The sequence below is a fragment of the uncultured Aquimarina sp. genome, assembly GCF_947492965.1.
GTDB lineage: Bacteria > Bacteroidota > Bacteroidia > Flavobacteriales > Flavobacteriaceae > Aquimarina.
Genome location: NZ_CANLOZ010000002.1, coordinates 634,385 through 692,055 on the forward strand (window position 1 = coordinate 634,385; position 57,671 = coordinate 692,055).

Annotated in this window: 54 protein-coding genes and 1 other RNA gene (2 of these 55 running past the window's edge); 22 read left to right on the forward strand and 33 right to left on the reverse strand. The window is 32.2% G+C overall.

Features of this window, described 5'->3' with window-relative positions; all coding sequences use genetic code 11:
- From Q1B37_RS07265 to Q1B37_RS07280, 4 genes are all read left to right on the forward strand, one after another.
- Positions 1–1,727, forward strand: the 3' portion of a protein-coding gene (locus Q1B37_RS07265) for a type IA DNA topoisomerase (RefSeq protein WP_299897266.1). 574 nt of this gene lie to the left of the window's left edge; the window shows 1,727 of its 2,301 coding nt (coding positions 575–2,301); its start codon lies off the left edge, out of view; its stop codon occupies positions 1,725–1,727.
- 152 nt (positions 1,728–1,879) lie between these two features.
- Complete coding sequence (locus Q1B37_RS07270) at positions 1,880–2,404, forward strand: DUF4269 domain-containing protein (protein WP_299897269.1); 525 nt, start codon at positions 1,880–1,882, stop codon at positions 2,402–2,404.
- Positions 2,405–2,420: 16 nt separating this feature from the next.
- A complete protein-coding gene (locus Q1B37_RS07275; RefSeq protein ID WP_299601019.1) occupies positions 2,421–2,984 on the forward strand; it encodes a nuclear transport factor 2 family protein in 564 nt (187 codons plus the stop codon).
- Between the two features lie 52 nt (positions 2,985–3,036).
- Complete coding sequence (locus Q1B37_RS07280; RefSeq protein WP_299897272.1) at positions 3,037–4,185, forward strand: FAD-dependent monooxygenase; 1,149 nt, start codon at positions 3,037–3,039, stop codon at positions 4,183–4,185.
- Here Q1B37_RS07280 and Q1B37_RS07285 read toward each other — a convergent pair.
- Positions 4,182–4,859: a class I SAM-dependent methyltransferase gene (locus Q1B37_RS07285; protein WP_299897274.1), complete on the reverse strand. Its 678-nt coding sequence runs from the start codon at positions 4,857–4,859 to the stop codon at positions 4,182–4,184. The genes Q1B37_RS07280 and Q1B37_RS07285 overlap by 4 nt on opposite strands.
- Before the next feature lie 111 nt (positions 4,860–4,970).
- Here Q1B37_RS07285 and Q1B37_RS07290 point away from each other — a divergent pair, with 111 nt between their 5' ends.
- The 3 genes from Q1B37_RS07290 to Q1B37_RS07300 all read left to right on the forward strand — a co-directional run bounded on the left by Q1B37_RS07290 (position 4,971) and on the right by Q1B37_RS07300 (position 6,785).
- On the forward strand, positions 4,971–5,528 hold the full coding sequence (locus Q1B37_RS07290) for a Crp/Fnr family transcriptional regulator (protein ID WP_299897277.1): 558 nt from the start codon (positions 4,971–4,973) through the stop codon (positions 5,526–5,528).
- A 73-nt stretch (positions 5,529–5,601) separates the two neighbouring features.
- On the forward strand, positions 5,602–6,243 hold the full coding sequence (locus Q1B37_RS07295; protein WP_299897279.1) for a hypothetical protein: 642 nt from the start codon (positions 5,602–5,604) through the stop codon (positions 6,241–6,243).
- On the forward strand, positions 6,240–6,785 hold the full coding sequence (locus Q1B37_RS07300) for an AAA family ATPase (RefSeq protein WP_299897282.1): 546 nt from the start codon (positions 6,240–6,242) through the stop codon (positions 6,783–6,785). Before Q1B37_RS07295 ends, Q1B37_RS07300 begins: the two co-directional genes overlap by 4 nt.
- A gap of 28 nt (positions 6,786–6,813) precedes the next feature.
- On the opposite strand, the gene Q1B37_RS07305 is transcribed toward Q1B37_RS07300, so the two are convergent.
- From Q1B37_RS07305 to bglX, 4 genes are all read right to left on the reverse strand, one after another.
- Positions 6,814–7,848 carry an AraC family transcriptional regulator gene (locus Q1B37_RS07305; protein ID WP_299897285.1) on the reverse strand — a complete coding sequence of 345 codons (1,035 nt, stop codon included), beginning with the start codon at positions 7,846–7,848 and terminating at the stop codon, positions 6,814–6,816.
- 113 nt (positions 7,849–7,961) lie between these two features.
- Positions 7,962–9,305 carry a gluconate:H+ symporter gene (locus tag Q1B37_RS07310; protein WP_299897288.1) on the reverse strand — a complete coding sequence of 448 codons (1,344 nt, stop codon included), beginning with the start codon at positions 9,303–9,305 and terminating at the stop codon, positions 7,962–7,964.
- 3 nt (positions 9,306–9,308) lie between these two features.
- On the reverse strand, positions 9,309–11,225 hold the full coding sequence (gndA, locus tag Q1B37_RS07315; protein WP_299897291.1) for an NADP-dependent phosphogluconate dehydrogenase: 1,917 nt from the start codon (positions 11,223–11,225) through the stop codon (positions 9,309–9,311).
- 9 nt (positions 11,226–11,234) lie between these two features.
- Positions 11,235–13,472, reverse strand: coding sequence for a beta-glucosidase BglX (bglX, locus tag Q1B37_RS07320; RefSeq protein ID WP_299897294.1), 2,238 nt, complete (start codon positions 13,470–13,472; stop codon positions 11,235–11,237).
- Positions 13,473–13,883: 411 nt separating this feature from the next.
- Here bglX and Q1B37_RS07325 point away from each other — a divergent pair, with 411 nt between their 5' ends.
- Positions 13,884–14,738: a UDP-2,3-diacylglucosamine diphosphatase gene (locus Q1B37_RS07325; RefSeq protein WP_299600996.1), complete on the forward strand. Its 855-nt coding sequence runs from the start codon at positions 13,884–13,886 to the stop codon at positions 14,736–14,738.
- A 54-nt stretch (positions 14,739–14,792) separates the two neighbouring features.
- A complete protein-coding gene (locus Q1B37_RS07330; protein WP_299897297.1) occupies positions 14,793–16,103 on the forward strand; it encodes an esterase-like activity of phytase family protein in 1,311 nt (436 codons plus the stop codon).
- Between the two features lie 174 nt (positions 16,104–16,277).
- Here Q1B37_RS07330 and Q1B37_RS07335 read toward each other — a convergent pair whose 3' ends face one another.
- From Q1B37_RS07335 to Q1B37_RS07360, 6 genes are all read right to left on the reverse strand, one after another.
- Positions 16,278–17,942: a serine hydrolase gene (locus Q1B37_RS07335; RefSeq protein WP_299897300.1), complete on the reverse strand. Its 1,665-nt coding sequence runs from the start codon at positions 17,940–17,942 to the stop codon at positions 16,278–16,280.
- A gap of 158 nt (positions 17,943–18,100) precedes the next feature.
- On the reverse strand, positions 18,101–18,661 hold the full coding sequence (locus Q1B37_RS07340) for a hypothetical protein (RefSeq protein ID WP_299897303.1): 561 nt from the start codon (positions 18,659–18,661) through the stop codon (positions 18,101–18,103).
- 158 nt (positions 18,662–18,819) lie between these two features.
- A complete protein-coding gene (locus tag Q1B37_RS07345; RefSeq protein ID WP_299897306.1) occupies positions 18,820–19,371 on the reverse strand; it encodes a DUF4494 domain-containing protein in 552 nt (183 codons plus the stop codon).
- 162 nt (positions 19,372–19,533) lie between these two features.
- Complete coding sequence (locus tag Q1B37_RS07350) at positions 19,534–21,633, reverse strand: prolyl oligopeptidase family serine peptidase (protein WP_299897310.1); 2,100 nt, start codon at positions 21,631–21,633, stop codon at positions 19,534–19,536.
- Between the two features lie 191 nt (positions 21,634–21,824).
- On the reverse strand, positions 21,825–24,746 hold the full coding sequence (locus Q1B37_RS07355; RefSeq protein ID WP_299897312.1) for an FAD-binding and (Fe-S)-binding domain-containing protein: 2,922 nt from the start codon (positions 24,744–24,746) through the stop codon (positions 21,825–21,827).
- Positions 24,743–25,222: an Lrp/AsnC family transcriptional regulator gene (locus Q1B37_RS07360; protein WP_299600979.1), complete on the reverse strand. Its 480-nt coding sequence runs from the start codon at positions 25,220–25,222 to the stop codon at positions 24,743–24,745. The genes Q1B37_RS07355 and Q1B37_RS07360 overlap by 4 nt, the downstream gene beginning before the upstream one ends.
- A gap of 160 nt (positions 25,223–25,382) precedes the next feature.
- Here Q1B37_RS07360 and Q1B37_RS07365 point away from each other — a divergent pair, with 160 nt between their 5' ends.
- The 3 genes from Q1B37_RS07365 (at position 25,383) to Q1B37_RS07375 (ending at position 27,472) form a co-directional block, all read left to right on the forward strand.
- On the forward strand, positions 25,383–26,198 hold the full coding sequence (locus tag Q1B37_RS07365; protein ID WP_299897315.1) for a DUF1338 domain-containing protein: 816 nt from the start codon (positions 25,383–25,385) through the stop codon (positions 26,196–26,198).
- A gap of 117 nt (positions 26,199–26,315) precedes the next feature.
- On the forward strand, positions 26,316–26,807 hold the full coding sequence (locus Q1B37_RS07370; RefSeq protein WP_299897317.1) for a hypothetical protein: 492 nt from the start codon (positions 26,316–26,318) through the stop codon (positions 26,805–26,807).
- 128 nt (positions 26,808–26,935) lie between these two features.
- Positions 26,936–27,472, forward strand: coding sequence for a hypothetical protein (locus Q1B37_RS07375; protein WP_299897320.1), 537 nt, complete (start codon positions 26,936–26,938; stop codon positions 27,470–27,472).
- A gap of 70 nt (positions 27,473–27,542) precedes the next feature.
- Here the strand turns inward: Q1B37_RS07375 and bshA are convergent, their stop codons facing one another.
- The 3 genes from bshA to rnpB all read right to left on the reverse strand — a co-directional run bounded on the left by bshA (position 27,543) and on the right by rnpB (position 29,631).
- Complete coding sequence (bshA, locus tag Q1B37_RS07380; protein WP_299600966.1) at positions 27,543–28,670, reverse strand: N-acetyl-alpha-D-glucosaminyl L-malate synthase BshA; 1,128 nt, start codon at positions 28,668–28,670, stop codon at positions 27,543–27,545.
- Positions 28,671–28,833: 163 nt separating this feature from the next.
- Positions 28,834–29,160 carry a hypothetical protein gene (locus Q1B37_RS07385; protein WP_299897323.1) on the reverse strand — a complete coding sequence of 109 codons (327 nt, stop codon included), beginning with the start codon at positions 29,158–29,160 and terminating at the stop codon, positions 28,834–28,836.
- A gap of 151 nt (positions 29,161–29,311) precedes the next feature.
- Positions 29,312–29,631, reverse strand: an RNA gene (gene rnpB / locus Q1B37_RS07390) — RNase P RNA component class A.
- Between the two features lie 192 nt (positions 29,632–29,823).
- Here rnpB and Q1B37_RS07395 point away from each other — a divergent pair.
- The 8 genes from Q1B37_RS07395 (at position 29,824) to Q1B37_RS07430 (ending at position 36,748) form a co-directional block, all read left to right on the forward strand.
- Complete coding sequence (locus Q1B37_RS07395; RefSeq protein WP_299897325.1) at positions 29,824–31,137, forward strand: sulfatase-like hydrolase/transferase; 1,314 nt, start codon at positions 29,824–29,826, stop codon at positions 31,135–31,137.
- Between the two features lie 11 nt (positions 31,138–31,148).
- A complete protein-coding gene (locus Q1B37_RS07400; protein WP_299897332.1) occupies positions 31,149–31,925 on the forward strand; it encodes a YHYH protein in 777 nt (258 codons plus the stop codon).
- Positions 31,926–32,492, forward strand: coding sequence for a hypothetical protein (locus Q1B37_RS07405; RefSeq protein ID WP_299897334.1), 567 nt, complete (start codon positions 31,926–31,928; stop codon positions 32,490–32,492).
- Entirely contained in the window at positions 32,473–33,135 is a 663-nt protein-coding gene (locus tag Q1B37_RS07410; RefSeq protein WP_299897336.1) for an SCO family protein, read from the forward strand. Before Q1B37_RS07405 ends, Q1B37_RS07410 begins: the two co-directional genes overlap by 20 nt.
- Before the next feature lie 118 nt (positions 33,136–33,253).
- Positions 33,254–35,056 (forward strand): DNA polymerase III subunit gamma/tau, encoded by a 1,803-nt coding sequence (locus Q1B37_RS07415; RefSeq protein ID WP_299600949.1) that lies wholly within the window; start codon positions 33,254–33,256, stop codon positions 35,054–35,056.
- A 76-nt stretch (positions 35,057–35,132) separates the two neighbouring features.
- Positions 35,133–35,342 (forward strand): hypothetical protein, encoded by a 210-nt coding sequence (locus tag Q1B37_RS07420; RefSeq protein WP_299600947.1) that lies wholly within the window; start codon positions 35,133–35,135, stop codon positions 35,340–35,342.
- 9 nt (positions 35,343–35,351) lie between these two features.
- Positions 35,352–36,047 (forward strand): hypothetical protein, encoded by a 696-nt coding sequence (locus Q1B37_RS07425; protein ID WP_299897338.1) that lies wholly within the window; start codon positions 35,352–35,354, stop codon positions 36,045–36,047.
- A 119-nt stretch (positions 36,048–36,166) separates the two neighbouring features.
- Positions 36,167–36,748 (forward strand): tRNA-(ms[2]io[6]A)-hydroxylase, encoded by a 582-nt coding sequence (locus Q1B37_RS07430; RefSeq protein WP_299602585.1) that lies wholly within the window; start codon positions 36,167–36,169, stop codon positions 36,746–36,748.
- Between the two features lie 63 nt (positions 36,749–36,811).
- On the opposite strand, the gene Q1B37_RS07435 is transcribed toward Q1B37_RS07430, so the two are convergent.
- The 6 genes from Q1B37_RS07435 to Q1B37_RS07460 form a co-directional block, all read right to left on the reverse strand.
- Positions 36,812–37,537 (reverse strand): DUF6733 family protein, encoded by a 726-nt coding sequence (locus Q1B37_RS07435; RefSeq protein ID WP_299600942.1) that lies wholly within the window; start codon positions 37,535–37,537, stop codon positions 36,812–36,814.
- 18 nt (positions 37,538–37,555) lie between these two features.
- Complete coding sequence (locus Q1B37_RS07440) at positions 37,556–38,422, reverse strand: alpha/beta hydrolase (protein ID WP_299897340.1); 867 nt, start codon at positions 38,420–38,422, stop codon at positions 37,556–37,558.
- 2 nt (positions 38,423–38,424) lie between these two features.
- Complete coding sequence (locus Q1B37_RS07445; RefSeq protein WP_299897341.1) at positions 38,425–39,999, reverse strand: class I adenylate-forming enzyme family protein; 1,575 nt, start codon at positions 39,997–39,999, stop codon at positions 38,425–38,427.
- Between the two features lie 161 nt (positions 40,000–40,160).
- A complete protein-coding gene (locus Q1B37_RS07450; protein WP_299600933.1) occupies positions 40,161–40,433 on the reverse strand; it encodes a hypothetical protein in 273 nt (90 codons plus the stop codon).
- Between the two features lie 6 nt (positions 40,434–40,439).
- Positions 40,440–41,720, reverse strand: a complete 1,281-nt coding sequence (locus tag Q1B37_RS07455) for a hypothetical protein (RefSeq protein ID WP_299897343.1) — start codon at positions 41,718–41,720, stop codon at positions 40,440–40,442.
- A 211-nt stretch (positions 41,721–41,931) separates the two neighbouring features.
- Positions 41,932–42,477, reverse strand: a complete 546-nt coding sequence (locus tag Q1B37_RS07460) for a nuclear transport factor 2 family protein (protein ID WP_299897345.1) — start codon at positions 42,475–42,477, stop codon at positions 41,932–41,934.
- A gap of 238 nt (positions 42,478–42,715) precedes the next feature.
- Between Q1B37_RS07460 and Q1B37_RS07465 the strand changes: the two genes are divergently transcribed.
- A complete protein-coding gene (locus Q1B37_RS07465) occupies positions 42,716–43,366 on the forward strand; it encodes a Crp/Fnr family transcriptional regulator (RefSeq protein ID WP_299897347.1) in 651 nt (216 codons plus the stop codon).
- A 65-nt stretch (positions 43,367–43,431) separates the two neighbouring features.
- Here the strand turns inward: Q1B37_RS07465 and Q1B37_RS07470 are convergent, their stop codons facing one another.
- From Q1B37_RS07470 to Q1B37_RS07485, 4 genes are all read right to left on the reverse strand, one after another.
- The gene (locus Q1B37_RS07470) at positions 43,432–43,986 is read right to left on the reverse strand and encodes a porin family protein (protein ID WP_299600924.1); all 555 of its coding nucleotides are present in this window, start codon (positions 43,984–43,986) and stop codon (positions 43,432–43,434) included.
- A 136-nt stretch (positions 43,987–44,122) separates the two neighbouring features.
- Positions 44,123–45,022, reverse strand: a complete 900-nt coding sequence (locus Q1B37_RS07475; RefSeq protein ID WP_299897350.1) for an exopolyphosphatase — start codon at positions 45,020–45,022, stop codon at positions 44,123–44,125.
- Between the two features lie 5 nt (positions 45,023–45,027).
- Entirely contained in the window at positions 45,028–47,133 is a 2,106-nt protein-coding gene (gene ppk1, locus Q1B37_RS07480; RefSeq protein ID WP_299897353.1) for a polyphosphate kinase 1, read from the reverse strand.
- A complete protein-coding gene (locus tag Q1B37_RS07485) occupies positions 47,134–47,619 on the reverse strand; it encodes a histidine phosphatase family protein (protein ID WP_299897356.1) in 486 nt (161 codons plus the stop codon).
- A gap of 394 nt (positions 47,620–48,013) precedes the next feature.
- Between Q1B37_RS07485 and Q1B37_RS07490 the strand changes: the two genes are divergently transcribed.
- Positions 48,014–50,194 (forward strand): OmpA family protein, encoded by a 2,181-nt coding sequence (locus Q1B37_RS07490; protein ID WP_299897359.1) that lies wholly within the window; start codon positions 48,014–48,016, stop codon positions 50,192–50,194.
- Between the two features lie 55 nt (positions 50,195–50,249).
- Here Q1B37_RS07490 and pdxH read toward each other — a convergent pair whose 3' ends face one another.
- From pdxH to rpsA, 9 genes are all read right to left on the reverse strand, one after another.
- Positions 50,250–50,900, reverse strand: coding sequence for a pyridoxamine 5'-phosphate oxidase (pdxH, locus tag Q1B37_RS07495; protein WP_299897361.1), 651 nt, complete (start codon positions 50,898–50,900; stop codon positions 50,250–50,252).
- Between the two features lie 93 nt (positions 50,901–50,993).
- On the reverse strand, positions 50,994–52,622 hold the full coding sequence (locus tag Q1B37_RS07500) for a S8/S53 family peptidase (RefSeq protein ID WP_299897363.1): 1,629 nt from the start codon (positions 52,620–52,622) through the stop codon (positions 50,994–50,996).
- A gap of 93 nt (positions 52,623–52,715) precedes the next feature.
- Positions 52,716–53,621 (reverse strand): ribonuclease Z, encoded by a 906-nt coding sequence (locus tag Q1B37_RS07505; RefSeq protein ID WP_299897366.1) that lies wholly within the window; start codon positions 53,619–53,621, stop codon positions 52,716–52,718.
- A gap of 62 nt (positions 53,622–53,683) precedes the next feature.
- Entirely contained in the window at positions 53,684–54,136 is a 453-nt protein-coding gene (locus tag Q1B37_RS07510) for a thioredoxin family protein (RefSeq protein WP_299897369.1), read from the reverse strand.
- 52 nt (positions 54,137–54,188) lie between these two features.
- Positions 54,189–54,521 (reverse strand): ribonuclease Z, encoded by a 333-nt coding sequence (locus tag Q1B37_RS07515; RefSeq protein WP_299600899.1) that lies wholly within the window; start codon positions 54,519–54,521, stop codon positions 54,189–54,191.
- A 4-nt stretch (positions 54,522–54,525) separates the two neighbouring features.
- The gene (locus Q1B37_RS07520; RefSeq protein WP_299600896.1) at positions 54,526–55,455 is read right to left on the reverse strand and encodes an aspartate carbamoyltransferase catalytic subunit; all 930 of its coding nucleotides are present in this window, start codon (positions 55,453–55,455) and stop codon (positions 54,526–54,528) included.
- A 20-nt stretch (positions 55,456–55,475) separates the two neighbouring features.
- Positions 55,476–56,015, reverse strand: a complete 540-nt coding sequence (gene pyrR / locus Q1B37_RS07525) for a bifunctional pyr operon transcriptional regulator/uracil phosphoribosyltransferase PyrR (RefSeq protein WP_299600894.1) — start codon at positions 56,013–56,015, stop codon at positions 55,476–55,478.
- 146 nt (positions 56,016–56,161) lie between these two features.
- Positions 56,162–56,800 carry a hypothetical protein gene (locus Q1B37_RS07530; RefSeq protein WP_299897371.1) on the reverse strand — a complete coding sequence of 213 codons (639 nt, stop codon included), beginning with the start codon at positions 56,798–56,800 and terminating at the stop codon, positions 56,162–56,164.
- Positions 56,801–57,013: 213 nt separating this feature from the next.
- Positions 57,014–57,671, reverse strand: partial view of a 30S ribosomal protein S1 gene (gene rpsA / locus Q1B37_RS07535; protein ID WP_299600890.1) — the 3' end only. The gene runs 1,169 nt beyond the window's last position; only the last 658 of its 1,827 coding nucleotides appear in the window; the start codon falls outside the window, past its right edge — the gene reads right to left on this strand; it ends in the stop codon at positions 57,014–57,016.

Sequence of the window (57,671 nt, forward strand, 5' to 3'; positions counted from 1 at the left end):
TACAAACTCCTAGTCTAGCCATGGTAGTCCATAGATTTAAGGAAATTCAAAACTTTATACCACAACCATATTGGGAATTACAAACCTTATACAGAGATACCTTATTTAGTTATGAAGAAGGTCGTTTTCTAAAAAAAGAAGACGGCGAAATATTAGCTAATAAAGTAAAACAAAGTGATTTTGAGATTATTTCTATTACCAAAAAGAATGGTAAAGAGTATGCGCCAAAATTGTTTGACCTAACTGGTTTACAAGTATACTGTAATACCAAATTTGGTTTTTCTGCAGATGAAACACTTAAAATTGTTCAACGGTTATATGAATTAAAAGTAGTTACTTATCCTAGAGTAGACACCACCTTTTTACCAAATGACATCTACCCAAAAGTTCCGGGTATATTACAAAAGTTAACAGACTACAATGCTCTAACTACTCCAATTCTTGGAAAAAAGATCAAAAAATCTACCAAAGTCTTTAACGATAAAAAGGTCACTGATCACCACGCTATCATCCCTACAGGAGAGCAAACCAACTTACAGATCAATCAGAAAAAAGTGTATGATATCATTACACGACGTTTTATTGCTGTATTTTATGACGATTGTAAAGTAGCCAATACAACAGTTATTGGTAAAGCTGATACCGTATCTTTTAAAACGACTGGAAAGGTAATTTTAGAAAAAGGTTGGCGTATTGTATTTGAAACACCAGAAAGTGTTAGTAAAAAAGAATCTGGAATACTCCCTGAATTTGTAAAAGGTGAAAAAGGTCCTCATGAACCTTCTTTTCTAGAAAAAGAAACCAAACCTCCCAGACAATTTACAGAGGCTACTTTATTAAGAGCTATGGAAACAGCAGGAAAACAGGTGGATGATGAAGAAATGAGAGAACTCATGAAGGAAAATGGAATCGGAAGACCTTCTACTAGAGCTAACATTATTGAAACCTTATTCAAAAGAAAATATATAGAACGTAATAAAAAACAGATTTTACCAACTACCACAGGTATACAATTGATAGATACGATACAAAATAAACTATTAATATCTGCTGAATTAACTGGTCGATGGGAAAAGCAACTCAAAGAGATAGAAAAAGGTACATTTCATGCTGGTGCTTTTATTAAAAACATGAAGCAAATGGTAGATCATTTAGTATATGAAGTACGAACTGAAAAAACTAGAGCTAACATATCGTATACCACTTCCGAAAAAACAGAAAAAGCAACTAAAAAAGTTACTAAATCATCTATTTTACAGGAGAAATGTCCTAAATGTGGCAAAGGAACGCTATTGAAAGGAAAATCCGCTTACGGATGTAGTGCATATAAAGAAGGTTGTGATTTTCAATTACCCTTTGTTTTTACAGGTAAAAAAATCTCTGAAAAACAATATATACGATTACTCAAAAAAGGTTGTACAGTAAATTTAAAAGGCTTCAAAACAGAAGAGAAAACAGTAGAAGGTTTAGTACGTTTTGATGAAGATCATCAATTGGTTTTAGAAACTAAAAAAATCGCAACACAACCTCAAACTGTACCCGATAAGATCTCATGCCCTAAATGCAAGAAAGGTCATATACTAAAAGGAAAAACAGCTTACGGCTGTAGTGAATTCAATAATGGTTGTAATTTTCAATGTTCTTTCGAAATCATAAGAAATAAAGCAGGTAATCAAAAATTATCAAAAGAATTGGTATACGATATTATACAGAGTCATGTTTCGTAAAAACACTCCTTAAAATCAAATAAAATCTACCTATTTAATTCTTGCTAATACAGCTATAAATGGCTATTTTAGAGTGATTTTATAACAGAATTGTTAAATAGCTGAATTACAATAATCAGCAATACAAAATTTCATAAAAGATATCAGTAGCAATGGTGGATTTTACTAATATCGAATACTTAAAATCAGGTAATAAATACCAACAAGACACCTATAACGTACTTCGGAATTTGGAAATTTTTAAACAGCTAAAATCTTACGATCCTATTCTAACAGGTACCATTCCTATTGATATTTATACTGATAATAGTGATTTAGATATTATTTGTGAATGTCATGATCATGAAGAATTTACAAATACAGTATTTACATTATTCTCTGACCAAGAGGATTTTCGAATAGCCACAAATAATCATCGTATTTCTCCATACACGGTAGCCAATTTTAGCTATTCCTCGTTTTCTATTGAAATTTTTGGACAAAATATTCCTACTCAAGAACAAAAGGCATATAAGCATATGATGATAGAGTATGAAATTTTGAAGAAAATGAGCCCTACTTTTAAGGAGAATATTAGAATGCTAAAGAGAAAAGGAATAAAAACAGAACCAGCCTTTGCAGAATTATTGCGGATATCTGGAGATCCTTATGAAGAACTATTAAATTTTAGAATATAAGTTATAAAGAGATATCATGGTACATTACGCATTATTCATCAAAAAACTTTCATATTCGAATGTTCTCAAAAAAGCAAGAACTATAATACTATTATTTCTAGTTTTTACAATGGCTTGGAGCTGTAAAGGTGAGAATACAAATACATTATCTCATACAGATCATAAAACGAATATCTTAAAAGAAGAGCAAGCCATCTTAAATACTTTAAATAATGAAACCAAAGCTGCATTTCGTAGAGACTATAAAGCTTGGCAAGACTACTGGATTCAGGATTCTTCAATAACAAAAGTATATCTTGATTTTACAACAAAAAAATTCTCAGAATCAGTAGGCTGGGAAGAAATTAGTCGATTTGTAAAAACATTTATGGATGAACATCCGGAACCAGAACCTATTCCAAAACTATTAGACAAAATTAATGTTCGACTTTATGGTGATGGTGCTTGGGTCACCTATGAACAGCAAGATTCTCTACGCGGATTGAAACGAGAAACAAGATTAATGGAAAAAGTTGATGGTCACTGGAAAATCGCAGGAATGCAAACTACCATATACGGGTTACCAATATCTAACGAATAACAGTACTTATAGAAAATATAATTTACAAAACATACATCAAATAAAATAATATATGCTTTACACGATCATCGGAGCAGGAATTGGAGGGTTAACCACTGCATTAGCTTTTGAAAGAAATGGTATTGATTTTCAAATTTTTGAGCAAACACCTGAATTATTAGAGGTTGGTGCAGGAATTTGGTTAGCTCCGAATGCTTTACAAGTGTTAGATCATTTAGATATATTAGAAGAGGTACAGCAAAAAGGAAATACTATTGATCGAATTACTTTAGGAAAAGCTGATTTAACTTCGCTTTCAGATAATTATCAAAACTACATAAAAGATATTTTTGGATATACTACGGTTGCAATTCATAGAGCAAAACTTCAAAAATTATTATTTGAAAAGATTCCAGAAAATAAAAAACACCTTGGCAAATGTTTTCATAGTTATGAAGAACTTTCTAATGGCAAAATAAAAGTGTTGTTTGAAGACGGGTCAAGTATAGAAACAGACTATTTAATTGGTGGTGATGGTATACATTCTAAAGTAAGAAAGCAACTTTTCCCTGGTAGCAAAACTAGATATTCTGGACAAACTTGCTGGCGCGGAATTGCAGATATATCGTTGGATGAAGAATTTCATCATCGAGGAATAGAACTTTGGGGAAACCAAATACGTTTTGGAATTTCCAGAATATCAGAAAACAAAGTATATTGGTTTGCCGTAGCAATAGATAAACAAAATGAAAAAGACGAAGCTGATACCAAGAAGAAGCTTCTCTCAATGTTTAATGACTTCCATCCTATCGTAAGCAACTTAATCTCCGCTACTTCACAAAAGAATATAATTCGTAATGATATAAGCGATATAAAACCTTTAGAAATTTGGCATAAAAACAATATCCTTTTGATAGGAGATGCTGGTCATGCGACCACACCAAATATGGGACAAGGAGGTGCACAGGCTATTGAAGATGCTTATTACCTAAGTGAACTCATTAGTAAAAATACGAATAAGAACATTTTCGAAATATTTGAACAAAAACGAAGAAAAAAAGTAAATCAAATTGTAAAACAATCTTGGAATACTGGGAGAATAGCACATTGGAGATATGGAAAAGGGCTTAGAAATTTCTTTTTAAAGAATGCTCCCAAAAAAATGATTGAAAAACAAATGCTAGAAATGTATCAAATCGATAAAACCGTATCAATCCCTTAATAGGTTTTGTATAAATTAGTGACTAACACTCCTTTATTTGTACCTAATGGAATCGTGAGCAAATTTGTTACTTTTTTTGCTTTAAAATTAAAAGGAGGCGCTAACACATCCACACCACTCTTCTTTTTTAAACGGATACCTTGACCAGATATAATATCTATATTAGGTTCAAAACTTTCGTTTGGAAGGTGTTCTGTAATAATTACGTATCGATATGAAGATAGTTTTGCAAGTGTGCTTTCAATTTCGGCATTGGATATATGTTGAAATACCTGACGAATTATTGCGCAATCTGCTACAGGTAACTCATCCTTTGCGATGTCTAAACAATAAAAAGTTACGTGATCATGTTTAAACTTTTCTTTATTTCGAAGGATTAAACTATCTACAATATCCACAGCAAAATATTCTTTTGCATACTGCACCAGTTCTTTACCAACATTAAAATCTCCACAACCCAAATCACAAACGGTAATTGGACTTTCGAAAGATTCTAAAAACTGAGATAGCTTCTCTACATATGGCTTCTTGATATTTGGATGATGAGATCCCTCGCCAGAATAGAAATCAGAACCGTCCGAACCCCACAAATTCTTATCGTAAATCTGTTCCATCGCTTCCTTTGTAGGCCAAGGTTTCTTTACTTTCTTAGTGTGATTTCTCTTTATATTCAATGGCTAATAAGTTTTCAGATTCAAACCTACAAAATAAATGATTTAAAAAAATTTAAATTTCAGAAAGTAATTTAATCTGTACTTTTAACAATCAATAAACACGTTTGCATCTTGGATCCATCAGTTTCAAAATTTATTCATAAACTTGGAGATTTTACCGAAGAAGAATCTTTTTTAATAGCACAAGAAGTACTCCATAAAACATATAAAAAGAATGACTTCCTATTAAGAGTTGGAGAAACTTGTTCTTCATTATGTTATATTATTTCTGGTAGTTTCTATCACTTTAAAATGGATACTGATCTCAATGAAAATGCGATAGATTTAGGCGTGGAAAATGATTGGATTCTCAACCATAAAAGTTTTACTTCTAGAAAGCCATCTGAATATGATATCAAAGCCTATGAGGATAGTGAAATCTTGGAACTTACGATAGATTCGATTCATAAACTCATTGGAATTTCCCAATCATTCCTAAAAATGGGCGTCGTACTACAAGAAGCTACAGCACGAATGTCTCTGTTGAATAATAATACTCCTGATCAAAAATATAAATACCTTCTTGATAATAAGCCTCACATTATCCAAAAATTTCCTCAAAAAATTATAGCTTCTTATCTAAATATTACTCCCGAAACTTTAAGTCGAGTGCGAAAAAGGTTAAAGTAATTTCTTGATTTGGATCAAGTGATCCAATGAATGAAACCTAAGATCTTTGATGTTTTAATATAATCTAAAACATATGAAACATCACATGTGTAAAAGTACGGGTTCTGCCCTGATTTTAGGAGCGCTATTAATAATAGTAACCATGGTATTACATCCTTCAGGAGGGACTATCGAATATATTCTTAAAATTTCAAGATCTATTCAAAATACTCATGCACTGGCAATTTTTAGTTTGCCCATATTACTATTTGGATTTTATGGACTTACTAACGCGCTTATGGATACATACAGGTTGTCAATTCTAGCTTTAATAGTAATTACTTTTGGACTTATTGCAGCAATGTTTGCAGCGCTTTTTAATGGACTTACACTGCCCTACTTTTTGAACAAATATGCTGATAACCTGGATCAGAATATAGAAACCTTAAATATGATTAAAAACTATGGATTTGCTATTAATATTCCTCTGGATTATATCTTTATCGTAGCGTGTTGTTTTGCAATTTTTCTTTATTCCATTGCCAATATTTTAGAGCAAAAACATCCAAAATGGATCAGTTATTTAGGGATTTTTATTATTATTTTCTCTATTATTGGTGGATTCACAGATTTTGTATTTACAAGTTTAGTAGGTTTTAGAATATTTACTTTTAGTATAGCTGCTTGGGTATTGTCAAATGGAATTTTATTAGTAATGTATTCTTCGAGAAAATGAAAATCTTAATATTTGGAGCTTCGGGTACAGGAAAAACAACATTAGCTAAAGAAATTGCTAAACGTATAGATTTTATTCATTTAGATTCTGATGACTTCTATTGGAAAAAAACAACACCTCCTTTCCAGAAAAAAATACCATTACCAGAAAGAAATGAAAATCTGAAAGCTGCTTTTGATCTTCATGAAAATGTAATTATCAGTGGTTCCTTAGTGAGTTGGGGAAAACAATGGGAATCACTATTTGATCTCGTAGTTTTTATATATCTAAACAATGAAGAACGAATGAACAGATTGATCCAAAGAGAACAAGAAAGATATGGAACGCTGTTATTACACGATAAAAGCACTCAAGAACATTCAAAAGCTTTTTTATCTTGGGCCAATCAATATGAGAATCCAGATTTTGACGGTAGAACCCTCAAAGTCCATCTCCAATGGATAGAGAGACTAAATTGTAAGGTTATAAAAATTCGCGGAGAGATTCCATTAAAAGAAAAAATAAAAACGATTACCTCAGAAATTAATAAGGAATATTTTTAAGTACAATAATCTTTTATACAGTTGATGATTACGAAAGAGATTCTCTATATTTTAAAGCTGTAGTATTGGTGATTTTTTTAAAAGAAGCATTAAATGATGAGATACTGTTAAAACCACTTTCATAGGCAATTGCGGCAATTTTAAAATTTTTGTACGCTGGCATACCCAATAATTTCTTTGCTTCCTCTACTCGATATCTAGCGATAAATTGAGAATAATTCTCATTTTTATGTTGATTAATAATCTGTGATAATTGTTTAGATGTTATTCCGATTTTATCACTAAGCTTAGTTAAGGTAATTTCTGGATCCAAATACAATTTCTCTTCCTTCATTAGATATATAAGCTTATCGAGATAGATTGTTGCATTTTGATCAGAAATGGAAGAACCCGTATATTTTTTTGGTTCTATTTTAAATAGAGATACATTTTTTAATCCCCATATCGCTAGGGTGATTATTACTATTGAAAATAAAAATGCTGTACTTAAATAAGGTACCCATCGAAAAAAAACTCCAATTTGTACAAGTGACATTAGCATGGTAAGTAATGTCAAAAAGAACAGCCAAGTATATGTCTTTTTTTCTTTAACAATCAACCGTTCTTTACTTCTTAGCAACCAATACAAAGTATAAACTCCATATCCTAAAATATGTAGTAATAATCCAATAAAGATCATTCTGGAAAACTGAGAACCATCATTAGGAATTAGCCAACAAAATCCTACGAAAAATAACAGCGGAATATAATGTACTTGCAATACCTTATGCCCCTCTTTCTTATTGTTGGCACTTAGATTTTTAGCATATAGCCATAAAGATGGACCTATAGCTAATAACATCCCCAAAAAAACATTTCTAACGATGGGATCAATAGGAAAATAGTTATAAAACAAGGATTTCCCAATCCTTAAACTAAATGCCAGAAGATATACCGCTAAAAAAATATTTGCACTTTTTCGCTGTTCTTTACTGATGATCAAGAAGGTACCAAAAAACAAGGCAATTATTAGGCCAACACTTCCTAATAACAACTCGATATGTTTAAAAATCTCAGGATTCATATAAAAGCAAAGAAAATAATTTTCCTATTGCTTTACTATTAATAATACGATAAAGAATTGAATAAATTTAAACTTTTATAGAAACGAATCATTAACACTTATAAACACGGGATTCAAAATATATACCATAGTAACAAAGACATTATAACTCCAGTTATAGCTATCAGAGTTGTCATTACAGTCCAAGAACGAAATGTTTGTTTTTCGGTCATACCCAAATATTGACCCACTAACCAAAATCCACTATCATTTACATGTGATAACATAGTTGCTCCAGATGCTATAGAAATTACAAATAATGCTATCTGTGCAGCACTAAAATTACCAGCCATAATTATTGGAGAAGTAATTCCAGCTGCAGCGATCATTGCTGTAGTTGCGGAACCTTGCAAAACTCTTATTAATGCTGCTACAATAAAAGCAAATAATAACGGATGAATATATGAGCTCTGTAATGATGAAGCTAACAATTCTCCAGCCTTTGTATCTACCAATATTTGTTTAAATGCGCCTCCAGCTCCTGTAAGCAGTATGATCGCTCCTGCAGGTTTAAAAGACTTCATAGAAATTTTTAATAAATCATCTCTGGTAACACCTCGTTTAATTCCTAAGAAATACCAAGCAATTAAATTTGCCATAATTAGTGCTGTAAAAGGATGTCCTAATAATGTTATCGTATATAGTATTGCTTTCGGGAACTGACTTTGATCAAACCAATCTCCCAACAATACTGTTTTTAGTACAATAAATACTATCGGGAACATAATAATTCCAATAATACCAATTGGATTTGGAGGATTATCAATAGTAGTGCTAATAACCTCTGTATTTGGAATATCTAGTTTAATTTTTTTTGAAAGATATTTACCTAACATGGGACCACTAATAATAGCAGCAGGAATTCCTGTTAAAAATCCAAAAACGATAACCCAACCTAAATTAGCGCCTAATATATCAGCAACTGCTACTGGTCCTGGTGTTGGGGGAATAAAACTATGAGTAATTGCTAAACCAGCTAATAAAGGAATTGCATATAACAATAATGATTTTTTGGTTTTTCTTGCAATTGCATACACAATAGGTATAAGGATAATAAAAGCTACATCAAAAAATACGGGGATTGCAATGATAAATCCCGTAATCATCAAAGCCCATGAAGCATTTTTTTCTCCAGCTAATTTTAGTATATAATTTGCTAATCCTTGTGCGCCACCCGAATGTTCAAGTAAACCTCCAAACAATGCACCTAATCCTACTACGGTAGCCACAAACCCCAGCGTACCTCCCATTCCGTTTTTTATACTATTGAGAACATCTTCTGCTGGTAATCCTGCTAAAATTCCAACAATAATACAAACAATAAGCAAAGCAATAAATGCTTGCATACGAAGCTTTAAGATCATAAAAAGTAAAGCAGCAATTCCAATTCCTACTGCTATTAATAATTGATAGTCCATAGATTAGCTTTTCCAGTTTGTATGAAAATATTGATCCAGAGGTTTATCAACTCTTTGATAGGTATGCGCCCCAAAATAATCTCGTTGCGCTTGTATAATATTCGCTGATGATTGAGCAGATGTATAGCTATAAAAGTAGTTGATCGCGGATGACAATACAGGAAGTGGATATCCAGATTTTAAACCAGCACTTACTACTTCAGAAAGAGCGGTTACATTAGATTTTAAAGTTTGAACAATGGACGGAAAAAGCAGTAAAGAAGATTGATCCTTTAAAAGAAATAATTCTGAAATCTTTTCCATTATGGTACTTCGTATAATACATCCATTAGTCCATATTCTAGCTATTTCCGAAAGATTTAATTCCCATTGATACGTAGTCGAAGCTTCCTGCATTAATTCAAAACCAATATGATGATTAATAATACTTGTAGCGATAAAAGCCTTTTCCAAATTATTGATAAACGTTTCCTCATCTAAGTCGCATTGACTTTTATCTAATTTATATATTTCTGAGGCTTCTACTCTTTTAGATTTGATTCCAGAAACATTACGAGCCATTACAGATTCTGAGATCGTTGGTAAAGAAACTCCCAGTTCTAAAGCTGCAACTGTGGACCATCCTCCAGTTCCTTTTTGCCCTGCTTTATCCAAAATCTTATCTATCAAAAAATCCTCATTTTCTTTTTTTAATAAAAGATCTGCCGTTATTTCGAGTAAATAGCTCTGCGCACCATTGTTTATCCAATTCTTAAATATATCAGAGATTTCAATAGGAATTTTAGAAAGATAAAATCTTAATAAATGATAAGTCTCTGCCAAAAGTTGCATTTCGGCATACTCAATACCATTATGTACCATCTTTACAAAATGTCCAGATCCATCTGGTCCTATATACGTGCAACAACTGCGATCGCTTTTATCTTTCGCAGCAATAGCTTCTAGGAACTTGCCAGATCTTTCATAGGCCACTTTAGCGCCTCCAGGCATGATAGAAGGTCCTTTTAATGCACCTTCTTCGCCTCCTGAAATTCCGGTACCCAAAAAATGAATGTTACTTTTAGCCAATTTTTCACTTCTTTCTAAGGTAGCCTTATAATGAGAATTTCCTCCATCTATGATACAGTCTCCATTTGATAATAATGGAATTAATGCTTCTATTACTAAATCAATGGGTTTACCAGCATTGACCATTACCATGATCGTTCTAGGTTGTTCTATAGAGTTTACGAATTTTTCTAAATCATCAAAACCTAAAACAGTATCGTTTTCAGATTGGTCTTCTACAAACCTCTTTGCTACATCTACTTCGATCCCATCGACGTGTCTATTATAAACAGAGAGTCTAAAATTGTTAGATAACAGGTTTTTAGCTAAGCTTTTACCCATAACTCCCAACCCTATCAATCCTATTTCTGATTTGTTCGTATTCAACTTGGATTTAATTTCATTTATGATTTGATCTATACTTTTATCAATATGAATAACAATACCTCCTTTTGGCTTTTCCAAAGTTTCGAACTGTGAAACCAACATTTCTTTCTTAAAAAAGTGATTTTTTCTAGCCTCCAACCTGTTTGCAATAAGCTCAAAACTTCCTTCCAAAAAAATCCATTTTATATAATTTGGACCTACACCTTGCAAGGTATTTCTATAGGATTCTTTTAAAGCAGAACACGCCAATACCGCTCCTTCCTTTGTATTCCATTCAGAAATTGCATCTGCCAATTTTTGTAGCCAAGGTCCTCTATCTATATCATTCAATGGGAAACCATCAGACATTTTTTGAATATTCTCCTTGGGATGAAAATCATCTGCATCATAAAACGGAATCCCTAAGTTTTCTGCTAAAGCTTTTCCAACTGTAGTTTTACCACTTCCGGAAACTCCAAATACAATATAGACTATAGCATTCTGCATATAAGATAATTATTCTATGGTAAATTCTAATACATTACTTTCATCTGAAGCATTTTTTGCTATCCAAAGTTTGAAATCACCAGGTTCCGTAATCCATGTTTTGTCAGGTCCATAAAAAGCTAGATCATCAGTAACAAATGTGAAAGATACTTCTTTGGATTCTCCTGCGCCCAATGTTATTTTCTGAAATCTAAGTAATTCTTTTACGGGTCTGGTAATGCTACCTACCATATCACGGAAATATAGTTGTACAGTTTCTTTAGCTGTACTATTCCCTTCATTCGTTACGGTTACTTTTACTGTGATTGTATCTCCGATTTTTGGAGTATTATTAGAAATAGAAATATCAGAATAGGTAAAAAGACTGTAACTCAATCCATACCCAAAAGGATATTCTGGTAAAAATCCAGCATCCAAATAATGAGAGGTGTTTCCTAATGAACTTTGCCAAGCACCAATAGGAATAGAATCCATTTGTACGAACTCTTCTGGAATTACCGGTCTTCCTGTGTTTTTATGATTGTAATGTATAGGTATTTGACCTACTTCTTTTGGCCATGTAACAGGTAATTTCCCTGAAGGAGAGACTACTCCTGTTATCATATTTTTTAAAGCTGGTCCTCCCATTGTTCCTGGGTGCCACGCCATTAAAATTGCATCTACTTTGTCTTTTACATTTTCTAAGGTTATTGGTCTTCCTGCCATTAATATTAATACAATTGGCTTTCCTGTTTTGTGTAGTTCATCTATTAATGCTTCTTGTTCTCCCGGCAGATTGATTTTTGCTCTACTATGTGCTTCACCAGATAGAATAGCTTCTTCTCCCGCGAAAAACAAGATCACATCAGATGATTTTGCTATAGAAACTGCCTTTTGAAAATTTTTGGTGGATCTATCTCTACTGTACGATAATCCATTAGTATACGCTATTGTGTATTGATTATCATTTTCAAAAGCGTTTAAAGGAGTAATAGTATGCTCTTTTTCTCCGTCAAATGTCCATGTGCCCAACTGTTCGTGAGGAGCATCCGCCAAAGGGCCAATAATTGCAATTTTTTGTTTAGAATTTATGGGTAATACCTGATTACTGTTCTTTAACAATACGGTACTTTCTTCTGCTGCTTTTTGTGCAGATTCTAAATGATTTTTAGCATACAAAACCGTATCATTTGGATCAAAATACGGATTATCAAACAATCCTAATCTAAATTTAATTCGTAGAATGTTTTTTACAATTACATCTAATTCTTTTTCAGAAAATTTCCCTTCTTGTATTAACTCCTTAAGATGATCTTGATAAGCAGTACTGGTCATCTCCATATCTAACATTGCATTTATTGCTTTTTCTGCTGCTTCTTTCTGATCTTTTGCAAATCCATGATTCACCATTTCTTTAATAGAGTTCCAATCACTTACTACAAAACCGTCGAATCCCCATTGTTCTCTTAAAATATCTTTCAACACATAAGAATTTGCAGAAGCTGGAATTCCGTTGAGATCATTGAAACTTGTCATAAAAGTGGAAGAACCAGCATCTACTGCAGATTTAAACGGTTTTAAATAAACGTTATGCAATAAATTATCATTGATATTCGCTGTATTATAATCTCTTCCTCCTTCTGCAGCTCCATATCCAATAAAATGTTTGGCACAAGCTGCCATACTTGTCGGAGATGATAAATCTTCCCCTTGAAACCCATTGATGTAGGCTTTTGCCATTTCACTTGTTAAATATGGATCTTCTCCAGCAGACTCTGCTATTCTACCCCATCTCGGATCTCTAGAGATATCCAACATAGGCGCAAAAGTCCATCTTATGCCATAAGTGCTAGCTTCAATAGCGGCAATTCTAGAACCTTCCTGAACTAGCGTCGGATTAAACGAAGCCGCCTGCCCTAGCGGAACGGGGAAAATTGTTTTGAAACCATGAATTACATCTCGTGCAAAAATTAATGGTATCTTACTAGGGCTTTCTTCTACGGCTATTCGTTGTAATTCTTTTGCATCTTCTTTATTCATGATATTCAGAAAAGAACCTATCTGTCCTTTTCGAACGGCATCTTTTAAATCTTTTGGTAATTCTTTAACTCTACTTGATTTTCCTCTTTGCGCAGTTTGACCAATTTTCTCTTCCAAAGACATTTTAGATACAATACTGTCTATTTTAGCCTCAATTGGATCGTCTACTTCACCTTTTTTTTCTGTGATCGTTACTTCAGAATTACATGATGACAGCAAAAAGATCATGCTTAAAATCACCACTTGATAAACATAAATTTTCCTTGAAAAAATGAGCATAGTGTATCTGTATTAGTGTAAAGAAATCTAAATCATTTCAGTAAGAATACTGTTAAGATTTGGTTGACGAATTTATAGATACTTTGTGATAAGAAAAAAGCAAAACAAACCAATTGGAGCATTGTTAAGAAAGTATATAGAAATATAATCCACAATGAAATAGTGTCTTTTTTAATGAATTGATCAAAAAAGTATCGATTCATTATGTTTTTAGTTGTTTACAACTTTTTGATAATAATATCTGTTTAATGTTTTGGTAATAATGACTTAAAATGTTCAAGAACAGATAACAATATGCTCATAATCGGTTAATTATTTTTTAACCATTTCATAGTTTATTTGTAGTAGTAAGTCATTTTTATGAAAAAACGTACTGTAGACCTCGTTGTTATCTCTGACGTTCATCTAGGAACTTTTGGATGTCAGGCAAAAGAATTACTGAACTACCTAAATAGTATTAAACCTAAGGTATTAATCCTTAATGGAGACATTGTAGATATTTGGCAATTTAGAAAAAGATACTTCCCTAAACCTCATCTAAAAATTTTAAAGAAAATTATCACCCTAGCTTCTAAGGGCACAGAAGTGGTATACATTACTGGCAACCATGATGAAATGTTGCGAAAATTTAGTGATACTACTATGGGTAACTTTAAATTGGTAGACAAATTAGTATTGGAACTAGATGGTAAGAAAGCTTGGTTTTTTCATGGAGACATTTTTGATGCTTCTATTCAAAATGCAAAATGGTTAGCAAAATTAGGAGGATGGGGATATGATATGTTAATATTATTAAACCAATGTATCAATTGGTTTTTGATACGCCTGGGAAAAGAAAAATTTTCTCTTTCCAAAAAAATAAAAAACAGCGTAAAAAAAGCGGTCAAGTATATCAATGATTTTGAAGAAGTAGCAGCAGAATTGGCTATCCAAAATAAATATTCATATGTAGTTTGTGGGCATATTCATCAACCTCAAATGAGAACCTATAAAGATAAGAACGGATCATGTCTATATTTAAATTCTGGGGATTGGATAGAAAATCTTACCTCACTTGAATACCACGATAAAGAATGGAAACTTGTTCATTACCAACAATTACAATTAGAGACCTATATCGAAGAGTCAAATGAAGAGATTGATAATGTAGCAATTGATCTGGAAGGATTACAACCTTCATTTTTCTTGAATTCATTCCTTGAAAAAAAGTACTAACCATAATTATAGAATTTACACAATTTCTTAATTACATAACTAAACTTAAAACTTATGAAAACTCTTAAAACCGCACTGCTATATTCAGTGTTAACTCTTTTTGTATCCTGTCAGTACTTAGATGATTATTCTGGTAGTCCTATTTCTGTTCCTCCTCAATTAGTCTTGGAAGAAAATATACAATATGAATTACCATTCGAAGTATTAACAACCACTCAAGAAGATGTAGAAATTAGGAATGGAGGTTATGGTTCTGCTGCAACAGCTCATCCCAGGAGAAGGGGAGAATTTTATGCTATTACCGATAGAGGACCAAATACTGATTTTCTTGATGGAAAAAAGTTTCCAGTTTCAGACTACACTCCAAGAATTGGATTATTTTCTGTCACGAATGATGGTGAAATCGTTTTAAAAAAAGAAATTCTTCTAAAAGATCCTAATGGCAACCCAATTTCTGGAATTCCGAATCCTGAAGGTAAAGGTGCTACCGGTGAAATCCCTTATGACATTGATGGAAATCAATTACCTTTTGATGATTTTGGTTTAGATGCTGAAGGTTTAGTAGCACTACATGATGGCAGTTTTTGGGTATCTGATGAATATGGCCCTCATATCGTTCATTATTCTGCTAATGGAGTAGAATTAGAACGTATTTCTCCATACGGTATAAATGAAGGTAACGGCGGTAGAAAAATACCTGCTGTATTTGCAAAACGTAGACCTAATAGAGGAATGGAAGGATTAGGAATCACTCCTGATCAAAGAACATTAGCAGGGATTATGCAATCTACTATATATAATCCAGAACGTATACAAACAGATCTTACTAGAATTTTACTATTTGATTTACGAACCGGAAAAACCAAACAATATCTATATAGACAAGAGAATACGAATTTATCGAATTCAGAAATCGTTGGATTATCGTCTACAGAATTTCTTGTTATCGAAAGAGATGGTAAATTTTCTGGTGAAGGACCTGTACAAAAGCATTTGTATAAAATCAATATTTCTGGTGCTACAGATGTAAGTTCGGCAAATGATGAAGATGAATTTGGTTTATTACTTAATGGGAAAACACTAGAAGAATCTACCTGGTCCGAAATCGAGAATGCTGGAATTGTTCCTGTAACCAAAACATTGGTTGCTGATTTGGTTCAAAAGACTGGATATCCACATGATAAATTAGAAGGTATCTGGCTTATTGATAACCACACATTAGGCTGTATAAATGATGATGATTTTGCAGTTACAGATGAAGATGATAATGGTATCATAGAACAAAAAATCCTTCCTGGAGAAACTCCAACTATAGATGCCAGTTCTCTATACATGATTAAACTTGATACTCCTCTAAACAATTAATAAATTAAACCAACTATTTATATCAGAATTAAGTTTTTTATAGACTTAATTACAACCAATAAAGCGGAATTGAAAACTTATTATTTCAATTCCGCTTTTCCTACTAATTAGTCTAAAAAATGATATTGTTCTTACGAATTAAGAACTATTATCACCCGTGAAACTCCCATACAATTATTTCACTTTTTTTGCTGGCATTTTTCTGCCTCCTTGATTCAAGGTTAAACTTTCTACTTTTCCTTCTTTATCTTTATTAAATGTAATTTCTGCTGGTACAACTTTTAGAAAAAATTTAGTTTCAGATTCTGCAAAAATTTCAAATGTAGGTTGTCCTGTTGCGGTAGCGAATATTGAATTTCCTTCTACAGTAATATCAATCAAGAAATTAGGTTGTAATTCATAAGTGCCGGTATATGTTTTTAAAACATCTAAACCTACAGAAATCTCTTTTCTTCCCGCAGGAGGAGCTTTATCGATACCTTTACCTAATGAACTTTCATCTGATGTTTTAAAAATAGTTTGTCTTTTACCATCTTTAGTCATCGAAAAATTATAAGAAATGGTACCATCATCGAAAATAAAAGATCCGTCCTTCATTGGATAAATTTCAAATTCTTGTGTTGGTCCTCCTTCTCTAAGGCTAAATAGCTTACCATCTTTTAACTGAATATGACGTATAACACCTCCATCAAACTCATAAGCACCTACCCACTTTTTCAACTCTGTTTCCGGTAATGAAATAGCATCTTTTTTATCAGGTATAGGTTTTCCTATTACCGTAGCTGCAACTTTGGTAGTAATCTCTCCTACATTTTTGCAGTTACAATTGGTAAGCCCTATAACATATACATTTTCTTCTTCTAAAAAGATCCCATTTGTCGTATAACCAAAAATACCTCCACTATGCGCATATCCTTTAGCTCCTTGTATATTTGTTTTTCCCCAACCATATCCGTAATTAATATCATCTCCATTATTAAGTTTAGAACCATAAATCGCTTTTTCCAAACTCGTTCTTTTGATCAATGTATTAGCACTGATAGCATTTTGCCATTTTAACAAATCATCTACTGTGGACATTAAAGATCCAGCAGCATATGGTAAAGTTAAACTAAGATAATCTGCATTTAAATAAGAACCCTTGTCTTGTTTGTACCCTGAAGCTCTATTTTTTATTACTTGACTCATTTTACCGTAGTAAGAATCTTTCATACCAACTTTATCAAAAATGTTTTTCTCTATAAAATTTTCATAGGTATCTTTTGTAATTACCTCTATGATGTGTCCTAATAAAATATATCCCGAATTATTGTATCTAAACTCTTCTCCTGGATTAAAATCCATAGGTTCATTTTTAAACACATCGATCAATTCTGTTGGTGTCATATCTTGTCTGGTCAATTCCATAAAATTCCCCATTCCAGTATAACTTTTAATTCCTGAAGTATGATTTAATAGATGATGAATGGTTATTTTTTTTCCTTTGGTTGGATAATCAGGTATGTACTTTGTAATCTCATCTTCGATTTTCAGTTTCCCTTGCTCCTCTAGCATCAGAATAGCAACGGCAGTAAACTGCTTTGTAATAGAACCTATTTCGAATACATTTTCGGGTTTTAAGGGAACATCCAATTCTAGATTTGCTTTTCCAAAAGCTTTACGATATACAACTTTCCCATCTTTGGCTACCAAAATAGAAATACCTGGTTCTTCTACAGAATACACAGAAGAAACGATATCATCTAACTGCTTTTCTAAGTTCTGAGCATTAACGGAATATGTAAGCAGTAGACATAATCCCAAAGTTGATAGAATTTTAATTTTTCTGAATGATTTCATGTGATTGATATTTTGATTGATTGTGGTTGTTTTAATATTGTTATATATATGACGCTTAAATAAAAAATTAGTTACCGAAATATTTAAAAAAAAATCAACCCTAAAAGCAAGATTCTTTTAAGGTTGATCAAACTAACTAACCAGAATTAAACGATATTTTACAATTCTATTTCTACTTCAACTTTACAATCTTCGAATTCTACACATCCTCCCCACTTCTCACATGAAAATCCAAATAAACTTTCTCCTTCTTGTTTAGAAGTCGCACGACATTTTACTTTTATCTTAATCTTTAACTTTCTTGTTTCTAATAAACCATCTAATCTATCTCCATATTTAAATTCATCGTTTGTAGCCAATTTAGCTTCTAAAATATCAGTTTGATCAGAAATTACCAGTGCTGTATAAATACCATCTCCTTTTTTGACATCAAACCCTTCTCCGTCATCTACAAAGCTCTTTCCATGAACATCATAAGAATCTAAAGCTTTGTAATCACTATCAAAACGTACCACTTCCACTGTTTCGATTTTTCTTTCTGCCAAAATAGAGTCTGTGTTTATTAAGAATGCTACTGATGCTTCTAATAATTGTCTTTGCTCTCTTAATTCTTGTGCTTCTAATACAGCTGTATCAATAACTTCTTCATCCTTAGTACAACCAATAATTGCAGTTATACTTAGAAATACTAACAAATTGTTTAAAATTAAATTTTTCATTGTCTTAAGTTTTTAGGTTTTATACCACTATATCAACAACAAAAAATATTGTTACCCTTTAAACACAAAAAAGTTTTTGTATTGTGCATTCAATAGCACATGTACAAAAACTTTTAACTTATTAATTAGGATAAGAAGCTTATCCATTTATAAAGATCTTACTCCTCTTCTTCTCCAATAAAACCTGGAGCTGCAGGAACACTATTATCTATTTCTACTTCTTCTACCGTTTGAATAGAATCTCTAAGTGCTTTAAATCTTTCTAATTGCTCTTCTTCTCCTGTAAAATATGGAAACACATCCATAATCGGAGATTCAGCAATTGCAGGGATAGTATAATCTCCCATTGTAGCTTTCATAACACTATTGGTATTATCAAACGCCTCCTTTACATCATTGGCTTGTACTAATAAGTACATATTTGTTTTTCTTTCTTTACCACTTTCTTCATCATAAGCAATCAAAGAAACTTTAGATTTAAACCAACGATCCGAATTTTCAAAAGGGTGTATTTCTGCAAAATTCGCAACCTTAATATTGGTGATAATGAATTCTTCACTTACATAGGCCGACATCTCTTCATTGATTCTTGTTTCTGCCTCAGTGTAGGATACTGCATCCACCAAATAAGGTTCTGTAGTAACCTTCTGTACACCAGAATCATTTATCTTTCTATACTTTACTTTACATTCATACCAAGTAGGACTCATATATTTCGTTTTTTTAGGATGCCAAATATATATCTTAAAAAAAGTTCTTTATATGATTTTTAGGATTAGATATTCACAATTTTATATTAAACTGATTTTAAATATTTAAGCTTTTAGCTTTCATATTAGATTACAAATTCTTTCTCTTGTATATCTCCTTAACTAATTATTTTGATTCTCACTTAATTTTAAATGTAAATACGTATAAATCGTAGCTAACATATCCGCACTTTGTTCATTGGTAGATGCACCTCCATGACCTCCTTCAACTGTTTCATGGTAAAGAAAAGGATGCCCCATATTCATCATTTTAGCAGCCATTTTTCTAGCATGACCTGGGTGAACCCTGTCGTCTTTAGTAGACGTTACAAAGAGTACTTCTGGATACTTTTTATCTTCTAGTATATTATGATATGGAGAATATTTTTTGATATATTCCCATTCTTCTGGAATATCTGGGTTTCCATACTCTGCTACCCAACTAGCTCCCGCCAATAATTTAGAATAGCGCTTCATGTCCAATAATGGTGCACCTACGACAACAGCGTTATACAACTCAGGTCTTTGCGTGAAAACCACTCCAGCCATTAAACCACCATTACTCCAGCCATAAACACCTAAATGTTTAGGTGATGTTATCCCTTTTTTAATTAAATCTTCGCTGACTGCATAAAAATCATCATATGCATTCTGTCTTTTTTCTTTCAAAGCTGCTTGATGCCAATCAGGACCAAACTCACCTCCTCCTCTAATATTAGCCAAAACGTATACTCCTCCTTGCTCTATCCAACCAATTCCTCTACTTGTGTTGTAACTAGGTCGACTAGCTGAATTGAAACCTCCATAAGCATAAATTAATGTCGGGTTTTTGCTATTTAAAATAATATCTTTTTTATGAACAATAAAATACGGAATGGAAGTTCCATCTTTTGAAGTAGCCATATATTGATTTACTACTAACCCATATGTATTGAAGTTATCTTTATTCTTCTTAAATATTTTTATATCGTCATTGTTAGCAAAATATAATGTCGTCGGAGTAATAAAATTACTGAAAGTAAAAAAATATCTATTATTTTCTCCCATACTCGATGAACCAAGTGAAATACTTCCCAATTTCGGTGCTTCAATTTCTTTTCCAGCCCAAGAATTGTTTTCGAATTTATATTTGTAAAGAACATTTTTCACATTATTCATTGTATTAACGATAATAAAATCTTTGGAAATAGAAGTAGAAGTGAAACTAGAGGTCTTATTAGGTTTATAGATCGTTTTTACGTCAAATTTTCCCTCCAATGCTTGGTTTAAATCAAAACTCACTAAAGAACCTTTATTGAACACTTTTCCATTAATATTCCAATCAGATTGCAAGTCTATGATAGCTTCAGTTTTAAAAAAACCATAAATATTCGAATCAGAAGGTATATCAATCTTTTTCAATTTATTATTCTGTAAATAGTATGCCTCATATTCATAAAAAGTTTTGGCATTAAGAATAATAGTAATCTTTTTTCCATTGCGGTAAAAATTTTGACCAAAAACTCCTATTCGATTTTTATCAGTTTCATAAATCATTTTAGCTTCTTCGATTGGAGTTCCTCTTTTCCAAATTTTTGCTTGTCTAGGATATCCTGATTCTGTTAAGGATTCCTTGCCAAAATTTCTATATACCAATAAATGATCTCGATCAATCCAGGAAGCACCACCTTTACTTTCCCCCAATACAAAACCATCTTGTACAAATGATCTAGTCTCTATATCAAACTCCCTGATTTCACTTTCATCTTTTCCTCCATTTGAAAGTGTAATTAGACATAGTTTATTATCTGGTTTTAGCCAAGAAACACCTTCATAAACCCATTGTTTTTTTTCTTTTTTTGACAATTCATCGAAATCGAGAATTGTTTCCCAATCGTTCTTATGATTTACATAGTCTTTAAAAAGCATTCTCCTTAAAAGACCTCGTTCATTCTTCTCATCCGTCCAGAAGTTATAAACATAATCCCCAACTATAGATGGATAAGCAATTTTGTCTTTATCATTAAATGTATTTAATAACTTTTCTTTTAATGGTTCAAAAAGTGGATTAGAAGTTATTCTTTTTTCAGAAATCTTATTTTGTGTTTTTACCCATTCCAAAGATTTTTTACTTTCTACCTCTTCTAACCAAATATATGGATCTTCGATTTCAGAAGATTGAGCTATCAATAGTCTGGATATTAACAAAAAGGTCACTATAAAGGAACATTTTATATTTCTCATTATTTATTTTTTTGTAATTATATAACATTTAGAAGTTTAATAAATCTTTAATATTGTACTTCCAGATATTAGTGTTTCAAATTGGATTATTGTTACCATGTTTCCCACAAAAAACATATTTAATAAGTAAATATTGATTAATGTGATTTTCTAATCAAAAGAAATGTATTCGTGTTTTTATACATCTTTTATTAGTTCAAAGCATTTCTTAAAATACTAATAGGATGTTTGGCTACTCGCTTTGTTCCGTCCTTGATTTGATGTCTACAACTCGTTCCAACCGCTGCAATTACAGTAGTTTCAGGAGCTTTTCGAATGGCGGGAAATAAGGTTTGTTCTCCAATCTGCATACTTACATCATAATGTTCTTTCTCATATCCAAATGATCCTGCCATACCACAACAACCTGACGGTATGATCGTTACTTTAAAATTTTTAGGAAGATTTAAGTATACAAACGTTGTTTGAATATTAGATAATGCTTTCTGATGACAATGACCATGAAGTTTTATTGTTTTTTCCTCTCTACTAAATTGATCTGAAGTTATATTTCCTAACTCAATTTCAGATTTCAGAAATTCATCAATTAGAAATACTTGGTTAGAAAGCTGTTTTGCCTCTTCCTTTTTATCTGCCAATTTTAAATATTCATCTCTAAAGGTTAATATAGCAGAAGGCTCTAATCCAATCAAAGGTGATTTTTCGGAAATTATGTTGCTAAAAATATCGATGTTTTCATTAGCCAATTCCTTTGCCTGTTCTAACAATCCTTTAGAAATAAATGTTCTTCCACTTTCTTTGTGATCAGTAATTAATACTTCATATCCCAGACTGGTTAGTAGTTCTATAGCATCAATTCCTATATCAGTATCTAACTGATTTGTAAATTCATCTACAAAAAAGTAAACTGTTTTGATAGGATTTTGAGGTTGCAAGGTGGCTAAATTCTCCTGACACCACTTTTTCAAAGATTTACGACTTAACTGCGGTAGTTCTCTTTTTTTGGCAACTCCTAAAGTCGATTTAAGAATTCCAGAAGTTAGTTTGTTCTTAAAAAAGAAATTTGTGACTCCAGGCGCAATTCTTCCCAAATCATTTAATCGGTTATTATATGCGAACAATTTTGTTCGTAAAGAAACACCGTTAGCCTTTTGATACTGATACTCAAACTCTGCTTTTAACGAAGCTACATCCACATTAGAAGGACATTCTGAAGAACATCCTTTACAGCTAATACATAAATCAAAGACTTCTTTCAACTCTTTTGTATCAAACTTATTAGCCTTTGTATTATTAGTTAATACCTCTCTTAATGCATTGGCTCTTCCTCGTGTAGTATCCTTTTCATTTTTGGTAGCTCTATAACTAGGACACATTGTACCACCAGCTTCTACGGATTTTCTACAATCACCGCTTCCATTACATTTTTCTGCAGCACGAAGGATTCCTAAAGAATCCGTAAAATCTAATAAGGTTTCTATTTCTGGTTCTTTTCTATCAATCTCATAGCGCAACTGTTCATCCATAGGAAAAGCATCCACAATTTTTCCTGGATTAAAAATATGATTAGGATCAAATACTTTCTTAATTCTCTTTAATATTTGATAATTTTCATTCCCAATCATAAAAGGAATATATCCAGCTCTAACGATTCCATCACCATGTTCTCCGCTCATCGATCCTTTAAACTTTTTTACCAAGGTTGCTACATCATCTGTAATCTTTTTAAAAAGTACAACATCTGTCTTCTTTTTAAGATCTAAAATTGGTCGTAAATGTAATTCTCCAGCTCCTGCATGCGCATAGTATACCGCTTGTTGATCATATTTCTTCATCAACTCTGTAAACTCTGAAATATAATTAGCTAAATCAGGTAAAGCAACAGCTGTGTCTTCTATACAAGCTACTGCTTTTTTATCACCCACGATATTTCCTAATAATCCTAATCCTGCTTTTCTTAATTCTAAAGCCTGATGTATTTCGTTTCCTGATAAAATAGGATTCGCATAGGATAATTTAGAAGCTTTAATGGTTTCTATAAGTGCTGTTTTTTGCTTTTCTAGGGTCTGCAAATCATTTGCTCTTAATTCTAAAAGTAAGATAGCTTCTGGATCATCTTCTATAAAGAATCGGTTTTTAAGCTGCTCTACATTATTCTTTGTACAATCCAAAATGGTTTTATCCATCATTTCGCAAGTAAATAATGGATGTTCCATTACCGGAGCTACCGCTAATAAACAGTCTTCTATCGAATGAAAGTGCGAAGCAATCATTAAAGATTCCTTCGGCGGTAATACATCTAATTGTAAGGTAATCTGTGTAGTAAAAGCTAATGTTCCCTCACTACCAGCCAACAAATCGCACATATTAAAATCCTTAAGACCTTCGGAAAAAACATTGGTTTTAATCAATTCATCAATTGCATACCCAGTATTACGCCTATGAATATCAGATTTTGGAAAATTTTCCTCTATATGTTTCTGCACCTCAGATGATGACAATTCTTTATATAATTCCTTATAAATAGTACCTTCTAAGGTGTTTTCTTTAGTTTTATGAAGAAACTCCTCTTTGGAGATATCGGAGAAAGTAACCTCGCTCCCATCGGATAATAATGTTTGCAGTTCTAATACCTTATCTCTCGTTACCCCATACTGAATAGAAGTAGTTCCGCTACTGTTATTTCCAACCATTCCACCAATCATACAACGATTAGAAGTTGATGTATTTGGCCCAAAAAACAAACCATAAGGTTGTAAAAATCGATTGAGGTCATCTCTAATGACCCCTGGTTGTACAGTAACTGTCTTCTTTACTTCATCTACTGCTATTATTTCTGTAAAATACTTGGAAACGTCTACTACGATTCCGTCTCCCACACATTGACCTGCCAAAGAGGTTCCTGCTGTTCTTGGAATTAAACCACAGTTATTTTTATTAGCAAAAGCTATAATCTTTTTTAAATCACTTATGTTTTTTGGAAAAGCAACTGCGGTTGGAATTCTCCTATATACAGAAGCATCTGTGGCATATAATGATTTCGTAAGCGTATCAAATGCTAAGTCTCCGACTAATTGAGTTTTTAAGGCATTTAGATCTTTTTCTGGTATCATATACTTTGTCCCTTTACCAATGAATCTAGTGTGATTTGTCTTTTAAAATTTGTATCGAAACAAATAAAACTATCGGTGCCTGCTACCCCATCGATTTGATGTACTTGCTCATACAAGATATTTCTAAGATGATGATTATCAAAAGCAAAGATCAAAATAAAAAGAGCATAATTACCAGAAACATAATTACATTCTAATATCTCCGGAATTTTAGCAAGATCATCTACTACAGACTTGGCATATCTAGCTTCTTTGAGTCGAATACCTACATATGACTTTGTTTTATAGCCAATTCGTTTTTCATCAATAACAAATTCAGCTTTATCAATAACCCCATTTTCTTTTAATTTTCTAATTCTTTGATGCACTAGAGAATTAGAAATTTTTAATTCTTCAGCAATTTGTGAAAATGGTTTCCTCGCATCTTTACGTATTTGCAATAAAATCTGCTGATCTATGTAATCAAAATGACTCATAAACAATTGAATTTTAAAAGATCTATACTTAAACAAAGAATCCTCTCTGCGAGCAAAATCAATTTGACATAAAAAAAATCAATAAACAGTTAAATAAGTTTATATCATCAATAATACTAGTCAAATGTAGTATTTTTACATCAAAAACAAACAGATAAAAATGAATTCTACACTTTTTTTCTCAGCACTATGGAAACAGTATGCTGATAAAACACCTTCTGCTCATAAAGTTAAATCATTATTAGAAAAAGAAAATGAAACTGTATATAATGATCATATTGCTATTAGAACTTTTGATGACCCCAGAACAAACATAGAGGTAATTGCCAAACCTTTTTTATCAATGGGATATACAGAAATGGGAGAGTATCATTTTGAAGCTAAAAAGCTTTATGCAAAACATTATGAAAACCTAGAAGATCCAGACGCTCCAAAGATTTTTATAAGTCAATTACTAACCGCTCATTTTTCTGAAGAACTACAATCGAACATAAAAAAGATTTTAGATGCTTGTGAGCAAACTGTTTTTGATAAAGACGATCTTATATTAAAAGGACGAGTTTGGGAAACACCTTCTTACGAAATATATCAATCTTTACAAGAAGAATCTGAATATGCCGCTTGGATGTATGTTAATGGATTTTGCTCTAACCATTTCACGGTAGATGTAAATAAGCTTAAAAACTTTGAGAATCTTCATCTTTTAAATGATTTTTTGAAAGACAATGGTTTTGCAATGAATACATCTGGTGGTGAAATCAAAGGTACTCCTGAGCAGTTTTTAGAACAATCTAGTATTCTAGCGGATAAAATCGAAATGGAGTTTGTAGAAGGAATCAGAGAAATAACCTCTTGTTATTATGAGTTCGCATTTAGATATACACAAGATAATGGAAAATTATTTACTGGTTTTATTGCCAATTCTGCAGATAAAATATTTGAAAGTACTGATATGAAACTTCAAAAAACACAATAAAATCAGGTATTTACGTTTGTACCCATATGAAATTAACAAAATCTTAGGTAATGTTGCTACATTAAAAATTGGCATCTAGCGTTATACTTAGGAAAATTAACAAAAAACAAATTCATAATGACGAAGCGTATATTATTCACATTCCTTGTTGTAGTGGCTTCTATCTTATCAGCAAAAGCACAGGACATTCCAGAACATGCAATTGGTTTACGATTAAGCGAAAGTGATGGTTTTTGGGCTGAAGCCTCCTATCAAGCACGATTAAGTTCAGATACCAGAATCGAATTAGATCTTGGTGTACAAGGAAGAAATCGATACAATGCCTTAAAACTTACAGGAATGTATCATTGGGTATTTAACATCGATGGAGGTTTAAATTGGTATGTAGGTCCAGGAATCGGTGGTGGTCTCGTAGATTTTGATAATGATTTGGATAACCGAGATGATCTGGAACCTTTTGGTTTCGTTACCGGTGATGTTGGAATTGAATATCATTTTGATTTCCCATTACAAATTTCACTTGATTTCAGACCTGAGATTTATTTCGATGATTATAATGATGATGATATCATATTTAATTTAGGACTGAGTGCACGGTATAAGTTCTAGAAAATAATACACTTAGAAAATGAATAACCCTTGGGCAATTATACCCAAGGGTTATTTTTTTATTTTAAAATGTTAACCTTTTAATTCTAATGTATACAAAAGATAAATTTCAAAAAAACCTTATAATCATGAAAAAATTATTTTTTGTTGCATTCTTAATCCTAACTACCTTTTCTACACACGCACAGGATATCCCGAAAAATGCTATCGGTATTCGATTATCAGAAGGTGTAGTTGGCGATGAAGGATTCGGTCCTGAAATCACTTATCAAAGACAATTATTTGGAGAGCACAATAGAATCGACTTAAATCTAAGCTGGAGAACAAATTCTTTTATCAATACCTACAGAGGAGGTGGATATTTTCACTGGAGTTATAATATCTGGGATAACCTAAACTGGTTTGCAGGTCCTGGAATTGGAGCCGGATATATAGACTTCAAAACTAGTTTTTTTGGTATAGGAATATCCAGTAATAGAGATAGTGAATTCTTCCCATATGTAGGTGCTGATTTTGGGGTAGATTATCGTTTCGATTTTCCGTTGCAAGTAGCTTTTAGTATACGTCCTACCTATGATATTCATAATATCGAAAATGCTGCAGGAGTAAATGACGTAGATAACTTTGGAGTTAATATTGGTATTGCCGCTAGATATACTTTTTAATAATAAAAGATCAATTGATTTGATTTTTGTTTAGTTGTAAAGCACTGTTGTCATGGACAACGGTGCTTTGTTATACAGTTGCTAACGCATTCTCATATAACTCCACATATATAGGAACGATATTATCAATATCAAACTTTAGCGCCTGCTGGAATGCACCTTCTTTAAACTTTACTAAAGTATCGTCATCTTTAAGAATACGAATAGCATTGGTAGACATTTCTTGTATATTACCCACATCACTTAAATAACCAGATACCCCATCTTTATTTACCTCGGGAATTCCACCAGCGTTACTAGATATAACTGGCACTTTATTAACCATTGCTTCTAAAGCGGCTAATCCAAAGCTTTCTCTTTCTGAAGGAAGTAAAAACAAATCCGAAAAACACAAAATTTTATCTATCTCATTACTATTCCCTAAAAAGATAACTTTGTCCTTAATCCCAAGATCCTTGCACTTCTTTTCAGCAGATTCACGTTCGGGACCGTCTCCTACCATTAATAATTTAGCAGGAATTTCTTTCTGAACATTATAGAATATATCTACAATATCCATTATTCTTTTAACGGGTCTAAAATTACTGATATGTGTTACTATTCTTTCTTCAGGTGTTGCCATTAATTCTCTTTGACATTCGGTAAAATCAGCTTTACGAATGCTTGCATCAATAAAGTTAGGAACTACCTCAATCTTTTTCTTAATATCAAAGAGTCTTAAAGTATCTTCCTTTAAACTAGCTGAAACTGAAGTTACTATATCACTATTATTAATACTAAAAGTTACCGCTGGTTTGTAAAAAGGATGATTTCCCACAAGTGTGATATCAGTACCATGAAGGGTAGTTACCATAGGAATATGTATTCCTTCTTCTTCTAAAATCTCTTTAGCCATGTAGCCTGCATACGCATGTGGAATTGCATAGTGTACATGTAATAATTCTATATTGTACTTTTTAACTGTATTAACCAGTTTACTGGAAAGTGCTAATTCATAAGGTTGATAATGAAAGAGCGGATATTCTGGAACAGTTACCTCATGAAAATGAATATTGGGATTTAATAATTCCAATCTAACTGGCTGCTTATAGGTAACAAAGTGTACTTGATGGTTTAACTTTGCAAGTGCAATTCCTAATTCAGTGGCAACTACTCCACTACCACCAAATGTTGGGTAACAAACAATAGCAATATTCATCTATGTATTCTATTTTTAAAGTAGGTTAGATGGAATTCGCCAATGATTGTAGAATCGAATTAGTGATCTATATTTATGGCGCATTTCACAAATACAATTTTCTTTACGCTGCACAATGTACAAGAAAATTAGTATTGCTTATTGTTAAAAGAGTTGTAAAATCTTATTCGATACGATTTAATATTAATTCTTCTGAACTTATTTTATTGACTTTAAACTTCTTCTCTTGATCAGTCTTGTAATCAAAGACAATCAATAATTGCGTATCAGAATCATACTTCCAAACATCTTGATTTCTGAAGTCATTAGAAAAATATGGTCTGTTATAATTTCCGCATCGTCTTGGAAGGTTTTTTGAAGTAAAAATCTTAATTCTTCTTTTACCAGTGTATTTACCTATGAAAAAACTAACACCATGCCCTTTATAATTAGTAATATTATTTAACTTATTTAGATAAATATCTGGAAAATGTTCATTGGATTTTTTCATACTCCAATTACCTAAAAAATCATTAGTTGTTATTGGATTTTGTTGGGCTAAAGTAGTATTCGAAATATATAGAAAAAGTACTATGAAGAGTTTTTTTAGCATGGTCTGATGTATTTATTAATAATCATCAAACAGTATGCCCAAATAAAGAATAAAAAGCAGATCATAAGCCGGATTCTGTAACTCACCTAAATGAGATCCTTATCATTTATCTAGTTCTAAAATTACTTTTAGAATCCAACCGCCTACCCTCCAACATTGGGCGTGCAACCCTTAAGCGTTGGTATACATGGCGTTGCACCACATAGAGTTTACCTGATTTCACTACAGCATTACCTGTACATTCTTTCTGCTGCACTTGTCCTCGTCTCACGACGGACGGGCGTTACCCGCTATGCTGCACTATGGTGTCCGGACTTTCCTCCTTGTTCCAAACTAAGTTCGGCACACGGCGATAAGGTGATCTGCTTGCCGCAAATATACTATAAAATATGGCTTTTTAAGGTTCGTACTCACCTATTAATAAACCCTTGATATCCAACTAATAAAAAAGATTAATTTTCTTAAAATTCTCATAAAACAATGATTTTTATTATATTTATTTACTTGTTATTTAAACCTTTATGACTCTCCCAAGTCTAAGAACAAAAACTAACCTGCCTTATGAAAGTGAACTTGCTTTTTATATTAGCCTGCGCTATATTTTTATTTTCCTGCAGTAGCGATAACAACACCTCCCAAAGTGAGGAGAATGAGGAACCAAATAAGCCCAATATACTTTTAATTATTGCAGATGATATGGGACTTGACGCTACTCCAGGTTACTCCATTGGAGGCATAAAACCTACTACTCCTAATCTTCAAAACATGATCGATAATGGTATTCGATTTACCAATTTTTGGTCATATCCAGTATGTACACCGACTAGAGCTAGTATACTTACAGGAAAATATGGATTTAGAACTGGTGTTTTGAAAGTAGATGATGATTTATCTCCTTCTGAAACCTCCCTTCATCAGTATTTAACTAATAAATCTACTGGATATAATAGTGGTATCGTAGGAAAATGGCATCTTGGTACTGGAGCATCAGAACCTGGTAATTTTGGAATTTCATATTACGCTGGATTATTATCTGGAGGAGTTAGAAGTTATGAAGATTGGAGTCTAAATGAAAATGGAGTAAATACAACCTCCACAGAATATGTTACTACCAAGCTAACAGATCTTGCTATAAATTGGATTAATGATCAAGAATCTCCTTGGTTCTTGTGGTTAGCATATAATGCACCACATACTCCTTTTCACCTTCCTCCATCGGACTTGCACTCTCAAGGTGATCTTCCTAATGATGAAACAACTATTGACGCCAACCCTTTGCCATATTACCTAGCTTCAATTGAGGCTATGGATACCGAAATTGGAAGGCTACTCAATTCTCTATCGGAAACAGAAAGAGATAATACTATAATTATTTTTATTGGAGATAATGGATCTCCTAGTAAAGTAGCACAAGAATATAATAGAAGAAGAGTAAAAGGTTCATTATATCAAGGAGGTATTAATGTTCCAATGATTATTTCAGGAAAAAATGTAACTAGAACTAATTCGATAGATGAATCACTTTTGGGTACAACAGATTTATTTGCGACTATAGCAAATCTCGCAGGAGTAAATAGTTCTTCTATCCATGACAGTAAAAACTTTTCTTCACTATTAACTAACCCTTCAACTAATTCAATTCGAGAGTATGTGTATTCTGAAGTAGGCAATGATACCAATGATGATGAATACACCATAAGAAATGCCTCTCATAAGTACATCCTATTTGCAGATGGTAGTGAAGCTTTATACAATTTACAAAACGATGCTTTGGAAAACACTAATTTATTAAATGACAACCAGCTACCACTTTCGACAGAAGACGAAGCACAATTAAATTTATTAAAAGAAGCAATTATAAACATAAAACAATAAAATAACACCCTATGAAAAATAACATACCCTTTTTCTTCCTTATCGTTCTCCTACTGTTCTTAAGCTGTTCATCTGACGATAGTAATAATACAAATAATGATAACACAGATAATCCTCCTGTAAACTCAAGTGCTGATATATCTTCTATCGTATCAATGTTTGATAATATAGATGGAGTATCCTATGTCATCGAAGACGATTTTATAGAATTTACCACTAATGGTGTACCCAATCATACAAGCCCATATTGGGGTGAAAGTCATCCTATGTACGAAGCGTATAATGGAACAAACCCTGATTTTAATTTAAATCCGAACTTGATAAGTTCTCAAAATATTGTGTTCAGAATACCCAGAAGACCCGAAGAAGCAGAAGTAAAAGAAGCTACAAGATTGGGACCGATAGGAATTTCTGTTAATGGAGTTGTTTTTTTCAATCAATATGCGGGACCAGATAATCAACCTTTAACAGATGAGATCAATTCCTTTGATCAATTCGCAGGTCACCCAACTGGAGGCAGCCTTTATCATTATCATATTGAACCTTTATTTTTAACCAATACCTTAGGAAGATCATCTTTTTTAGGATTATTAGCGGACGGATTCCCTGTATATGGACCAGAGGAAAATAACGTGATGGTTACTAGTGATGATTTAGATGAATATCACGGACATACACATACTACCACAGATTTTCCAGACGGAATATATCATTATCATATTACCTTAGACGATCCATATATTAATGGAAATGGATATTTTGGAACTCCTGGAAATATTAGTCAGTAGATGAATAAACTTCTTTTTTATTTAGTATTATTTATATCATTTGGCTGTAGTAAGGAGAAAAAATCTGATCTCGATGTAACCTATAATTCTAGAGATTTTTTATTACAAAATGGTGTTTTACAATATAAGGGCACTCCTTTTTCAGGAATTATAACTTCTTCGGATTCTGTCTATAAAATCACTACTAAGATTTCTTATTTAGCAGGTAAAAAACATGGAGAAGAAATAAAAACATATGACAATACTACCCTAGCAGAAAAGAGATTTTATCAGCATGGAAAGAAAACGGATACTCATAAAGGATGGTGGAAAAACGGTCAATTAAAATTTCAATATGAATTTAACAATCAAGGTGAATATCATGGTAAAGTAGCTGAATGGTATCAAAACGGCCAGCAGTCTAAAGTATTTCACTTTATAAATGGTAAAGAAGATGGTTCCCAGAAAATGTGGTCATCCAATGGAAAAATCAGAGCAAACTACGTTGCCAAAAATGGAGAACGTTATGGGCTTATAGGATTAAAAAAATGTTATACCGTTAGTACCAATGATGAAACCTACAAATAAGTTATTTTTTACCGTTATTTTCGTTGTTTTAACGGCATTTTCCTGTAATACAGATATTGAAAAACAAAGCCTCCCTTTTTTTAATTCCGCTGTATTTACTCCAGAGTGGATTGCTGTTGGATCACCTGAATATACTAGAATTCATAAAATTGCTCCTTTTAAACTGACAAATCAGGATGGAGATGTAATTACCAACGAAACCTATAATGGAAAGATATATGTTGCAGATTTCTTTTTTGCTACTTGTCCTGGAATATGTCCCAAATTAGAAAAAAGCATGTCAGTGTTACAAGAGAAATATTTGCATGACGATTCCATTAAATTATTATCTCATACAGTGATGCCCACAAGAGATTCTGTCGAAGTTCTGAAAGATTATGCTATCAAAAATGATATTATATCTGGTAAATGGAATTTAGTTACTGGAGATAAAGAAATGATTTATGATTTAGCTAGAACTTCCTATTTCGCAGACGAAGATTTTGTAAAAACCAAGGACGAAAACGCATTCATTCATACTGAGAACTTTATTTTGGTAGATCCAAAAGGAAGAATAAGAGGTGTTTATAATGGAACGATCTCCTTAGAAATAAAAAGACTAATAAGACATATCGAAATGCTTAAAAAGGAAAGCGATCTATAGATGTTTTAAGAATGATAAAACTCATATGGATGTTACAAACTCGACGTTGTTAATAACTACCGAGTAAAAAAAAGTATCTTCAATATCCTATTTCCAATCTATTTTTAACTTTGTAGCGATGGAACATTTTATAGTATCAGCTCGTAAATACAGACCCCAAACGTTTAAGGATGTTGTGGGTCAACAGGCTATTACCAATACGTTGCTAAATGCTATAGAGAATAATCATCTTGCACAAGCTTTATTGTTCACAGGTCCTCGAGGTGTTGGTAAAACTTCATGTGCCAGAATATTAGCGAAAACTATCAATCAACAAGGACATGAAAATCCTGATGAAGATTTCGCTTTTAATATTTTTGAGCTAGATGCTGCATCCAATAACTCAGTGGATGATATTCGTAATCTCATCGATCAAGTTAGAATACCTCCTCAGGTAGGAACTTATAAAGTTTATATTATCGATGAGGTTCATATGCTTTCTCAGGCTGCTTTTAATGCTTTTCTTAAGACGTTAGAAGAACCTCCTAAGCATGCTATTTTTATATTAGCTACCACCGAAAAGCATAAAATCATTCCTACCATCCTTTCCAGGTGTCAGATTTTTGATTTTAAAAGAATTACGGTTACTGATGCAAAGCTACATTTGATGCAGGTTGCGGAACAAGAAGGTATTGTCGCCGATGAAGATGCTCTGCAGATTATAGCACAAAAAGCGGATGGTGCTATGCGAGATGCATTATCAATATTTGATCGAGTTGTTAGTTTTAGTGGTAAAAATCTAACCCGTCAAGCGGTTACTGAGAACCTGAATGTTTTAGATTATGAAACTTATTTTAGAACTACAGATCTAATTTTAGAAAATAACATTCCGCAGTTATTACTAGAATTTAATGAAATTCTATCCAAAGGTTTTGATGGACATCATTTTATTGCGGGACTAGCTTCGCACTTTAGAGATCTCTTAGTTTGTAAAAATCAAGCAACTATTAATTTGTTAGAAGTTGGAGAGCAAACCAAGGCTAAATATCTAGAGCAATCACAGAAGTCTCCTCACCCATTTCTTATTAGAGGGATTGAACTGGCAAATGATTGTGATCTGAAATATAAAACGAGTCGAAATCAACGATTACTCGTTGAACTTTGCCTAATGCAACTTGCCTCTGTACTTACTAAAGACGGAGAAAAAAAAAATGACCAACCTTACATAATCCCTCCTAGTTATTTTAAGGAAAAAGGCATTCAACCTGTAAAAATCTCACAGGAACAAAAACAAAAAGCAGATGATAAGCAATCTTTAACTAATGTAGATCATACTCCTGCTCCAACAATTACAAAGGAAGTAGCCGAAATACCTATTGCTAATACTTCAAATAACACTACAACGGACAATGCGGTTGCAGAACCAAAAGAAGTTACTAGTCATACTACATCCCAAAGTAAACCTCTAGTAAAACCAAGACAAAGAGGAACTTCTGGTTTATCTCTAAGCAGTATAAAGAAGAAAAAGGAACACGAAGAGAAAAAAGTAGATACCATTGTTGATCCTAAAAATCTACCTAGCGACGATTTTACAGAAGCTCAAATGCAAAAATGTTGGGAAGAATACGGTAAAATGCAAGATAAAAAAGGAGAGCGTATCATTGGATCTATGTTTGCGATGAATATACCCACATTGAATGACGGTAAGATTTATTTAGAACTACCAAACCATTCCATGAAAGCCGATATGGAAAGTGCGCTACCTGGATTGTTTCAGTTTCTATATAAAAAACTAAATAATTATAGTATTGCTCTTGATATCCATGTAAACGAAGAAGCTTCAAAAAAATATGCTTTCACTCCACAGGATAAATATGCCAAACTTCGAGAAAAGAATCCTCTTATCGATAAATTAAGATCTGATTTTGATTTAGATATCTAAAATATCCCTTTTCAAATTTATATTCGTAATTAAAAAATTGGGTATCTTTAATACACTAACCTAAATAATTTTAATTATGAAAAAACATCTTTTATTCCTTTTGGTAATTCCATTCTTTATGGTGGCCTGCACTGACAAAAAAGCTCAGGAAGAAGAAGCAAAAAAAACAGAAGAATTAAATAATGAAATTGAAGCTGTAGCTACTGAAATTGATAAAGATTTTGAATCTTTAGAAAAAGAAGCAGAAGAATTAGAAAATGCTTTAAACGAATTAGATAACCTATAAAAAAACACAATGAAATTTTCAAAATATATATTTATCGCATTATTAGTTGGATGCATCGGAATTACCAATGCTCAAAAAGCTGAAAAACCTGCTAAAGACCTGAAAGAAAAGAAAATGCAGAAGAAAGAGGAAATGAAAGAAAAGCGCAAAGAGATGAAGGAGAAACGGAAGGAGATGAAAGAAGAAATGAAGGAGAAAAAGCAAGAAATTAAAGAGGCTAAAAAAGAACTGAAAGAAGGTAGAAAAGAAATTTTAGGCGAGCATCGCGAAAAAATGAAGGGAATGACAGCTGAAGAAAAAAAAGCATATTTAGCAGAACACCCTGAGCTTAAAGAAAAAATGGATGCTTATAAAGAAGCGACTAAAGAACAAAGAAAAGAATTAAAAGAGAAACGTGCTTCGTTTAAGAATGAAAAAGCCAATGCGGTACAAACAAGAATTGAAAACAAGAAAGATCGTTTATCTAATCTTGAAGATCGCAAAGTAAAAGGTGTGGATAAAATTCAAAAAACAAAAGATCGTTTGCTTGCTAAAAAAGAAGCGGGAAAGATTACAGAAGAAGAATATACTGCTAAAATGGAAAAAGTAGCAAAAGCCGAAGAACGATTAAAAAAGTATGAAGAGAAAATGGAAAAAGTTAAATCTGGTATCACAAAAGGAGAAGAAAAACTTGTAAAGCTTACTTCAGAAAAAGAAAAGAATTAATACTTTTTAATACAATCAAAAGCCTGAATGAATAATATTCAGGCTTTTAATTACTTCTCTATTTTAAAGCAGTATCTTAGTCCTCTGAAAAGAAAAATGTATAGTAAAAAAGAAATAGCATGCTTGGATTAAAGCTTCCTACAGATCCACGATGGGTAAACATCGTAGAAAAGAACATTGAAGAAATACTCACTGATCACGCTTATTGTGAGCAAAAAGCAACATCTACGGCAATATCTCTTATCGTTAGTTTTCCTGAATATACAGAACTAGTTCAGGAAATGACTAAATTGGTAAAAGAAGAAATTAGCCATTTTAAAATGGTTCATGATAAAATTATTGCTAGAGGATGGACTTTAGGTAGAGATAGAAAAGATGATTATGTAATACAGTTGGTTACTTTTTTTCCAAAAGGAGGCAGCAGAACCACTCAATTAGTACACCGATTGCTATATGCAGCGCTTATAGAAGCAAGAAGTTGTGAACGCTTTAAACTCTTATCCGAAGAATTAGAAGATCAAGAACTCGCAAAGTTTTATAGAGATCTTATGGTAAGTGAAGCAAATCACTATACTATGTTTTTAAATTTTGCTCGACAATATGGTGATCGCAAGGAAGTGGATCAAAAATGGCAAGATTTATTAGAATTCGAAGCAGAGATCATGCAATCTTTAAGCAAAAAAGAAACTATTCACGGATAAAGATAATTCACTTAAATACACAGAAATATCGTTATTTCTGTGTATTTAATTCAACCCATATTATTATAAAGGAATAAAAGCGGATACCTTATAGAACTCATCTGATGTTCCTGCATCTGTATTTAATGTTGCTCCCGCAGATATCCTAAAAGCAATTCCTTTATCGAATTTCAGTTTAATAGAACCTCCTAACCATTGATAAACCAACAAAGGATCTCCATCTTCTTGTCTTGTGATACCGAACGACTCGTAGAAAGCTCCCAAAACAACTCGCTTACTTACATTAATTCCTGGTGCCATCCAATTCAATAAATAATCTTTGGTGATGATGTCATCATCTTCGCGAATAGATTTATAATAAGCTATATACCCCTCGAAATCCAGAAACCTTTTTTGGTAATTCACATAGATACTTGGCACAACACCTTCTGCAATCTTAGTTCCTGTACTATTAGAAGAGAACTTTCCGCTAGTAATTCCGAAAGAAGGATTAATATATAATGATTTATCAAATAGTTTGAAACCCAATCCTACAGATGTTTCTAACAATAAATCACTTCCTGATTCTAAGTTCCCAAACGCAGGATTTGTCCAAAAAATAGTGTAAAATGTAATATCATAATTTTTACTAGTTTCAAAATTCCCGAAGAAAATTGGATAAAATCCAGCAACACTATTATGAATAATTTTTGTTGCGAAAGTTGTTTTATTTTCACTCTCTAATTCTTGAGCTTGTAATATATGAGTAGCAAATAGCAGTACTAAAAACTTTAGTATAAGGTTTTTCATGATTAATGTGTATTTTGATTATAAAAATTGATTAATTAGAACAGCGATTTCTTCATGCTGTTCTTCTAAGTGTAGATGATGTCCTCCTGGCAACCAATGCAACTGTTTCTTTTTGAATCTTTGAAGTCTTTTATGAAACAATCCTTCGGCGAAGAGTCCTTGTTCTCCCAGTAATATTAATACTTCGGAGCTAATTTTGTCAATAAACAGCTGTGCTTGATGCTCTGTCATTTTATAGATTTCCGGTAAGGCTATACGAGCATCATATCGCCACCGATATCCATTAGATATTTTTTGCAAGGAGCGTTCTATCAAAGAAGCAGAAGATCGATATGAGATATTTCCAAAATTACTCTTCATCCTATCTTTAATAGCTTCTTCTTTTGTAGCAAATTGTGGAACATCAATTGAAGAAAACCCATACAATTTGGTTTTCTTAGCCATCTTTCGTTGTTTAATAGATTTTCTAAAATTGTCTACTACATTACTATCTTCCAAAACAAATGGGGCTCCAAGACCATCAACAAATATTAGTTTATCTACAAGCTCAGGCATCGCTCCAGCCATAATACTAGCGATACCTGTACCCATGGAATGAGCAAGAATTGAAATCTTTTCCCATCCTAATATATCGATAACACCAAGTAAATCCTTTGCATAATCCCACAAGAAATATGAGCTATTTTCAGGTCTATGATCTGATAAGCCATGTCCAGCAATGTCAATGGCAATAAAATATTTATCCTTTGAAATTAATGGCGCGATACTATCAAAAGTATTCGCATTATCTAACCAACCATGAATTCCTAAAATCGGAGGGTTATTAGAATTACCCCAAGCCTTCGCCTTAAGTGTTAAGTCTCCTAAGTCAAATGTTAATTCCATAATTAAATCACCGAAGAATTAATATGCTCTTCTTTTAAAAGCTGCAATGCTCTATTTTTTAATTCAATTACATTGAATTTGCCATTTGGTGTTTTAGGTATCGATTTAATAATTTTAAGATACTCTGGAACCTTATAAATCTCTAGGCCTTCTTTACATTGAATTAAGATATCATTTTCAGAAACTAAGGAACCTTCTTCCAACACGACAAAAGCAAAAAGCGCTTCTCCATAATCTTCATGAGGGACTCCAGTTACTACTGCCGAATGAACACCTGAGATTGTATTTAGATAATCTTCAACCTCTTTTGGACTCACTTTAATCCCTCTAGAGTTGATCATGTGATCCATTCTGCCCTTAAAATAGAGGTATCCGTTCTCATCAATGCAACAGTAATCTCCAGTGTATAATATTCTTTCGCCAGGATATATTCCTGGTTTTAGTTTTTCTGATGTTTTCTCTGGTTTTTTCCAATAACCTTGCATTACGGTTGCTCCTCTTATTACCAATTGCCCTACGGTATTTGGTGTAAGAATTCTATTCCCTTTTTCATCTACAACCCATAACTCAGTATTAGGAATTGCAATTCCTACACTATTTGGTTTTGTATCAATCTCTTTAGGAGGTAAATACGTGCATCTTTTGCACTCGGTAAGTCCATACATAGAGAATATATCTGCCTTGATAAATAGTTTTTTGATCATCTGAATATTACTAGGCAACAACGCTGCTCCTGTATTTGTTACTGTTCTAACACTCGAAAGATCAAAGTTGTATTTCTTACTTTGTTCGTGTAATAGCATAATCATAGTAGGAACTGCAGGCAAAATAGTTGCCTTCTCTTTTTCTATAGTTTTTAATAAAAATATAGGCCAAGAAGATTCTTTCTCTAAAAGCAAGGTTGCTCCTTTAGAAATACACATGATCATCTGATATAGACCGTAATCAAAAGATAATGGTAGTGCACATAACACTTTGTCATGTTTTTGATAATTAAGATAACTATTTAAAGAATTTGTAGCAGCGATCATATTTTCATGTGATAGCATTACACCTTTAGGTTCTCCTGTAGAACCAGAAGTATATATAATGGCCGCTAGATCGATACTTATTAAACCTGAAGGCTTTAATGTCGAATGATGATTCTTTAACGTATCGAAATAATCCACGAACAAATCTTCTTTGAGTTGATCATCTCTATCCACTACGATAACTTTTGTAAGTTTAGATTTCGCTATGATATTTTTGTGTAATAAAATGGTGTCTTTTGCTGAAATAAAAACTATAGCACCAGAATTATCAAGAATATATTCTAACTTGTTTGATTTCAATTCTGTTCCTACTGGAATAACAATAGCTCCAACTTTAAGAACTGCCCAGAATGAAATAACCGCTTCGATCGTATTTCCTAACTGTAGTACAATTCTATCTCCCCTTTTTACCCCAACACTTTGAAGATAAATTGCTAATGAATCTGATTGACGTTCTACATCAGAAAAAGTATATATGTTTTTCCCGGTGACTACAGCTGCCTTGTTAGGAAACAGACGTACTGATTCTTCCAAGAAATTTTGCATTTTTGGTATCATTGTTTTGTAAGATTTGTGATGTTATATAAAGAAAGAAGATTAATCAAGGCTTCTAATATCTAATCATACTAAAAGCCTTAATTGTTCTCTATATATAAATAATTAATAATATAAGATAGTCTATGAAAAGGCGTTAATTGTATCTTCTTTTAAATAGCAGACACAGGTATTTTCATTTCATTCAATACATATTCAAATATTGATTTTAGCGTATTAAAATGCTTGGCTTCTATGGTATCTGCATTCACTTCAAACCCCTGAATATTATCTTCTAAAAAAGTCAGAAAAAACATAGATGACAATGAGTCTATACCTAGATCATTTTTAAGATGAGCATCCATAACAATTTGATCTTTTGTAATATTAGGTATACTATCTATAAGTCCATTTTTTATAGTATCTAAAATTATATCTGTATTCATTTCTACCTAGTTTAAAATTAATTCATCGTGATGCTGAACATCTACCATTATTTGTTTACTCATAATATCCGAAGTAGTATCGCTTTCTCTAATCAAATATGATTTATCTTGATACATGAGTACTTCGGAGGGAAAACCATGACTATGAAAAAGTCCTGGAGAAGAACTTGGGCCATATGCCCCAGAAAATGCTACCAAAAGAACATCTGAAACTTTTGCCTCTTTTAATTCCATATTTCTACCAATGATATCATCTGGGCTACACAAAGGTCCTGATACTTGATATACCTTATTTGTACTGTCCTTCGACGCTGAAATATTTTGCATTGGAAAATTTCTTTTCACGACACGTCCAGAACCTGCTGCTGCAGAATGACAGTTTGTACCTCCATCGGTAACTAAAAATGTTTTTCCATGATTTACTTTTATATTATTAACAGTAACAGCCAGATAGCCTGCTGTTCCCGCTATAAATCTTCCAGATTCCATAATAATGCGTGTATCTGGATATTTTTGATTGAATTTAGAGAATAACGGAACCATTAATGCCTTAAATTCTTCAATATCTAGTTCCTTCTGGTTATTAAAATACGGAACACCCATTCCTCCACCCACGTCAACCATAGTAAATTTGCAGTTATACATCTGCACAATTTTATCATATAATCCTAGGATGTATTTTGTGTTTTCGTATACTGAAGAAGCTTCTAAAATATTAGTTCCATTATACACGTGAATTCCTTTCACATTTACATTTGGAGTGTTCAAATACTCTCGAAAGTTTTGTATGGCATGTTGTTCTTCAATTCCGAAGTGTGTAGGTCTTCCTCCCATTTTCCATGGTGATCCTTCGGCAGAAAAGTCTGGATTTATCCGAATAGCTACATTAGCTACTACTCCTAAATCTTTTGAAAAATTTGAAATCCTTTCTAATTCGATTTCGGATTCTACAACAATAGCAAATATATTTAGTGATATTGCTCTTTTAAGTTCATAGTCTTTCTTACAAGGACCTAAATAGATAATATCTTCTGGCGTAGCACCAGCTTTTAGTGCTATTTCCATTTCGGTGATGGAGCACACCTCAGTACATGCTCCGTGATTTCTTAATAATCGAACAAGTGAAACATTCGGATTTACTTTCAATGCATAAAATACATCTACAAATTTTGGTAACGCATTTACGAGATTTTTATAATTTTTCACTAATTGATCTCCATCATAAATATACGATGGAGTACCATATTCTTTAGCAATAGATACTATTGCTGAATTATGTATTTTCATTTGTGTGTGTGTTTATTGCTCGAATAGAAAATTCCTTTACGATAATAGGACCCATCGTTTTTAAGCGATTCTATTCTAAACAATTAAAGTTATGCAAGACTCTAGTAGAAATCGTATTAGTCTAGTCCTGCTTTAGTTATAAGTGTGATATTATGAATTACAATTACTTATATACAAAGCTTTGTAATTACAAATAGATTTAAGAAAATGACTATTTATCGGAATTAAACATATCATATTCTATAAGCCATTCTCCATTTTCTTTTTTCCATAGAATTACATAAGACCCTTCGAATATGGGTTTATTTTCTGTATCCACATACCCTAACATATGACATCGTTGAAAAGCAACATCCATTCCTCCGAAAAACTGTAGCTCATCCTGAAAAAATTCTACTTTATCTACAGATTTAACGCTTGTTGCAAATTCTTGTTCAATTTGTGATCTTCCAATTCTTGGTTTTACTCCTGGTTTCATAAATACAGCTCCAGAAGTAGTGTATTCTTCAGAGATACCTTTTGGATCTTTATTTCTCCACTTTGTTTCGAATCGTCGATCTGCGATATCAATAAGTTTTGCTTCTTTTAAAAGGTCCTTTTTGGTTACTGTTTCATCTCCAAAATAGCTTACTACAGATTCTTTGTATTCGATCTTAACTACTTCAGATATATCATTTTTTGCAAATGAATAGATTACTGTAGTCAATACTCCAAGTAGCATGAGAATAAATCCCCGTTTTAAATGAATTGAGTTCATGATTTTAAATGGTTTTAAGAGTTATTATTTGTGTTTTTATACAACTCGAAATTAGTATAGGGTCTGCTACTTTGGTATAAATTTTCTAACACTAATTCTACTTTATTTTAATTATGAATCTCTTAAAACGACATATTAACCTCAAAAGAAATATGTATTAATTACAATTAAATTCATTTTACAATGTTAATATGACATAATTTTAACATTTGTTTAATTAAATAACCAACTTAATTCAATGTCACTTACATCATTAAACGCTTTGATCCCAAAGGATCAAAAACAATCTAATCATTACTGCAAAAAAGAAATCATTGTTCAGGGAACCTACTTCTACAAAAAAATATTCCATGTAAAAAATGGGATTGTAAAAATCAGCAGCATTACTAAAAATGGAGAAGAAACTATCCCTTTATTACTAACTTCTGGTCAATATTTTGGAGCTAAACCTATGATTGACAGCTTTCCTTTTTATTATATCTGCGAAGCACAAAAAAACAACACAGAAATACAAGAGTTTGATATTATGATTTTACAAAATCTGTTACAGGATAAAATATCAGAGAATATTGGTTTTTTGAAAATCTTAGGAGATCAATACATAGAACTAGAAAGAAGAATTAAAACGCTGTATCTAAGAAATACGGAACAAAGAATTCTTAATGTATTGATGGAGTTTAAAGATAAGTTTGATCATAAATTAGATCATCAGGAGAATATTATTATTAATATGCCTTTAAATCAAGAAGAAATGTCTAATTACTTAAGAGTAACGCGAGTAACCATTAATAAAATCATGAATAAACTAAAACGTAAACTACTCATTAAATCGGATCAAAATACATTAACGCTGACCAAAAAATTCTTTGAGTATTACGGAACATTTTAATATTAATAAAAAAGCTCACCATGTAATTGGTGAGCTTCTAAATATTTTATTGGAAAGAGCTTATTTTATAACCTGTAACCTACTGATAATTGAATATTGCGACTCGTACCGTCTATATTTAGTCCAGCATCTTCGTCAAAAACATTTGCCAATCCTAAAGCATACCTAAGATCAACAAAAAAATTATCCGTGATATTAGCACCAACACCAATCACTCCAGCAAAATCAAAGGTGCCAAAATCTGTCGTGTCTGCTTGGTTATCTTCCCACTCCCATATTTTAATACCAGCTTGTGGTCCCAATTGAACATTAAAAACATCTGTTATGTTGTATTTTAATAAAATAGGAAGTTGTAAATAATTTACTCTAAGATCTCTATCTTTATTACCTTGTCCAGAATATTGAAGTTCTGGTTGTATTCTTAATTTGTTGGTTAACCTATAATCTGCAAGAAAACCAACTACTACTCCGATTCTACTTTGATCCAAATCACCAGTAATATTATCAGAACTTATAGAACTTAAATTAGCTCCAATTCTAATTCCATACTTCGATTCTTGGGCATTTATCGTAATACAAGTAATTAATAATACAAAAATTAAAAGTATTTTTTTATTCATAGCATAAGTATTTATTAATATTTGGTATATGTACAATTTATAACAAAAAAAGCAATTTTTAAATTAATGATGTTTTTTAATCTAAAAAATAAGGCATAAAATAGATAAAATACCAATAAACTTGTTGTTCTACACTTTATTTACCTTCTAATTTTTCACTATAAAGATATTTAATAATACCGTCAGAAAGCCCAATTTTAGGCACATATATTTCTTGAGCACCACTCCATTTCATTGCGGACAAATAAATTCTAGTTGCCGGAAGAATCACATCCGCTCTATCTTGATTAAGATTTAATTCCCAGATTCTCTCTTCATAAGACAATGATTTTAATAAATCATAATATGAACTTAAATACAAAAAGGAAAGGGGTTTTCCGTTACTTTTTCCACTATTCTTAAAAATATTATTAATATTTCCTCCAGAACCTATAAGGGATAGCCGAGTGTATCCAGCAGTGATCTTTTTAATCCAATTCTCAACTTCGCTCCAAGTATCTTCGGATACTACATTATTCAGTAATCTAACAGTTCCTAATTTAAAAGATCTGGAATCAATTGTCTTACCATTATGATATAATGTAAATTCTGTACTTCCTCCTCCTACATCTACATAAAGATAGGTAGCATCAGAATTTATCAAATCATGGAGATCGGTCATAGCAATAATCGCAGCTTCATTAGAGCCATCGATAATATCAATATGTATTCCCGTATTTTCCTTAATAAGATCTACGACCTCTTTACCATTATTAGCTTCTCTCATTGCTGAAGTAGCACAAGCCTTATAACGCACTACTTTATGAGTTTTCATTAAAAGTTGATAAGCCTGCATAGCATCTAACATCCTACCAATATTTTCTTCCGAAATTTTTCCATTTAAAAAAACATCAGCTCCTAATCGAATAGGAACTCTTACAAGGCTAGTTTTTTTAAATCGTGTCTTTTTTCCTTCTTCTTCGTGGACACTACTAATCAACAATCTCACCGCATTAGAACCAATATCAATGGCTCCATATTTTTCTATAGTCAACAAAATATTTAATTTCCTAATTTTTTTAAATAATAGTCATAAGTGGCAATTTGGGATCTTACCTTTTCTTTATCATTTCGAATATACCTATTATCTTGATTTTCTGAAAGCTTTCTTCCTTTTACATTATCACTCCAACAGATATCAAAGGTATCAATTAATTCTTCTTTGATATCTTTATCATAAATAGGACAACTTATTTCGACCCTTCTGTCTAAGTTTCTTCTCATCCAATCTGCAGAAGAAATATATACCTTAGCATCTCCTCCATTTTCAAAAATCAATAGTCTAGGATGTTCTAGGAATTTATCCACAACACTGATAGCTTCGATATTTTCGCTCATTCCTTCGATTCCAGGAATCAAGCAACAAATACCTCTTACGATCAAATTGATTTTTACACCAGCTCTACTCGCTTCATAAAGTTTATCGATCATTCTATAATCGCTAAGACTATTCAATTTCAATCTAATTCCTGAAGGTTTGCCTACTTTACTGTTCTTAATCTCATTATCAATTAATTTCGTTAAAGCACTTCGTGTATAATGAGGAGACACTAATAAATGTTTATACCTACTTACCTTATAATTAATATCAAAGAACTTAAATACCTTATTGGTTTCTTTCAGGATTGCCTCGTTAGTAGTAAATAAAGTATAATCTGTATATATTTTTGCTGTGGACTCATTAAAATTACCAGTACTTATAAAGCCATATCTTTTTAACTTTCCTTCTTCTTCTCTTTCTATTACACATGCTTTACAATGTACTTTTAGACCAGAAACTCCAAAAATTAGATTAACACCTTCTCTCTGCATTTGTTCTGCATATCTAATGTTAGCCTGCTCGTCGAATCGTGCTTGCAATTCTATTTGTACCGTTACATTTTTACCATTTTTTGCTGCATTGATGAGAGAACTTGCAATATGAGAAATCCTTGCTAATCTATAAATCGTGATCTTAATAGTCTTTACCTTTGGATCAATTGCTGCTTCACGCAAAAACTTTACGGTATATGAAAAAGTATGATACGGTGTATACTGTAAAAAGTCTTTTTTCGCAATTTTATCGAGTAAGCTTCCCTGTAGACTTAGTCCAGGAATTGTAAGTGGCACCAATTTCTGATAGACAAGACTTTTCTTTCCTAAATCTGGAAAATTCATATAATCCCGACGGTTATGATATCTACCGCCAGGTATAATGCTATCGGTATTATCCACACCCATCTTTTCCATTAAGAAGTTGAGTGTATCCTTATCTATTGTTTTATCGTATACAAATCTTACAGGTTCTCCATCTCTTCTCGATTTTACACTACTCGAAATTTTCTCAATAAAACTCTTACTAAAATCATTATCAAAATCTAACTGCGCGTCTCTTGTAATTTTAATCATATGAGCAGAAGCACTGATATAATTAAAAATACTAAAGTTAATTTGCATACAATACCGTATCAAATCATCCAGAATTATGATATATTTTTTACCATCTTTTTCTGGAAGCACTACGAAACGGTCCATATTTTTAGGAATCTCTATAAGTGCATAGATTTTCTCTTTGGTTTTTTGTTGTAAGATTTTAGATATGGTGCCTTCTTTCGGCACTGTATCCTTCAAAACCAATTTTACTGCTAAGTAAGCCACACTATCCTTAAGATGAGGAAACTTATCTAAATCATTTAAAATATAAGTTACTAAAGCAGGACTTACCTTGTCTACAAAATACCTACGTATAAAATTATCTTGCTCTGGAGTAACTTGATTTTCATTTATGATAAAGATGTTATGATCTTTTAATCTTTCACTAATCGTATTAATCGTTTTTAAACTTTCTGACTGCTGCTTAATTACTATTTTAGTTATTTGTTCTAAAAGTTCACTGGCAGTCATTCCTTTTAATACATTTTTACCATCAGTACCAGAGAGATCAATTCTTTTGATAGCAGCATATCTTACTTTGAAGAATTCATCCAAGTTATTTGAGAATATTCCGATAAAACGAAGTCTTTCTAACAATGGAACACTATCATCCGATGCTTCCTGTAATACTCTTGCATTAAATTGTAACCAGCTTAATTCTCTATTTATATATCTATTTACTTGATTTTCCTCCATTTATCTTAAATCTTTGGGAAATAAGGTTAGTATGTTTTTTCCTACGCTAATATCCGCCCAATTATCAATATCAAATTGAATACCCACCACACCTGCAGTCGGCAAATTATCTATCATTTGATCTCCATAAAGATTAGCAATTGAAGTAAAGGCATGATTATGACCAAAAATTACCAATGTATTAATGTGGTTCTCACAATTTTTTATCACTTCTATAACCTGATGGCCATTAAAGTCATAAAGCTTGGGTTCTAAATTAAAAATATCCTCCTCAATATCTAGGTGGCCAAGAATAATCTCGGCTGTTGTTCTTGCTCTTACGGCATCACTGCTAATTACCCTGTCAATAGGTTTCATAAGGCTTTTAAGCTCTTTACCTATTGATTCAGCATCTTTTAAACCTCTTTTATTCAATGGTCTTTTATGATCTTCCAAATCAAATTCCCAAGAAGATTTTGCATGTCTAATAATGTATAACGTTTTCATGATTGAATCAAAAAATTATATCCGCCTAAATTTACATATACGCAAGTTTAAGAATAAGCATTTACAATTCTACATATATTATCATAAAAATATTTTTTGTTAAAAAAAGCGGTAAACAAATTATAGGAAAAACTCGATTTATTCTGCTACTCTAAAATGATCTATTTGCGAAAAACTCCCTTAAAACAATGAAAATGAGCAGACTAATAAGCTGCATTTAATCGATAAAACCACATTTTATATCGAAAAGATCAGTTTTTACTTACATAATAAGTTGTTAAAATTTAACTTTACCTACGGTTTCCCCTTATAATGAAGATGTTTACCCTTAGTAATTAAACACAATTTAGTATCAAGTTTTAAGTTAAATATAACAGGGATTAAAAAAGGAAAAGTGGAAAAAATTGGACTTTCAAAAATACTAGACTTAAAATTACAATGCGCTTTTGCTGCTTTTGTAATATTAAACTGTTCAACAATTTTTGGGCAGGTAGAAGTTCCTTTAGAAAAAAGAACGGAATTTACTATTAAAGGAGATTTCAAATTCGTATCCAACACCATACTTGGTAAAGTTAGTAATGATGACGGAACGGATCCTTTCAACCCAAATAAGAGCTATAATAATGGTGGTCTGAACAATCAGTTCAGAATGGGATTTATTGATATTGATAATGACGATACTACCTTTAATTCTAGTAGTGCTGATCTAGATATTCCTTCTGGCTGTGCTTCTATTAAACACGTAGGTTTATATTGGACTGCATCTTACGCTGATAAAGAAAGAGCACATGATATTACTTCCATTAAAATAAAATACCCTGGAAGCAATGAATATACTAATTTGACTGGGGCTCAAATCATTCATGATTATTATAATGATGACAAGTCATTATTTAAACAATACTCTTGCTACAAGGATATAACTGATCAAGTAACAAGTTTACAAGATCCAATGGGTACTTATACTGTTGCTAATATTCCTGCGACTACATCAGAAGTAAATGATGATGAGACCTTAGGTAATGGCCTTGCTGGTGGTTGGACTATGGTTGTTATTTACGAAGATAACTCCAAGCCGAGAAAACGTTTTTACGTATATGATGGTTTTGTAAATATTGATTCTAAAGCAAAACCAGTAGAATTTTCATTCGATAATTTCCAAACTATTCCAGAAGGAGCTGTTCATGGTAAGATAGGAGTTATCTCTTATGAAGGTGATAAAGGTATCAGAGGTGATCGTTTTCAGGTTTTATCTAATGAAACTAATAAATATAAAGGAATTACGGATAATACCAATCCTATGAACAATTTCTTTAATGCTAATATTACTGAGAATGGTCGAAATATTACATCCAGAGTTCCTGCTAGTCAAAATACTCTAGGATATGATGCTGACCTTTTTGAAATTAAAAATCCAAGAAACAGTATTATTGGTAATAATCAAACTAAATCGAGTTTCAGGTTACTAACCGATAATGATGGGTATTCCGTTATGGCAGTTGCTTTTAGTGTAGAAATCTATGAGCCTGCTATTCAGATCGTTAAAAGATCTAGATATACGGATGGTAGTTTTGTATTTCCTAATGATGTAATTGCACCTGATCAAGAAATTGTTTATAGTCTAACTATTCATAACGATGGAAACGATGACGCTAAGAATACGATTATAAAGGATATTCTTCCTGAACACGTTGTCTTTTCTAAAGAATCTGTAGTTCTTCCTTCTAAAAGAATTAAAGTTTCTTATGATGAACCTACACGAACACTAAGCTTTTCTGTACCTAATAAAATGGTAAAAATGGATAGCGAACCTTTTGAAATCAGATATGCAATACAGGTAAATAGTACTTGTGAGCTTTTGAATGAAACTGGAGAAGTTCTTGTGCAAGATCAACCAGTAATAGCTGAGTTCAATGGGTCTCTTAATGAAACTAAAAAATATACTAAAGGATATAACCACATTAATAAATGTAATCTTCCTGACTATTACCAAATAAAACTAGCAGTGGATATGAGCGGACTAAATTGTCCTAACTTTAACGCTAATTTTGCTGCAAGAACAAAGAATCTAGAGAAAAATATCGTCGAAGTTAATACTGCAAACAAATCTGAGAATACCGAAAGTACAGGTCTGAATGATAACGATATCGTAAACTCTAATCAAGATCCTTCATCTCAATTGAGTTCGGATATGAAGCTTGATAAAACAATTAATGATCTTATTAAGTTAAATGAAATTTACTTCGAGTTTGACAAATGGGATATTACAGAAAAGGCAGAAGTAGAGCTAAATAAGGTAGTAAAATTAATGAAAGAGGATTATCCCAGTATGATCATTAAAATTGAAACTCACTCTGATAGTAGAGGAAATCACGATTATAACTTAGATTTATCTCAGAAAAGAGCGGAATCCATTTATAAATACCTAGTTGATCAGGAAATTTCCAAAAACAGAATACTTTCTTATCAAGGTTTTGGTGAGACAAGGCCAGTAAACGACTGTCTTGATGGACAAGATTGTGAAGAAGAAGAGTATCGTAAAAACAGAAGATCGAATTTTGTTATTATGGACTAACACCCTAACAAAATTACGCTGCAACAAAATACCGTTTTTCTTGATTATTTATGTTTTAAGGAGATAATCTTTCGATTTTCCACTCGTCATTGTTATCCTCAGATTCAAAACGTATTCTATCATGTAAACGATTTGGTCTACCCTGCCAGAACTCAAAAGAAAATGGTTTTATACAGTAACCACCCCAAAAGTCTGGTTTTGGGATGATTGTATCTTTATATTTTTCTTCTAAATTTGCTAGTGTTTTTTCGAGAACTTCTCTATTCGAAATCACATTACTTTGTTCAGAAGCCCAAGCTCCAAGTTGGCTACCGCGAGGCCTAGATTGAAAATATTCATTGCTTTTCTCATTCGATATTTTAGCAACTTCTCCTTTAATTATAACCTGTCTTTCCAGATTAGGCCAAAAAAATGAAATACAAACCTTATTATTAGCAGCAATAGCTTTTCCTTTTTCGGATTCATAGTTTGTATAAAACACAAAACCTTTTTCATCATAGTGCTTTAACAAAACTATTCTTGCTTTCGGAAAACCGTCTAATCCATTGGTGGTAATGGTCATTGCATTAGCTTCTTCTACTCCTCCAGCCTCTTCAACTTCTTTAAACCAAGTAGAAAACAATACAAAAGGAGACTTCTCTAGTGTGTCTTCCTCTAAAGTTTTCTTATCGTATGATTTTCTATAATCTGTAAGATCTCTATTCATTTAACAGTATTCGCAATAATTAATACTGTAAAAGTAAAACAATTTGATTTTAAAAATGCATGAGAAATTTATAAATAAACACTAAATAATTAGCTACCTTTTTAACAATGTTGTGTGATATAAAGAATTAGCTCCATCTATTTGATAGCGTACTATATATAATCCATTAGCAAGATTTGAAATGTTTATAGATGTTACATTATTTTCTAATTTTTCCACCATTTGCCCAGTATTGGTATAAATAGACGCAGATTTTATTTTTACATTATTAGGTAATTCAAATGTAATAATATCTCTCGCAGGGTTTGGATACAAGAAAACTCCATCATTAGGCTGACTAGTCACTTCATCTATAGAGAGTGTTTGATCATTCATTAAAGCCTGTAAACTTTTAAACAAATTCAACCTTCCACCAGTCGTTGTAATATCCTGTATAGAAGTATTTGGATCTACATTATCCAAAATATAACCTCTTACCCTTCTAGCTGCTTCTTCAGGATCGGAAATAGCTAATTCTGCAAAAGAAGTATTTGGTGCAGAATATAGTAAAGCTATAGCACCTGTTACGTGTGGAGTTGCACCAGAAGTACCTCCAAATCCTCCATAACCACTTCCCGAAGTAATCGTAAACGCATTTTCTCCATGAGCACCTAAATCGATCGTAGTTTTACCATAACCTGCAAACTGTACTTTCTCATCATTCTGATTCATATTGGTTACAGTTATTAAAAAATCACTTGGACAAGCTGTTGGCAAATCTCCTACCACATCAATATCTTGATCATCATTAATAGTTGCGCCGGCATTTAATATCCCATTTTCACCTAGTGTATCATATAATTCACACCAAAGTGGAGCATCTGCTGGTTGACCAAAATCCACTCCCCAGGAAGCATTAGTAGCTACAACAAAAGCACCTTTGGCTCCATTAGTTTCATTGTATAATTTTCTGTTATCCAATGCATAAGAGTATGCTCTAATCACCTCTTCTTCTACTCCTGTTCCTCCATCAATAGCCATTACCTTTACATCCCAATTCACACCAGCTACTCCAATACCATTATTTCCTTTTGCACCAATTATACCACTTACGGGAGTTCCATGTCCTAAATCTCCAACATTATCGTCATTAGTTGCTGTATTCCATCCTTTTACATCATCAATATATCCATTACCATCATCATCAATACCATTGTCTGCAATTTCCTGTATATTCATCCAAATATTATCTTTCATATCTGGATGATCAAACTGAATTCCATCATCAATGACTGCTACTACAATTTCATGTCCATTAGCAGTAGTTCCACCAGTAGTTATATCCCAAGCTTCTTCTGCATCTATATCCTTATCGTTTGCTTGAAAATATTGCCATTGTCTATCAAATTCAGCATCATTAGGAGTAGTAGCTCTTTTAGTAATAATATGATTGACCTGAACTATTTGAGTGTTTCTATTTTTTGAAACATTATTTAAAATAGTTTTCATAGGTGTTTTATTTTCATCAAAACTAAACTTCCAAATGTTTAATGATTTAGACACCAAAACAGGATTACTCAACTGACTACTAGACCTTTTAAAATCCTGAACAAACTTTTTACCAGAGTATTCTTCGTTTAACTTAACAAGAATTTCTCCTGGAACGTATTTAGCTGTTTGCGCTTTAATCGTAAAGGTTGAATAAAAAAATAGGCAACAAATTAAGATGATATTGGTTTTCATAAATTAGATTTTTTTGAGATTTGTTCATAAGATCACACAAAACTGCAGATCTATTACTGAAACAAACTCATTTATAAAAACCCTAATTTTTATTTAATATTTAAAAACTTTTCCGTCATCTCCTATCTCAACATTTTCAAAAACGGTTTGGGCTTCCTCCTTGAAAAGCTCAATATTGCCATATCTAGTAGAATAATGTCCTAAAATCAAGTTTTTAACGTTTGCTTTTTTAGCGATGGTAGCAGCTTCTATTGCCGTACTATGGCCTGTTTTCTCACATAAATGTTTATGGCTTTCCAAAAATGTAGATTCATGATATAAGGTAGTTACATCCTGAATTATAGGTATTTTTTCTTCATCATATTTTGTATCACTGCAAAATGCATAACTCTTTGCAGGAGCAGGATCATCTGTTAATTCAGAGTTTGGAATTATACGACCATCATCTAATATTACATCTTTCCCTTTTTTGATGGATTTATAATACACCTTGTCAATATCATAATTGAGCACCTTACTCATGAGCAATTTTCGATCTCCTAATTTTTCCTGAAACAAAAAACCATTACAATAAATGCGATGTTGTAAAGGTATCGTACTTACAATCACTTTATCGTCTTCGAATACAATTTGAGAATCTTTGCTAGTTAGTTCATGAAAATGCAAGGGATAATCTGTCCAAGAATTTGAAAGTTTTAGTTGTAGTGTAATCGCTTCTTTTATTCCTTCAGGGCCATATATATGAAGAGGATTTTCTCTATTCAACATTCTAAAGGTAGATACTAAACCTACTAATCCATAAAAATGATCTCCATGAAGGTGAGAAATAAAAATATGATTAATCCTAGAAAACTTTATCTTATTACGTCTTAATTCTACTTGCGTGCCTTCTCCACAATCAATAAGAAAAATATGATTATTAATTTCTAATACCTGAGATGTAGGATTCGTAAATGTTCTTGGAGTAGCCGAATAACAGCCTAAAATGGTAACTTTCAATTTATTTTATATCTTAATTTTTAAAAAGTTGAAGATAACTTAATCTTATAGATATATCAATATTAACGCCCAAAAGAATCAAATGTAGTAAGCAATTCCATATACCTGTTCGCGGACATTTTTCGGTATCCTGTTGCACCGAGCACCTGGCCTTCTTGATCAATAACAAGAATGACAGGAAATACCATTTTTTTATTATACTGGTTTGCCAAAGAAAAGTTTTTTTCCTGTTGTTCTTCTGATAGACGGTTTTTTTTTCGTTTTGGAAAATCTGCTTTTACCCAAACAAATTTTTCGTCTGCAAACTTTTTAAAATCAGTATTCGAAAAAACTTTTCTCTCTAATTTAATACAAGGTGGACACCAATCAGAACCAGTAAAAAGTAAAACAATATTTTGATTTTTTTCTTTTGCTAATGCTTTAGCTTCTTCAAAATCATATTTCCAGTCTTGTGCAATTACAGTTGTCGAAAGCAACAAAATAAACACAAGAATAAATGGGGCTATTTTATTCATGATAAATAAGACGTTAGAAATTAACTTTGATTACAAAAAATATCAAAGATTTTTAAAAATCCAGATCACGCTCGATTTCTTCCATTTCAATTAAGTCCAAAGCTTCTATCAAAGTTGGAACAATAGTGATCTCTTTTGGCGATTCATCGTAAGATACCTGATCTGTTACTATAACAAATGAACGTTTATTTGCTTTGTGCTTATTTGAGACCCTAAGAAACTCATTGATATCATCAACTGATAGGTTTTTTAAAGAGAATAAGTTAGCAACAATATTATCATTTTTCATTGACTCGTATTTAGTCTCAATGGCTTTCACGAAATCAACAACTGTTGCTTTTTCTTGTGTAATAATGGTTGTAGAACCTTCTTTATTGAATATCATACTATTATTGTTTTATTTTTGAAGCTAAAAGATAAATAACCGCCATTCTCACTGCTACTCCGTTCTGAACCTGATCTAGTATAATGGCTTGTTTAGAATCAGCAACATCACTCGTGATCTCTACACCACGATTGATAGGTCCCGGATGCATTATTACAATCTCCTTATCGAGGTTATCCAACAACCTCTTATTTACTCCAAACTGTTGAGTATATTCTCTTGTGGAAGGGAAATAGCTAATTTCCATTCGTTCATTCTGAACACGTAGCATATTTGCTACATCACACCATTCTAAAGCCTTTATAAGATCCGTTTCTACCGTAACACCGAGTTTTTCTATATGTTTTGGTATTAACGTTTTAGGACCACATACTTTTACCTCTGCTCCTTGAAGCTTAAGCGCAAAAATATTAGACAATGCTACTCTAGAATGTAAAATATCTCCAACTATAACAATTTTTTTTCCTTTTACTTCTCCTAATTTTTCACGGATGGAATAGGAATCCAATAATGCTTGAGTAGGATGCTCATGAGCTCCATCTCCTGCATTTACAATACTTGCATTCACATGCTTAGACAGAAAAACACCAGCACCTGGATTAGGATGTCTCATCACTACCATATCCACCTTCATAGACAGAATATTATTAACTGTATCTATGAGTGTTTCTCCTTTTTTAACGGAGGAAGATGCCGCAGAAAAATTAATAACATCTGCAGATAATCTTTTTTCAGCTAGTTCAAATGATAATCTAGTTCTTGTACTATTTTCAAAAAAAAGATTAGCGATAGTTATATCTCTAAGCGAAGGAACTTTTTTAATAGGTCTATTGATGACCTCTTTAAAATGATCCGCTGTTTCAAAAATGAGGTTAATATCTTCATTGGTAAGATATTTAATTCCTAGTAAGTGATTTACACTTAATTCGCTCATTCTGTATTTAAATTTAATTTTTATCTACTTACAAGATAAACTGCATCTTCTCCTTCATTTTCTATCCAGTTTACCTTTACTTTTTCCTGATTAATCGAATCTACCTGTCTGCCTCTATAATTTGGCTGTATGGGTAAATGTCTGCTAAAACGTCTATCGATTAATGTTAATAATTCTATTTCTAATGGTCTGCCAAATGATTGGACAGCTGTTAATGCAGCTCTTATACTTCTTCCTGTGTATAATACATCATCAATAAAAACAACTCTTTTGTCTTCAACGACAAAATTAATATCTGTTTTATTAGCTTCTAAAGGTTTTTCTCCTCGTCTAAAATCATCTCTATAAAAAGTTATATCTAGATACCCTAAATTCAAATTATGGAGTTGATATTCTTCAACAAGAATTTTCTGTAACCTCTTTGCTAAGTAAGTACCTCTCGGTTGTATTCCTATTAAGACTGTATTGTCGAAATCTGTATGATTTTCTATCAATTGACAAGCCAAACGGTGCAGAATAATATCTATCTCTTTTGCACTAAGTAGTAATTTTTGACTCATAATTTCCAAATAGACATTTGGAATACAAATGTAATCAAATTTTAGGATTATTCAATCTTAGATTTCGGATAAAAATAAGCTCTTGTATTTCAAAAACTAATGTTACTTATAAAAGAATTTTATTGTCAGAATGGAATAAAAATTTGTCATTCTTTTATTTCTATCCAAGATCCTCCTAAAGGTTTAGGTTTAAATGGTGCCGCTGTAGGAGTAGGATAAAAATTCTTATACGGATCGTCATAATCATAAATCTTTCCAGATTCTTTATCAATATTATAGGTAATAGCATATTGATCACCAATTTGTATCCTATAATGATCCTTATGTTCTCTAATAGTAATATGCCTTTGTGTTTCAGAATCTAGATAATATTGAGGATCATTTCTATTATTAAGCTGAAAAACTTTAGAGACCATCTTTTTTTTAGCTTCTGTATGTTGATATAAAAAAACTTTACTAAAATGGTCTACAGATTGTTCTTTCTTTTGATTGTATACAATACTTCCGCTGGAACCAGAGACATGATCCATAGAAACATATATGGTTTTTTCTAAATGATACTTTGTATTCATTGGAAAATAACGAATCGGAGAATGCTCTTGAATATCAACTTTTACCGTCAAATCATTATACCATACAGAAATAGTAACTTTATCATTTTTTAAAACTGATTCTGGATCATCTGTTATATCGGTTAAAGCGATGTATACTATTTTTTCTCTCCCCAGCTGCCTGGTTTGACTTACAATCTTCTTAAATTCCTGTAACTCTTCTTCTGTATGCATATGCTGACAATGTAATGAATGTATAAACAAGTTACTTATTACTAATAAAAACAAACCCCTCATTACTACTATAATCTTATGACATCTAAATTCTATAAATTATTAGATTTTTACTACACCGATATCAGTGAATGCGTAGCACCCGCTTTCCGTGTAAAAAAAAGACCGCTCTTTTGGAGCGGTCTTTTAATTTATAAAGAATAAAGAGATTGATTAGTTACCTCCTTTTTCCATTTTAGCTTTAAGATCTGCTAATGCATCGATATCACCAAGAGTGGTTTTCTCTGAATTACTAGCGGCAGCTTTCTTAGCAGCTTGCTTAACGATCTTAGCTTCTTCTTCTTTAAATAAAGCTGTATGAGAAGCTACCACTCTTTTGAATTCTTTATTGAATTCAATGATTTGGAATTCTGCTTCTTCACCTTTAGCTAACTTCTTACCATCTTCTTTCTCTAAGTGACGAGACGGTACGAATGCAACGATATCCTCATTAAACTCGATAGTAGCTCCTTTATCTACAATCTCAGTAATGGCATGTGTATGCTTAGTTCCCACTGCGAACTCTGTTTCATACTTATCCCAAGGATTATCTTCAGTTTGTTTGTGACCAAGACTTAACTTACGCCCTTCTACATCTAACTCAAGAACGATAACATCCAACTTATCACCTACATTAGTGAAATCTGATGGGTGCTTGATTTTCTTCGTCCAAGAAAGGTCAGAGATATAAATTAATCCATCAATACCTTCTTCTAATTCTACGAATACTCCGAAGTTCGTAAAGTTACGAACAATACCAGTATGCTTAGAACCTACAGGGTATTTAGATGTAATATCAGTCCATGGATCTGGAGTTAATTGCTTAACACCT

What these genes read in the sequence shown, in the direction of transcription:
- Q1B37_RS07270 (WP_299897269.1), top strand. Translation starts at nt 1,880, where the DNA reads ATGGTGGATTTTACTAATATCGAATACTTAAAATCAGGTAATAAATAC.
- Q1B37_RS07275 (WP_299601019.1), top strand. Translation starts at nt 2,421, where the DNA reads ATGGTACATTACGCATTATTCATCAAAAAACTTTCATATTCGAATGTT.
- Q1B37_RS07280 (WP_299897272.1), top strand. Translation starts at nt 3,037, where the DNA reads ATGCTTTACACGATCATCGGAGCAGGAATTGGAGGGTTAACCACTGCA.
- Q1B37_RS07295 (WP_299897279.1), top strand. Translation starts at nt 5,602, where the DNA reads ATGAAACATCACATGTGTAAAAGTACGGGTTCTGCCCTGATTTTAGGA.
- Q1B37_RS07300 (WP_299897282.1), top strand. Translation starts at nt 6,240, where the DNA reads ATGAAAATCTTAATATTTGGAGCTTCGGGTACAGGAAAAACAACATTA.
- Q1B37_RS07305 (WP_299897285.1), bottom strand. Translation starts at nt 7,848, where the DNA reads ATGAATCCTGAGATTTTTAAACATATCGAGTTGTTATTAGGAAGTGTT.
- Q1B37_RS07310 (WP_299897288.1), bottom strand. Translation starts at nt 9,305, where the DNA reads ATGGACTATCAATTATTAATAGCAGTAGGAATTGGAATTGCTGCTTTA.
- gndA (WP_299897291.1), bottom strand. Translation starts at nt 11,225, where the DNA reads ATGCAGAATGCTATAGTCTATATTGTATTTGGAGTTTCCGGAAGTGGT.
- bglX (WP_299897294.1), bottom strand. Translation starts at nt 13,472, where the DNA reads ATGATCTTTTTGCTGTCATCATGTAATTCTGAAGTAACGATCACAGAA.
- Q1B37_RS07325 (WP_299600996.1), top strand. Translation starts at nt 13,884, where the DNA reads ATGAAAAAACGTACTGTAGACCTCGTTGTTATCTCTGACGTTCATCTA.
- Q1B37_RS07330 (WP_299897297.1), top strand. Translation starts at nt 14,793, where the DNA reads ATGAAAACTCTTAAAACCGCACTGCTATATTCAGTGTTAACTCTTTTT.
- Q1B37_RS07335 (WP_299897300.1), bottom strand. Translation starts at nt 17,942, where the DNA reads ATGAAATCATTCAGAAAAATTAAAATTCTATCAACTTTGGGATTATGT.
- Q1B37_RS07340 (WP_299897303.1), bottom strand. Translation starts at nt 18,661, where the DNA reads ATGAAAAATTTAATTTTAAACAATTTGTTAGTATTTCTAAGTATAACT.
- Q1B37_RS07345 (WP_299897306.1), bottom strand. Translation starts at nt 19,371, where the DNA reads ATGAGTCCTACTTGGTATGAATGTAAAGTAAAGTATAGAAAGATAAAT.
- Q1B37_RS07350 (WP_299897310.1), bottom strand. Translation starts at nt 21,633, where the DNA reads ATGAGAAATATAAAATGTTCCTTTATAGTGACCTTTTTGTTAATATCC.
- Q1B37_RS07355 (WP_299897312.1), bottom strand. Translation starts at nt 24,746, where the DNA reads ATGATACCAGAAAAAGATCTAAATGCCTTAAAAACTCAATTAGTCGGA.
- Q1B37_RS07360 (WP_299600979.1), bottom strand. Translation starts at nt 25,222, where the DNA reads ATGAGTCATTTTGATTACATAGATCAGCAGATTTTATTGCAAATACGT.
- Q1B37_RS07365 (WP_299897315.1), top strand. Translation starts at nt 25,383, where the DNA reads ATGAATTCTACACTTTTTTTCTCAGCACTATGGAAACAGTATGCTGAT.
- Q1B37_RS07370 (WP_299897317.1), top strand. Translation starts at nt 26,316, where the DNA reads ATGACGAAGCGTATATTATTCACATTCCTTGTTGTAGTGGCTTCTATC.
- Q1B37_RS07375 (WP_299897320.1), top strand. Translation starts at nt 26,936, where the DNA reads ATGAAAAAATTATTTTTTGTTGCATTCTTAATCCTAACTACCTTTTCT.
- bshA (WP_299600966.1), bottom strand. Translation starts at nt 28,670, where the DNA reads ATGAATATTGCTATTGTTTGTTACCCAACATTTGGTGGTAGTGGAGTA.
- Q1B37_RS07385 (WP_299897323.1), bottom strand. Translation starts at nt 29,160, where the DNA reads ATGAAAAAATCCAATGAACATTTTCCAGATATTTATCTAAATAAGTTA.
- Q1B37_RS07395 (WP_299897325.1), top strand. Translation starts at nt 29,824, where the DNA reads ATGAAAGTGAACTTGCTTTTTATATTAGCCTGCGCTATATTTTTATTT.
- Q1B37_RS07400 (WP_299897332.1), top strand. Translation starts at nt 31,149, where the DNA reads ATGAAAAATAACATACCCTTTTTCTTCCTTATCGTTCTCCTACTGTTC.
- Q1B37_RS07405 (WP_299897334.1), top strand. Translation starts at nt 31,926, where the DNA reads ATGAATAAACTTCTTTTTTATTTAGTATTATTTATATCATTTGGCTGT.
- Q1B37_RS07410 (WP_299897336.1), top strand. Translation starts at nt 32,473, where the DNA reads ATGATGAAACCTACAAATAAGTTATTTTTTACCGTTATTTTCGTTGTT.
- Q1B37_RS07415 (WP_299600949.1), top strand. Translation starts at nt 33,254, where the DNA reads ATGGAACATTTTATAGTATCAGCTCGTAAATACAGACCCCAAACGTTT.
- Q1B37_RS07420 (WP_299600947.1), top strand. Translation starts at nt 35,133, where the DNA reads ATGAAAAAACATCTTTTATTCCTTTTGGTAATTCCATTCTTTATGGTG.
- Q1B37_RS07425 (WP_299897338.1), top strand. Translation starts at nt 35,352, where the DNA reads ATGAAATTTTCAAAATATATATTTATCGCATTATTAGTTGGATGCATC.
- Q1B37_RS07430 (WP_299602585.1), top strand. Translation starts at nt 36,167, where the DNA reads ATGCTTGGATTAAAGCTTCCTACAGATCCACGATGGGTAAACATCGTA.
- Q1B37_RS07435 (WP_299600942.1), bottom strand. Translation starts at nt 37,537, where the DNA reads ATGAAAAACCTTATACTAAAGTTTTTAGTACTGCTATTTGCTACTCAT.
- Q1B37_RS07440 (WP_299897340.1), bottom strand. Translation starts at nt 38,422, where the DNA reads ATGGAATTAACATTTGACTTAGGAGACTTAACACTTAAGGCGAAGGCT.
- Q1B37_RS07445 (WP_299897341.1), bottom strand. Translation starts at nt 39,999, where the DNA reads ATGCAAAATTTCTTGGAAGAATCAGTACGTCTGTTTCCTAACAAGGCA.
- Q1B37_RS07450 (WP_299600933.1), bottom strand. Translation starts at nt 40,433, where the DNA reads ATGAATACAGATATAATTTTAGATACTATAAAAAATGGACTTATAGAT.
- Q1B37_RS07455 (WP_299897343.1), bottom strand. Translation starts at nt 41,720, where the DNA reads ATGAAAATACATAATTCAGCAATAGTATCTATTGCTAAAGAATATGGT.
- Q1B37_RS07460 (WP_299897345.1), bottom strand. Translation starts at nt 42,477, where the DNA reads ATGAACTCAATTCATTTAAAACGGGGATTTATTCTCATGCTACTTGGA.
- Q1B37_RS07465 (WP_299897347.1), top strand. Translation starts at nt 42,716, where the DNA reads ATGTCACTTACATCATTAAACGCTTTGATCCCAAAGGATCAAAAACAA.
- Q1B37_RS07470 (WP_299600924.1), bottom strand. Translation starts at nt 43,986, where the DNA reads ATGAATAAAAAAATACTTTTAATTTTTGTATTATTAATTACTTGTATT.
- ppk1 (WP_299897353.1), bottom strand. Translation starts at nt 47,133, where the DNA reads ATGGAGGAAAATCAAGTAAATAGATATATAAATAGAGAATTAAGCTGG.
- Q1B37_RS07485 (WP_299897356.1), bottom strand. Translation starts at nt 47,619, where the DNA reads ATGAAAACGTTATACATTATTAGACATGCAAAATCTTCTTGGGAATTT.
- pdxH (WP_299897361.1), bottom strand. Translation starts at nt 50,900, where the DNA reads ATGAATAGAGATCTTACAGATTATAGAAAATCATACGATAAGAAAACT.
- Q1B37_RS07500 (WP_299897363.1), bottom strand. Translation starts at nt 52,622, where the DNA reads ATGAAAACCAATATCATCTTAATTTGTTGCCTATTTTTTTATTCAACC.
- Q1B37_RS07510 (WP_299897369.1), bottom strand. Translation starts at nt 54,136, where the DNA reads ATGAATAAAATAGCCCCATTTATTCTTGTGTTTATTTTGTTGCTTTCG.
- Q1B37_RS07515 (WP_299600899.1), bottom strand. Translation starts at nt 54,521, where the DNA reads ATGATATTCAATAAAGAAGGTTCTACAACCATTATTACACAAGAAAAA.
- Q1B37_RS07520 (WP_299600896.1), bottom strand. Translation starts at nt 55,455, where the DNA reads ATGAGCGAATTAAGTGTAAATCACTTACTAGGAATTAAATATCTTACC.
- pyrR (WP_299600894.1), bottom strand. Translation starts at nt 56,015, where the DNA reads ATGAGTCAAAAATTACTACTTAGTGCAAAAGAGATAGATATTATTCTG.
- Q1B37_RS07530 (WP_299897371.1), bottom strand. Translation starts at nt 56,800, where the DNA reads ATGCATACAGAAGAAGAGTTACAGGAATTTAAGAAGATTGTAAGTCAA.